Source organism: Streptomyces sp. NPDC059452, from assembly GCF_042750035.1.
Lineage (GTDB): Bacteria > Actinomycetota > Actinomycetes > Streptomycetales > Streptomycetaceae > Streptomyces.
Genome location: NZ_JBHYVE010000035.1, coordinates 1 through 56,885, shown reverse-complemented (window position 1 = coordinate 56,885; position 56,885 = coordinate 1). Strand labels below are relative to the sequence as shown.

Below are 56,885 nucleotides of genomic sequence, written 5' to 3'. Positions count from 1 at the left end.
TGGGGTGGGCGACCGGGGTGCCGAGCAGTTTGCCGAACGCCTCGTGGCTGTCCTCGTCCAGGTGGTCCTGGCCGCGGAAGAAGACGACCTTGTTGGCGAGGAGCGCCGCCCGGATCCCGGCGACGGTCTCGGGGGAGAGGTCCCCGCCGAGGCGGACGCCGGAGATGACGGCGCCGAGCCGGCCGCCGACCTTCTGGACGGTGAGGGTGGAGGTGGTGGTTGCCGAGGACATGGCGGGGTTCCTTTCGGGACGTTCGGGGTGTGTGCGGTCCACCCCATTGATTAATCTTGGAGCGAAATTAATTCGGGCGAAGATCGGCCCCCGCTGGAGAACCAGGGGTGAAGCGGGGCCCATGAGGAGGAGGAAGCGCGGTGCGGCCGGAGAAGCGACCGGTCAGGCAGCGGTACAGCGGCGCGGACACCCGGGCGCCGCTGCGGTGCGGCCGGCGTGGGCGGGCCGCGCGTCGGAAACGGCCGTCGCGAACATGCCCCGGAGAATTCCAGCGCCCCTCGGCCCGCGTCAACCACCCGTCCGTGCCCCGGGAGGTGTCGGACGGTGGTTGAATCGGCGCTTGCACACGGCCCGGCCGCGGTCCGGCAACGCACCGTCAAACCGCCTCTGAGCAGCGGTTTTCCCTGCGATTTCGGACAGGTCGGCCACCCCGCCCGACAACCGGGCGCGGGCCCCGGCGCAATTTCATGCCGCCGTAACGTTGCGAGTGCCCCCGTGGCGCAGGACCGAAGGAAGGCCCCATGACTGCCGCCCCCCAGCTCCCTCGGACGATCACCGCCCAGCCCGCCCAGCCCGCCCAGCTCCCCCGCGCGACCGGTGACGGCCGGCGCGAGGCCAACGCCGCCACGGTGCTGCGCGCGGTGCTCGACCACGGGCCCGTCGCCCGCCGGTCGATCGCCCAGCTCTCCGGCCTCAGCCCCGCCGCCGTATCGCGTCAGTGCGTCGACCTGGTCCGCCTCGGCCTCGTCCGTGAGCTGCCCGAACGGGTGGAGAGCAGCGGGGTCGGCAGGCCGCAGATCCCGGTCGACCTGCACACCGGGGCGAGCGACGGACCGGTGGCGGGCGGGGTCCACATCGGGGTGCCGGGTTCGACGTTCGGCCTGCTGGATCTACGGGGCCGGCTGCTGGCCCGCCGCACCTTCCCGCACGACGGCATCGCCCCCGGCGACCTCTCGCGCGAGGTCGTCGCCGGGCTGCGCGCCTTCCTCGCCGAGACCACCGGGGACCACCACCTCCTGGGGGTCGGCGCCGCGCTCGGCGGATGGGTGGACCCCGCACTCGGGACAGCCGTACGGCACGACACCCTCGGCTGGCACCAGCGGCCGCTCGCCGCCGAACTCTCCCGGGGCCTCGGCGGGATCGACGTACGCATCGACAATCACGCCCGCGCCATCGCCCAGTCCGAGATCCTCTTCGGCCGGCCCGCCGCCCGCCGCAGCCTGGTCCACCTCTTCATCGGCAACGTGGTCGACGCGGCCCTGGGCATCGCCGGGGTGGTCCACCAGGGGCCGGGCTCCGGCGCGGGGGACGTCGCCCACCTGCCCGTACCGGACTCCACGGTCACCTGCCCCTGCGGCCGGACCGGCTGCCTGGAGGCGACGGCCTCCAACATGGCCGTCGCCCGGACCGCCGTGCGGCGCGGGATCGTGCCCGAGGCCGATGTGTTCCTGCTGGTGGACGCGGCGGCGGCCGGGGACCGGCGGGCGGACCGGCTGCTGCGCGAGCGGGCCCGCGCGGTCGGCCGGGCGACCGCCCTGCTGCTCGACGTCCTCAACCCCGACCTGGTCGTGGTCACCGAGCACTCCAGCCTCCTCAACCCGGAGTACCTGGAGGAGATCAGGGGCGCCGCAGTCGATCTCTCGCATGTCTGCGGGGACCCCGAACGGATCGTCAGTCCGCATGCCGGAATGACCGTACTGCCCGTCGCCGGGGGCACGATCGCGCTGAACCCCCTGTTCAGAAGCCCTTTGGCGGCCTCCCAGCGGTAGCCGCGCGTATGGGGCAGGAGGTGATTTCGTACCAAGATCCGGACAGACCAGGTTGACCGCCCGGCGAAGCCACTGTCATATTGCTCCCGTGAACCCGGACATGCGCCTCATCTCCCGCAGGCACGTCGACCTCTGTCGACAGGCCAGCGCGGTCTGTGCCGTCCGCGGCTGACCCGGACCCCTCCGCGTTCCACGGGCTCCCTCCGCGGAGCTCCTCCCAGGACCAGGTCCTGCGCTGACCCGGCGCCCTGAGCGCCCCTTCTTCCCGTACGCCGGTGGGCCCGGCCCTTTTCCCGGCCGGCCGCCCCCGGCCCGTACGGGCTGACTCCTCGATCCCACCGCGTTCCGCACGCCGGTGACACCTGTACACGCGTCTCCGTTCAATTGCTCCCGCAGCGGAACGAATAGGTGTCACCACCCGCCCCACCCACCGTCCCTCACTGTCACAGGCAGGCTTCGATGACCGAGCTGTACCCCTCCCCGTCCCCGTCCACCGGACTTTCCCGGCGCTCCACCCTGCTTGCCGGCGGCGGCAGTGCCCTGCTGCTCGGACTGGGCCTGACGGGCTGCCGCTCGGCGGTCTCGGAGAGCTCGTCCGCTCCGCAGGAGACCGGTGCCGGTGCCAAGCCCCAGCGCGGCGGCATTCTCAACCTCGCCATCAACGCCGACTTCACCCCCGCCCTGCTCTTCGCCCAGAGCGGCCAGTCCCTCCAGCAGCGGCTGATCTACAACACCCTGACCCGTTACGACGACGACCTCACGCCCAAGCCGGAGCTCGCCACCTCGTGGACGTACGCGGAGGACGGGCGCAGCATCACGCTGAAGCTGCGCGACGACGTCACCTTCCACGACGGCCGTTCCTTCACCGCGGACGACGTCATCTTCGCGGTGAAGAACCTCCAGAACCCGGTGCGCGCCGCCCAGTTGCGCAGTACGGCGGCCACGATCACCGGGTTCGAGAAGCGCGGCGACCACGAGCTGGTGCTGAAGCTCGCCCATCGGGTCAACAACCTCTTCGACCTCTTCGAGTTCATGATCATCACCGATGAGAAGACCGTCGAGGACGCCGTCACCGGCAAGAAGCTCATCGGCACCGGACCGTTCAGGCTGAAGAAGTGGAGCCCCGGCTCCGGGCTGAGCCTGACCCGTAACGACAGCTACTGGCTGCCGGACCGCCCCTACCTCGACGGGGTCGAGCTGCGGGTGATACCCCAGGCCGACGCGCTGATCTCGTCCCTGCGCTCCGGCCAGTCCCAGCTCTCCTTCGGCGTACCGGGCAAGAGCCTGAGCGTCATCAAGAGCGACCCCAAGCTGAAGATCACCAACTACGACACCGGGGCGGGCGCCATCTACCTCGGCGTCAACACCACCGTCGCCCCGCTGAGCGACAAGACCGTCCGGCAGGCCCTCGCCTGGGCCATCGACCGGGACCGGCTCCTCGCGCAGACCCTCGGCGGTTACGGTCTCGCCTCCGCCGCTCCGTGGCCCAAGTCCTCGCCCGCCTTCAGCGAGGCCCACCGCACCCATTACACCCACAACCCCGGCAAGGCCCGCGAGCTGCTGAAGTCCGCCGGGCACAGCAAGCTCGAACTGCCGCTGCTCCACATCGGGCTGCCCGGCGAGACGGCCATCGCGGAGTCCATCCAGTACGACCTCAAGCAGATCGGCGTCCACGTCACCCTGGAGCCGACCGACGGGGCCACCGCGCAGAAGAAGCTGATCTCGCAGGAGATGCCGGCGCTGTGGACCATGGGCCACGGCTTCGCCCAGGTCCAGCCCTCCACGCTCGCGGTCAGCGCGTACCCGTTCAACGAGGCCAAGAACACCTCCAAGTACCGCTCCACCACCTACACGAAGGTCGTCCAGGAGGCCTGGACGAAGCCCGGGACGAACGCGGCCGAGGCCAACGCCCTGCACGAGAAGATCTCCGGCATCCTGCTCGACGAGGCGTTCATCATCGACCTCGTCGTACGCGGCCAGGTCCAGGTCAACGCCGACCGGCTGCACGGCGTCGCCCTGAACAAGTTCTCCTATCTCAACCTCGACGACGCCTACCTGGTGTGACATGCGCGGCTACCTGCTGAGGCGGCTGCCCTCCGCCCTCCTCGTCCTGCTCGCGGCCTCGTTCCTGATCTTCACCATCATCCGGCTCGTCCCCGGCGACCCGGCGTCCTCGCTGGCCGGGCCCGACGCGGACGCGGCGACCGTCGCCGCGATCCGCGAACGGCTCGGCCTGGACGCGCCGTTGCTCACCCAGTACGCGCACTGGATCGGCTCCCTGGTCACCGGCGACCTGGGACCCTCGTACGCGATCGGCGGCCAGGTCGCCGACCTGATCGGCGACGGGCTCGGCGCCACCGTCGAACTCACCGTGGCCGCCCTGCTGTTCGTCATCGTGCTCGGTACGGCCTTCGGCATCCTCGGCGCCACATCGCGCAGCGGCTGGGTCCGCAGCGCGATCCGGGTGACGACGACCGCCGCCCTCGCCGTACCGCCCTTCGTCAGCGGCGTCCTGCTGGTGATCCTGTTCGCCGTCGTCCTCGGCGTGCTGCCGCCCGGCGGGCGGGTGTCGTTCCTCGGCGCCCCCGACCTCGCCGCGCAGTACCTGCTCCTGCCCGCCCTCTGCCTCGCCCTCCCCAGCGCCGCCGTGCTCGGCCGCTACCTCAAGGACGGGATCGAACGCGCGCTGGCCGAGGACTACGTCCGTACGGCCACCGCCGCCGGGGTGGCGCCCCGCCGGCTGCTGTGGCGCCACGCCCTGCCCAACGCCCTCCCGCCCGTCGTCACCCTGCTCGGCATGCAGACCGGACACCTGCTCGGCGGGGCCGTGCTCGTCGAGGCGATCTTCGCCTGGCCGGGCCTCGGACAGCTCGCCGAACAGGGCCTCAGCCGCCGCGACTACCCGGTCGTCCAGGACCTGCTGCTCCTCCTGGTCGCCGTCTTCGTCGTCGTCCAGCTGCTCACCGACCTCGTGTACGCCTGGCTCGACCCCCGGATCAGGTGGGAGTGACACCGCCATGACCTCGACCCCCGACCTCGCCCCGGCCTCCCCGGCAGCTCTGCGGAAACCCGCACAGGCCCCCCGGGGAGGCAGCCCCCGCAAGACCCGCAGAACCTCCCGCCACCCCTACCTCACCGCCCTCTCCACCGCCCGAGCCCGCACCGGTCTCGTCCTCGTCGGCGCGGTCGTCCTCGCCGGTCTGCTGGCCCCGCTCCTCGCCGGGCACGGGCCCACCGACCAGAGCGGACTGAGCCTCGCGGGCGTCGGCACCCCCGGGCACCCGCTCGGCACCGACGACCTCGGCCGTGACCTGCTCAGCCGGGTGCTGTACGGCATCCGCGCCGACCTCGGCATCATCGCGATCGCCGTCCCCATCGGCGCGGCCCTCGGCTGCCTGCTCGCCCTGGCGGCGGCCGCGCACCCGGTCCTCGACACCCTCGTCCAGCGGATCTTCGACCTCATCCTGGCCTTCCCGGGGCTGATCCTGGCGCTCGCCGTGACCGCCATCCTCGGCCCCGGCCGGCTCCCCGTCGTCCTGGTCATCGCCCTTGCCGAGATCCCCGCCTTCGGGCGGCTGCTGCGCGGCGGGATCCTCGTCCAGCGGGAGCGGGAGTACGTCACCGCCGCCCGGGTCGGGGGCAGTTCGGGCCCCCGGGTGCTGGTCCGGCACATCCTGCCCAACGCGGCGGACCCGCTCATCGTCCAGGTCGCCGTCTCGCTGACCGTCGCCGTCTTCATCGAGGGCGCGATGAGCTTCCTCGGGGTGGGCGTCCGGCCGCCGGAGCCCACGCTCGGCTCGGTCCTGAGCCAGTCCATGCCCTATCTCGCCCAGGCCCCGCACTTCGCCGCCGGGCCGCTGATCACCGTGACCGCGCTCGTCCTCGGGCTCTCGCTCATCGCCGAGGCGCTCAACCGGGAGGTACGCCGATGACCGCCCAGCCCCAGGACCTCATACCGGGGAAGACCGCCGGGGAACTGCTCGAAGTCCATGACCTGGGCGTCGAGTTCACCGCCCCCGACGGCTCGGCGCTGCGTGCCGTGCGCGGGGTCTCCTTCACCCTGCGCCGGGGCGAGACGCTGGCCGTCGTCGGTGAGTCCGGCTCCGGCAAGTCCACCACCGCCCTCGCCCTGACCCGGATGCTGCCCGGCACCGGGCGCGTCTCCACCGGATCGGTCCTGCTGGACGGCCAGGACCTCGCCGCCGCGAGCCCCGAGGAGCTGCGCGCGGTGCGCGGCGCCCGGATCGGCATGATCTTCCAGGACCCGATGACGGCCCTGAACCCGGTGCTCACCGTCGGCCGTCACCTGGACGAGGTGCTGCGGGCCCACGGCAGACAGGACAAGGCCGCCCGCCGGGCCCGCGCGGTCGAACTCCTCGACCGGGTCGGCATCCCCGAACCCCACCGCCGTATCGACGACCACCCGCACCAGTTCTCCGGCGGCCAGCGTCAGCGCATCCTGATCGCGATGGCGCTGGCCGGTGAGCCGGACATCCTGCTCGCCGACGAGCCGACCACCGCGCTCGACGCCACCGTCCAGGAGCAGATCCTCGCCCTCCTCGCCGACCTCAACCGCGAGACCGGCACCGCCCTCGTCCTCATCACCCACAACATGGGCGTCGTCGCCCGCTCCTGCGCCCGCGTCCTCGTCATGTACGGCGGCACGGTCGTCGAGGACGGCCCGACCGCCGAAGTGCTCACCCGCCCCCGCCACCCGTACACCGCCGGACTCCTGGCCGCCGTCCCGCGCCTCTCCTCGCCCTCCGGCACCCGGCTCACCGGTATCCCCGGCTCCCCGCCCGACCTCACCCTCCTCGGGGACGGCTGCGCCTTCGCCGAGCGCTGCACCCTGGTGGAGGACCGCTGCCGTACGGGGGTGCCCCCGCTGGTCGCGCTCACCGACGGCGTACGGGCGGCCTGCCTGCCCGCCGCCGGGCGCACCGAACCCCTGCCCGCCCCCGCCCCGCCCGCCCGCATCGACCGCCCCGCCCCCGGAGCCGTGGTCCTCACGGCGGACGGGCTGCGCAAGACATACCGGCGGCGGGGCGTGCGCGGGGGCGGGTTCACCGCGCTCGACGGGGTGTCGCTGACGCTGGCCGAGGGGGAGACCCTGGGCATCGTGGGGGAGTCCGGCTCCGGCAAGTCCACCCTGGCCCGGGTCCTGGCCCACGCCCATCCCTCCGACGGCGGCACGGTCAGGCTGCGCGGCCAGGACATCACCCGGCCCTCGCGCCGTGAGCTGCACGCGGTGCGCCGGCAGATCCAGATGGTGTTCCAGGACCCCTACGCCTCGCTCAACCCCCGGATGACGGTCGGCCAGATCGTCGCCGAACCGCTGATCGCCTTCGGGCTGGGCGGCCGGGACGAGCGGGAGGCCCGGGTCGCGGAGCTGCTCACCCTCGCCGGGCTCGACCCGGCCGTGGCGGACCGGCATCCGCGCTCCTTCTCCGGCGGCCAGCGCCAGCGCATCGGCATCGCCCGCGCGCTCGCCCCCGGTCCGTCCGTCCTGATCTGCGACGAACCCGTCTCCGCGCTCGACGTCTCCGTCCAGGCCCAGATCGTCGGCCTGCTCACCGACCTCCAGCGCGATCTGGGGCTCGCCCTGGTCTTCATCGCCCACGACCTCGCCGTGGTCCGGCAGGTCAGCCACCGCATCGCGGTCATGCACCAGGGCCGGATCGTGGAGACCGGCAGCGCCGACGACGTCTGCGAGAACCCCCAGGACCCGTACACCCGGGCCCTGTTGGCGGCGGCACCCGAGCCCGTACCCGTAAAAGCCCCGCTCCGGAAGTCCGAGGTGCTCGCGTGAGCGCGTGCTGCACCCCGGGACGCGCCTGTACGGGGGCGTCCACGGCCCTCCTGCCGCTCCCAGCCGTACGCCGACCGGCCACCGCGGAAGCCGGACAGATGGCCGAACTCCCCGGCGGCACCTTCCGCATGGGCGACGCCTTCGACGAGGGCTACCTCGCCGACCGGGAGGGCCCGGTACGCGAAGTCACCGTGGCCCCCTTCGCCATCGACACCACCGCCGTCACCAACGCCGAGTGGTCGGCCTTCGCGGACGCCACCGGCTACCGCACCGACGCCGAGCGCTACGGCAGCAGTTACGTCTTCCACCTGCTGCTCCACCCCGAGGCCGCCGGGCGCCATGTCCTCGGACGGGTGCCCGGCGCCCCCTGGTGGCTCGGCGTCACCGGGGCCTCCTGGGCCGCGCCGGAAGGGCCGGGCTCCGACCTCGCGGACCGGGCGGACCACCCGGTCGTCCACATCTCGTACGACGACGCCCTCGCCTACTGCGAGTGGACCGGGACCCGGCTGCCCACCGAGGCCGAGTGGGAGTACGCGGCACGCGGCGGCCTGGAGGGCGCCCGCTATCCGTGGGGCGACGAACTCACCCCCGGCGGAAGGGAGATGTGCAACACCTGGCTCGGCCGCTTCCCGCACCGCTCGGACCGGCCCGGCGGCCGTACGGGGACCGTGCCCGTCACCGCGTACGAACCGAACGGCTACGGGCTCCACAACACCTCCGGCAACGTCTGGGAGTGGTGCGCCGACGCCTTCGGGCCCGGTGAACGGGTCATCCGGGGCGGCTCCTACCTCTGCCACACCTCCTACTGCAACCGCTACCGGGTCGCCGCCCGCTCCCACAACACCCCCGACTCCTCGACCGGCCACGGCGGCTTCCGCCGCGCCCGCGACCTGAAGCCCCTCGATCCCGCGGAAGGACGGAACACCGCGTGAAGGCCGTCATGGTCATGTTCGACAGCCTCAACCGGCATCTGCTGCCCCCGTACGGCGCCGACTGGACCCACGCCCCCAACTTCCGCCGCCTGGCGGAACGTACGGTCACCTACGACACCTGCTACGCCGGGTCCATGCCCTGCATGCCGGCCCGCCGTGAACTCCACACCGGGCGGCACAACTTCCTCCACCGGGGCTGGGGTCCGCTGGAACCGTTCGACGACTCGATGCCCGAGATCCTGAAGCGGCACGGCGTCTACACCCACCTCGTCAGCGACCACCAGCACTACTGGGAGGACGGCGGGGCGACCTACCACGGGCGGTACAACTCCTGGGAGTTCTTCCGGGGTCAGGAGGGCGACGCCTGGAAGGGGCAGGTCGCCGACCCGGAGATCCCCGAATCCCCGCGCGCCACCCGCAACGACCTCTGGCGGCAGGACTGGGTCAACCGGCAGTACCTGGACACCGAGGCGAAGCAGCCGCAGACCCTCACCTTCGACGCGGGGATCGAATTCCTGCGGACGAACCACACCGAGGACGACTGGTTCGTCCAGATCGAGACCTTCGACCCCCACGAACCCTTCTTCACCCAGGACCACTACAAGGACCTCTACCCGCACGACTACGACGGCCCGCACTTCGACTGGCCCGACTACAACCGGGTCACCGAGACCAAGGAGCAGGAGCAGCACGCCCGTTACGAGTACGCGGCGCTGCTCTCCATGTGCGACCACTCGCTCGGCCGGGTGCTGGACGCGATGGACGAACTCGGGCTCTGGGACGACACGTTGCTGATCGTCTGCACCGACCACGGCTATCTGCTGGGGGAGAAGGGCTGGTGGGCGAAGGTCGTCACACCCTGGTACAACGAGCTGGTCCACACCCCGCTCTTCGTCCACGACCCGCGCCGCCCCGACCGCGCCGGGACCCGGGACGCGGCCCTCGTCCAGACCATCGACCTCGCCCCGACCCTGCTGGACTTCTTCGGCGCCGCGCTTCCGCCGGACATGCAGGGCCGGCCGCTGCGCGAAACCGCCGACGCACAACAGCCGCGTGAATCAGCCCTGTTCGGCATGTTCGGCGGGCACGTCAACATCACCGACGGCCGGTACGTCTATATGCGGGCCTGTCACGACGACACCAACCAGCCGCTGTACGAGCACACGCTGATGCCCACCCGCATCCGGGGCCGCTTCACCCCCGAGGAGCTGACCGGCCTCACCCTCGCCGAGCCCTTCCCCTTCACCAAGGGCGTCCCCACCCTCCGTATCCCCGCCCACCCCTCACCCCTCCTCGGGCCACAGCGCTTCGGCACCCTCCTCTTCGACCTGGCGGCCGACCCGCTCCAGGAGAAGCCGGTCAGCGACACCGCCGTCGAACTGCGCATGGCCCGGCTCCTGGTGGAACGGCTGCGCGCCAACGACGCCCCCGCCGACCAGTACACCCGCCTCGGACTCCCGTACGCCCCCGAGGACGTCGGCGAGATCCATCTGCTGGTCGACGCCCAGCGTGAGCGGGCCGAGGCGGGACGCCAACCCGCCGCCCGCTCCCACGAGTTCACCGAGGGCGCGCTCAACCTCCGTACCCCACTGGCAGACCTCCTGGCCGAACCGGCGGCGGCCGACGCGGTCCGCCGGATCGTCCCCGGCCTCCTGGACACCGAGCTGCTCACCGTCCGGGGCGGCTCCACCCTCCTCCAGATCGCCGCCTTCACCGGCCACCCCGGACGCGCCCAACTGACCGCGCTCGCCGACGAACTGGCCCGCCTCTTCCCCGCCTCAGACCACCACTCCAGCCACGACGGAGAGCCCAGCCGATGACCACCGACCCCGCCGCCGCCCCCGACCCCACCCGCCGTGACCCCTACGACGGCTTCCCCGGCCGGATCGGCCGCACCTTCGCCGAGTCCGAGCCGTCCTGGCCGCCGCGCACCGCACCTGGCGAGAAGGCCCCCAACATCGTGGTCGTCCTCGTCGACGACATGGGGTACAGTGACATCGGCCCGTTCGGCTCCGAGATCGCCACGCCGACGCTCGACACCCTGGCCGAGGAGGGCGTCCGGCTCTCCAACTACCACACCATGCCGCTCTGCTCCCCGGCCCGCGCCGCCCTGCTCACCGGCCTCAACCCGCACCGCGTCGGCTACTCCATGGTCGCCAACGCCGACCCGGGCTTCCCCGGTTACGGCATGGAGATCGCCGACGACATCCCCACCCTGGCCGAACTGCTCCACGACACCGGCTACGCCACCTACGCCGTCGGCAAGTGGCACCTGGTCCGCGACTCCGCCTCCAACGCCGCCGACGACCGGGACAACTGGCCGCTCAACAAGGGCTTCGACCAGTACTACGGCGTCCTCGAAGGGCTCACCAGCCTCTTCCACCCGCACCAACTGGTCCGCGACAACAGCCCGTTGGGCATCGACGAGTTCCCGGACGACTACTACTACACCGACGACATCACCGACCAGGCGATCTCCATGGTGAAGTCGCTCCGCGCCCACGACCCCGACAAGCCGTTCTTCCTCTACCTCGCCCACAACGCCGTCCACGGCCCGTTGCAGGCCAAGGCCGAGGACATCGCCCGCCACAAGGGCCGCTACGACGAGGGCTGGGACGTCCTGCGGACACGCCGCTTCGCCGCCCAGCTCGCCGCCGGACTCCTCCCGCCCGGCACCGAACTGCCCGACCGCAACAGCGAGGCCGGACTCGACGTCCCCGCCTGGGACAGCCTCACCGAGGAGCAACAGAGGCTCTACGCGCGGTATATGGAGGTGTACGCGGCGCTCGTCGACAACATCGACCAGAACCTCGCCCGGCTCACCGAAACCCTCGAAGCGCTCGGCGAACTCGACAACACCATCATCGTCTTCACCTCCGACAACGGCGGCACCGGAGAGGGCGGCGCCGAGGGCACCCGCTCCTACTTCAGCCGCTTCGTCCACCACCCCGCCCTCCCCGGCGACTGGACCCCCGACGTCGACCGGGACCCCGAACTCATCGGCGGCCCGCGCAGCCTGGTCCACTACCCGCGCGGCTGGGGCATGGCCTCCAACACCCCCTTCCGGCTCTACAAGGGGCACACGTACGCGGGCGGGGTCCGCGTCCCGTTCGTCCTCTCCTGGCCCAGGGGCGCCCGCGAAGGGCTCCTCGCCCCCGGGGTGCGCACGCAGTACCAGTACGTCACCGATATCGCCCCCACCCTCCTGCGGCTGGCCGGACTGGAGCGCCCGGCCGAGCGGCGCGGGGTCACCCTCCAGGAGCCGGACGGCATCAGCTTCACCCCCGTGCTCGCCGACCCCGACCACGCCTCCACCCACCCCGAGCAGTACTGCGAGATGACCGGCAACCGCAGCTACTACCGGGGCGGCCACAAGCTCGTCACCCTGCACCGCCCCGGCACCCCCTACGACGACTCCGAGTGGGCGCTCTACGACATCCGCACCGACCCCACCGAGATCCACGACCTCGCCGCCGAACGCCCTGACCTGGTCAAGGAGTTGTCCGAGGCCTGGGAGACCGCCGCCTGGCGCAACGGGGTCTTCCCGCTCCCCGACGGCAGCGGCGCCCTCGCCCGCCGCAACCCCGCCGAACAACGGCTGACCCGGCCGCTGACCCTGCTGCCCGGCACCCCCGAGCTGGAGCGCTACCGCTCCTCCCGGCTGGTCTCCCTGCGCTCCTTCGAGATCACCGTGGTCATCGACGAGACGGGGGAGGGGGTGCTCGTCTCCCACGGCGACCAGGGCGGCGGCTACAGCCTCTACGTGGAGGACGGCCGGCTCCACCTCGCGTACAACGAGTACGGCGTCCTCTACGAGACCGACGCCGGACCGCTCGCGCCGGGAGAACACGTCGTCGTTCTCATCGCCACGGCGGAGAAGGGCCTGCGCTGGTCGTTCACGGTCAGCGTCGACGGCGAGGTGAGGGCGACCCCGCCCAGCGTCCACCAGCTCATCGGCATGGCCCCGTTCCAGGGCATCAGCGTCGGCATCGACCGCAAGTCCCCGGTCTCCTGGCCGCTGTTCGAACGCCACCGCTCGTTCCGGTACGGGGGCACCCTGCGCTCGGTCACCTACACCCCCGGGGAGCCCGGCCCCGACTCACCGGAGGCGGTCGCCGCCGCGCTCAAGCAGGCGGCAGCGGCCTTCGAATAGACCGACCCGTACGGCCCCGGGGCAGCCGCCCCCGGGGCCGTACCCCTCACCGCTACCCCCGCGCCGCCAACAGCCCGGCCAACGCGCCCCGGCTCCGCCGCAACGCCTCGATCTGCTCGTCCAGCTCCTCCAGCTCCCCGTCCAGGATCGCCCGCAGCTCCGCACACCAGTCGAACCCCGGCTGCTCGCCCCGGGCACACGGCAGCACCTGACGGATCACCTCGGTGGAGAGCCCGGCCCGCAGCAGCGCGCGGATCTTCCGTACGGAGGCGACCGCGTCCTCGTCGTAGGCGCGATAGCCGTTCGCCCCGCGCCCCGCCTCCAGCAGCCCCTGCGCCTCGTAGTACCGCAACGACCGCGCACTGACGCCCGTCCGCCGGGACAGCTCCCCGATCAGCACGATCCCCCTGCCTTCCCCGCACTTCGGCGCTTGACCTTGTCATCGGTGTCAAGCCTTAACGTCACACACATGAGCGAAGATTCCTCGAACCTCGTACACGTGAACGGCCGGACGGCGACCGCGGACGACCTGGCCCCCCTCGCCTTCGCGGGCCACGCCCACTTCACCGCGATGCAGGTCCGCGACGGCCGGGTCCGCGGTCTGGACCTCCACCTGGAACGGCTGCGGTCCGCGTCGGTCGAGCTGTTCGGCCGGGCCCTCCCGGATGACGTGGTCCGCGCCCACCTCCGTACGGCACTGGCCGCCGGACCGGCCGCCGGCCTCTCGCTGACCGCCACGGTGTACTCCCCGGCCGGAGAGTTCACCGCGGCCGACGCCGACCCCGCCCTCCTGGTCCGTACCGGACCGCCGTCCTCCGGCCCCGGCGGCCCGCTCGCCCTCGCGGCGGTGGAGCACGAACGGTTCCTGCCGCACGTCAAGCACGTCGGCGAGGTCGCCAAGACCCACCTGCTCCGCCGGGCCGCCACCGAGGGTTTCGACGACGCCGCCTTCCTGGACCGGGAGGGCCGGTTCAGTGAGGCAACGATCTGGAACCTGGTGTTCTGGGACGGCGAGTCGGTGGTGTGGCCCGAGGCCCGGATCCTGACCGGCACGACGCTCGGCATCGTCCGCAGGCAGCTGACCGCGCTCGGCATCGGACAGCGGGTCGCGGCGGTCACGCCCGACGACCTGCCCGCCCTGGCCGGCGCGGCCGTCATGAACTCCTGGACCCCGGGCGTGGCCGTCCACCGCATCGGCACCACCGAACTGCCCGCCGCGCCCCGGTTCCTGGAGGCGTTGCACCGGGCGTACACGGCCGAACCGCCCACCGCGCCGTGAGGGGCACGACGGGCGGTCCGGTGAGGGCTCAGCCCACGTACGCGCCGCTCGCCGTCAGCCGCAGGGCCGTGTCGATCAGCGGGACGTGGCTGAACGCCTGCGGGAAGTTGCCCACCTGACGCTGGAGGTTGGAGTCCCACTCCTCGGCCAGCAGGCCCAGGTCGTTGCGGAGCGCGAGCAGCTTCTCGAAGAGCTGCCGCGCCTCGTCGACCCGGCCGATCATCGCGAGGTCGTCGGCCATCCAGAACGAACAGGCCAGGAACGCGCCCTCGTCGCCCGCCAGACCGTCGACGCCCGCCTCCTCGCCCTCGGTGGGGTAGCGCAGGATGAAGCCGTCCTCCGTGGACAGCTCCCGCTGGATCGCCTCGATCGTGCCGATGACCCGCTTGTCGTCCGGCGGCAGGAAGCCCATCTGCGGGATGAGCAGCAGGGAGGCGTCCAGCTCCTTCGACCCGTAGGACTGGGTGAAGGTGTTGCGCTCCTTGTCGTAGCCGCGCTCGCAGACGTCCCGGTGGATGTCGTCGCGGAGCTCGTACCACCGCTCCAGCGGGCCTTCCACGTCCCCGGACTCGACCAGCTTGATCGTCCGGTCGACCGCGACCCACGCCATCACCTTGGAGTGCACGAAGTGGCGGCGGGGGCCGCGCACCTCCCAGATGCCCTCGTCGGGCTCCTCCCAGTGCTTCTCCAGGTACTCGATCAGCTTGAGCTGGAGGCCCATGGCGTAGTCGTTGCGGGTCAGCCCCGTCATGTGCGCCAGGTGCAGCGCCTCGGTGACCTCGCCGTAGACGTCGAGCTGGAGCTGGTTGGCCGCGCCGTTGCCGACGCGGACCGGGCCGGAGTTCTCGTAACCGGGCAGCCAGTCCAGCTCCGCCTCGCCGAGCTCGCGCTCACCGGCGATGCCGTACATGATCTGGAGGTTCTCGGGGTCGCCCGCCACCGCCCGCAGCAGCCACTCACGCCACGCCCGGGCCTCTTCCCGGTAGCCGGTGCGCAGCAGCGAGGAGAGGGTGATCGCGGCGTCCCGCAGCCAGGTGTAGCGGTAGTCCCAGTTCCGTACGCCCCCGATCTCCTCGGGGAGCGAGGTGGTCGGCGCGGCGACGATGCCGCCGGTCGGGGCGTACGTGAGGGCCTTCAGGGTGATCAGGGAGCGGACGACCGCCTCCCGGTAGGGCCCGTGGTACGTACACTGATCGACCCATTCGCGCCAGAACAGCTCCGTGGCCTCCAGGGACCCCTCCGGGTCGGGGAGGGCGGGCGGCTCGCGGTGCGAGGGCTGCCAGCTGATCGTGAAGGCCACCCGGTCGCCGGGGCCGACGGTGAAGTCGGAGTAGGTGGTCAGGTTCTTGCCGTAGGTGTCCGCCTCGGTGTCCAGCCAGACGGAGTCCGGCCCGGCGACGGCGACCGTACGGCCGTCCACCTTGTGCACCCACGGCGTCACCCGGCCGTAGCTGAACCGCATGCGGAGCTCCGAGCGCATCGGCACCCGGCCGCTGACGCCCTCCACGATCCGGATGAGCTGCGGTGCCCCGTCCCGCGGTGGCATGAAATCGGTCACCCGTACGGTGCCGCGGGGCGTGTCCCACTCCGATTCCAGGACGAGGGAGTCACCGCGGTAGCGGCGCCGGTCCGCCGACAGCGGTTCGGCTCCTTCCGCCCTCGCCGGACCCAGACGCCAGAAGCCGTGCTCCTCGGTGCCCAGCAGTCCTGCGAAGACGGCGTGCGAATCGAAGCGGGGAAGGCACAGCCAGTCCGCTGTACCGTCCCGGCAGACCAGGGCAGCGGTCTGCATGTCTCCGATGAGTGCGTAATCCTCGATGCGCCCGGCCACGTGCGTCTCCAGTCGAACGGCCATGTCGCCCCGTCCGGGGCGCTTACTGGGGTCAGGGGTCAAGAGGGTCGTAGGGTCTTCACCCTGGAGGAACCGACGAGTTCCTGTCACCGGCAGCGGGCCTGGGTGGTGCCGCCGTCCGGCCGTCTCGGCAGCGAGTGTCCGAGCAGGATACGACGCGGTACGAAGATCCGCGCGACGGTCCCCGCAACATCTCTGCGCTGATCGGGTGGGACGTGAAACGACGGGGGTGATGGTGTGACGCCCCTGTGCAGGGTGTGGCCGGAAGCAGCCTCTCCCTGTCGCTGTTACCCTGGTAGCCCGTGGACCGGTGGTCGTTCGCGACAGCGGACGAGGCCCCCGAACCGCAGCGACGGCGCCCCCGGAATCCCCGGCTGGGCGGCCGGTACGCACCTCACAACACGCGACCACGGGAGCCCCCTTTGGCTATGCAGCCCACATCCACGACGACCAAGCACATCTTCGTCACCGGGGGTGTCGCCTCCTCCCTCGGCAAGGGTCTGACTGCCTCCAGCCTGGGTGCCCTGCTCAAGGCACGTGGCCTGCGGGTCACCATGCAGAAGCTCGACCCCTACCTCAACGTCGACCCCGGCACGATGAACCCCTTCCAGCACGGTGAGGTGTTCGTCACCAACGACGGCGCCGAGACCGACCTGGACATCGGCCACTACGAGCGCTTCCTCGACGTCGACCTCGACGGCTCCGCCAACGTGACGACCGGCCAGGTCTACTCGCAGGTCATCGCCAAGGAGCGGCGCGGCGAGTACCTGGGCGACACCGTCCAGGTCATCCCGCACATCACCAACGAGATCAAGCACCGCATCCGCCGCATGGCCACCGACGACGTGGACGTCGTCATCACCGAGGTCGGCGGCACGGTCGGCGACATCGAGTCGCTGCCGTTCCTGGAGACCGTCCGCCAGGTCCGCCACGAGGTCGGCCGCGACAACGTCTTCGTCGTGCACATCTCGCTGCTGCCCTACATCGGCCCCTCCGGCGAGCTGAAGACCAAGCCCACCCAGCACTCGGTGGCCGCTCTGCGCAACATCGGTATTCAGCCGGATGCCATCGTGCTCCGCGCCGACCGTGAGGTCCCGACCTCCATCAAGCGCAAGATCTCGCTGATGTGCGATGTCGACGAGGCCGCGGTCGTCGCCGCGATCGACGCCAAGTCGATCTACGACATCCCCAAGGTCCTGCACACCGAGGGCCTGGACGCCTATGTCGTCCGCAAGCTCGACCTGCCCTTCCGGGACGTCGACTGGACCACCTGGGACGACCTCCTGGACCGGGTCCACAACCCCGACCACGAGGTCACCGTCGCGCTGGTCGGCAAGTACATCGACCTGCCCGACGCCTACCTCTCGGTCACCGAGGCCATCCGGGCCGGCGGCTTCGCCAACAAGGCCCGGGTCAAGGTCAAGTGGGTCACCTCCGACGACTGCCGCACCGCGGCCGGTGCCGCCGAGCACCTGGGCGACGTCGACGGGATCCTCATCCCCGGCGGCTTCGGTGAGCGCGGGGTCGACGGCAAGGTCGGCGCCATCCGCTACGCCCGTGAGAACAAGGTCCCGCTGCTCGGCCTCTGCCTGGGCCTCCAGTGCATCGTGATCGAGGCGGCCCGCTCGCTGGCCGAGATCCCCGACGCCAACTCCACCGAGTTCGACGCCGCCACCTCCCACCCGGTCATCTCGACCATGGAGGAGCAGCTCGCCTACGTCGAGGGCGCGGGCGACCTGGGCGGCACCATGCGGCTCGGCCTCTACCCGGCCAAGCTCGCCGAGGGCTCCGTGGTGCGCGAGGCGTACGCCGGTGAGCCCTACGTCGAGGAGCGCCACCGCCACCGCTACGAGGTCAACAACGCCTACCGCGGTGAGCTGGAGAAGAAGGCCGGGCTCGTCTTCTCCGGCACCTCCCCGGACAACAAGCTCGTCGAGTACGTCGAGTACCCGCGCGAGGTCCACCCCTACCTGGTCGCCACCCAGGCCCACCCCGAGCTCCGCTCCCGCCCGACCCGCCCGCACCCGCTCTTCGCCGGTCTGGTGAAGGCGGCCGTCGCGCGCAAGGTCGGCACGGCCCAGTAGTTCCGAGGCATTACGGTTGACCGGGGTACGGATCCTTGAGGGACGCGTACCCCGGTTTCTCGTTTGGTACGTGGTACGTGGGAGGACGCAGTGGGTATCCAGGACACGCCCGAGGAGTGGCAGGTCACCGCGACCGTCACCCCCTTCACCGGCAACAAGACCAGCGTCCGCACCGACCAGGTCGTCATGCCCGACGGCTCCGTCCACGGCCGTGACTACCAGGTCCACCCGGGTTCCGTCGCGATCCTCGCGGTCGACGAGGACGACCAGGTCATCGTCGTACGCCAGTACCGCCACCCGGTCCGTCAGCGGCTCTGGGAGATCCCCGCCGGGCTGCTCGATGTCCCCGGTGAGAACCCCCTGCACGCCGCCCAGCGCGAGCTGTACGAGGAGGCGCACGTCAAGGCCGAGGAGTGGCGGGTGCTGACCGACGTCTACACCACGCCCGGCGGCTGCGACGAGGCCGTACGGATCTTCCTCGCCCGGGGTCTCTCCGACGTGGAGGGCGAGCGGTTCGCGGTCTCCGAGGAGGAGGCCGACATGGAGCAGGCCCGTATCCCGCTGCCCGAGCTGGTGCGCTCGGTGCTCGCGGGGGACCTGCACAACAACTGCCTGGTCGTCGGGGCCCTCGCGCTCACCGCCGTGCTCGCGGGCGACGGCGTCGCCTCGCTGCGGCCCGCCGAGGCGCCCTGGCCGGCCCGGCCGTTCGAGGCCTGACGGAACGTCCGCTTCCTCTCACGGACAGACCCCGGTCGGACGATCGTAAGAAATGCTGATCCGATCGGGGGATGTTCGCCCTGCTCCGCCCCGCACCGCAGTGATCCACACCACCGCTGAACTACGCTCGAAAGGCACCCGACCGGAGTTCCGGCGGGCACCGCGTGCAGCGAAGTGGAGCGTGGCTCGTGACCGATCAGGCGGTGGACACCAGCGGCCCGGCCGAGACCGCGGGGACCGAGGAGCCGTCCGGCGCCGCCCCGCCCCGATTCTTCGGCCGCGAACGCGAGTTGAAGGCCCTGCGGGCGGACATCGAGCGGGCCGGCCTGGACACCCTGGCCGGCCGCAAGACCCCCCGCGCCCGGGTCCTGCTCATCGCGGGCCGCCCCGGCTCGGGCCGCAGCACCCTCGCCGCCGAACTCGCGGGCGCCCTCACCGGTACGGGCCCGGCCCCGGCCGACGCCTGCGGTCCGGAGACCGGAACGGGCGCGCTGCCCTGGGCCGTTGCCGGTACGGGCTCCGGCGACTACCCCGACGGGGTGCTCCGGGTCGGCCTCACCGAACCCGGCGGCGAACGGGTCCCCACCGAGCGCACGGCGGGCGAGATCCTTGCCCTGCTCGGCCTCGACGTGCCGCCCGGCGCGGATCAGGACGAGCTCTCCGAGATGGTCCGCGAGGCCCTTTCCGTACGCCGTCTCGTCCTGCTGCTCGACGACGCGGCCGACGCCGAACAGGTCGACCCGCTGCTCCCGGAGAACCCGGACTGCCTGGTCGTCGCCACCGCGACCGGCCCGCTGACCGGCATCCCGGACGTGCGGCCCTGCACCATCGGCGGCCTGGAGGCGGGCGCGGCCGTCCAGCTCCTCGCCCGGGTCATCGGCCAGGTCCGCATCACCGTCGATCCGCGTACCGCCGAGAGCCTCTCCGAGGAGTGCGGGGGACAGCCCGCCGCGCTCGCCCTGATCGGCGGCTGGCTCGCCGCCCACCCCATGGCCTCCGTCGCCGACGTCACCAAGCAGCTCCACGAGCTCCCCGAATCCGGCGACCAGCAGCCCACCGGGGCCCGCCCGCTGGCCCGCGCCTTCCGTCTCGTCCACGACTCCCTGCCGCAGGCCGCCGCCCGGATACTGCGCCTGCTGGCCCTCGCGCCCGCCGGGCTCGCCGACGCCCACACGGCCTCCGCGCTGGCGGGCTGCTCGGTCTCGGCCGCGCAGTCGACGCTGGACGACTTCGTGAAGCTCGGGCTGCTGCGGACGGACGGCGCCGCCCACCCCCAGTACGGCGTGCCCGGCTGCCTCGCCCCGATGCTGCGGGCCCTCCTGGAGGAGCGCGAGCGCCCCGCCGAGATCCAGCTCGCCCGCGCCCGGATGCTGGAGCGGACCGTACGCAGGCTCCAGGCCTGCCGGGCGGTCACCGAGGCGGACGGCTCCACCGCCCACCGCAGGCTCGCCGGGCTGCCCCGCTCCCTGCGCTTCCCCAGCGCGGAGGAGGCGGGCGTCTGGCTGCTGCTGCGTCAGCCCGCGCTGCTCGCCTCGGCCCGGCTCGCGGTGGCCGACGGCGAGCTGGACACCCTGGCCCGCCGCCTGGTCGCCGCCCTGGTGCGGGCGCTGGCCGTGCACCGGGGCACCGAGGCCGCCGCCCCCGAGCTGTACGGGCTGCACGGACTGGTCCTGGACGTGGCGGAGCGCCGGAACCTGCCCCGCGAGCAGGCGGCGGCGCTGCTGAACCTCGCGGACCTGGACGCCCGCACCGGCCGCACCCGGGACGCCCTGACCCGCTACCGGGCCGCGCTGGACGCCGGACGGGCCGCCGGGGACCTGTACGCGACGGGCCGCGCGATGGAATCCGTAGGCAGTACGTACGCGGAGCTGGGCGACTTCCACCGGGCCTCCGACTGGTACGGCAGGGCGCTCGCCCAGCGCCTCACCCAGGGGGAGCGGGCCGACGAGGCGCGCCTCTACGGGCGGCTCGGCGCGGTCCACAGCTATGCCGGGCGGTACGGCGAGGCGCTGCGGAACTGGCGGGCCGCCGCCGCGGGCCACCGCAGGCTCGGCGACCTGGCGGCCCAGGCGCGGGCGCTCAGCGAGGCGGCGCGGGTGCAGGAGTACGCGGGGCGGCCCTACGACGCGCTGCACACCTGCCGGGAGGCGGCCGGGCTGGCCCGTCGCGCCGATGACGTGCGGCTTCAGGCGGCGCTCCAGCTCCGGCTGGCCGACACCCTGGACCGGCTCGGCGATCCGGCGGCGGCCCGGCTGCACAGGGCCGCTGCCGACAGATTGCTGGGCGAGGAGGGTTCTGCCTACGAAATCCGCAGTGCTTCGACAGAAAGTTAATGCTTTGTAAGGCTAGACAGCGCGAAGTCCTTCATTAGACTGGCTCTGCCGCGTTCCTTCGTGGCGTCTCCATTTATGATGTATATGTCCGGGTCTGTTCTATCGTGCCCGGATTACCCTCCGAGCCAAGGACCGTGATCGACGTGAAGGTCGGCATCCCCCGCGAAGTCAAGAACAACGAGTTCCGGGTGGCGATCACCCCCGCCGGAGTGCATGAGCTCGTCCGCCACGGCCACCAGGTCGTCATCGAGCGAGACGCCGGCGTCGGCTCGTCCATCCCGGACCAGGAGTACGTCGCCGCGGGCGCGCAGATCCTGGACACCGCCGACGAGGTCTGGGCCGCCGCCGACCTGCTGCTCAAGGTCAAGGAGCCGGTCGCCGAGGAGTACCACCGCCTCCGCAAGGACCAGACCCTCTTCACGTACCTGCACCTCGCCGCCTCCCGCGAGTGCACCGACGCGCTGCTGGCCTCCGGCACCACCGCCATCGCCTACGAGACGGTGGAGACCGCCAACCGCGCCCTGCCGCTGCTCGCCCCGATGTCCGAGGTCGCGGGCCGTCTGGCCCCGCAGGTCGGCGCGTACCACCTGATGCGCTCGGTCGGCGGCCGGGGTGTGCTCCCCGGCGGTGTCCCCGGCACCCACGCGGGCGAGGCCGTCGTCATCGGCGGTGGCGTCTCCGGCTGGAACGCCACGCAGATCGCCGTGGGCCTCGGCTTCCACGTCACGCTGCTCGACCGCGACATCAACAAGCTGCGCGAGGCCGACAAGATCTTCGGCACCAAGGTGAAGACCGTCGTCTCCAACGCCTTCGAGCTGGAGAAGGCCGTCGTCGAGGCCGACCTCGTCATCGGCGCCGTGCTGATCCCCGGAGCCAAGGCCCCGAAGCTGGTCACCAACGAGCTCGTCGCCAAGATGAAGCCCGGAAGTGTACTTGTCGACATTGCGATCGACCAGGGCGGCTGCTTCGAGGACTCGCACCCGACCACCCACGCCGAGCCGACCTTCCAGGTCCACGACTCGGTCTTCTACTGCGTCGCCAACATGCCCGGCGCGGTCCCGAACACCTCCACCTACGCGCTCACCAACGCCACGCTCCCGTACATCGTGGAGCTGGCCAACCGTGGCTGGGCCGACGCCCTGCGCCGCGACGCCGCCCTGGCCAAGGGCCTCAACACCCATGAGGGCCAGGTCGTTTACCGCGAGGTGGCCGAGGCGCACGGCCTCCCGCACGTCGAGCTGAGCACCCTGCTCGGCTGACGGGTCAACACCTCCCGTCAACATCGGGACTCCGGCCGGACCTTGCGCGGCAAGGTCCGGCCGGAGGCGTATCGGGCCCTGTGAGGCCCTTGTGCAACTCGCCTCGAACGTAACCCTTTACCCGATTCGTGCAGCGGCGAAATGTGCGGCTTGGTCGCTGTGCACCCTTGACAGCGAGGCGTTCGATTGCCGACACATCGGGCCGGGTCCGGCGGATTGTGTTGCTGCGGACCGGTGACACGCCATAGAGTCGCCAATCGTCGGCATGGTGCCACGCTGACCTATCGATAAGTTTCCTGGTCACGTCCAAGGAGGTAAGACGACTTGTGAATGAGTCGACAATTACTCCCGGGGGTGGTCAACCAGGGATGCCCGCACGGGGTCTGAGCCCGATCGGGCTCGAAGCTGTCGGCTCCGTCGCTGTCCGCACCTTCACCACCCAACAGCACATGACGACAGCCCCCCAGATGATGGACGGCCTACACGTGAACGCCACGGCCGGCAACGAGAGTGGCCGGAACACCGACCGCTTCGCCGACTTCGCCGAGGTGCCCGAGGGGCACTTCTACGACCCCGACGCCGAGTACGAGCCCGATCCGGAGTACGCGGCCACGCTCGCGCCCGACGCCGCGCGTCAGCGCCGCGAGCGCATCGGCCCGACCGGACGGCCCCTGCCGTACTTCCCGATCCCGGGTCCCCTGACCGACCACGGCCCCGCGAAGATCATCGCGATGTGCAACCAGAAGGGCGGCGTCGGCAAGACCACGTCGACCATCAACCTGGGTGCCGCGCTCGCCGAGTACGGACGCCGCGTCCTGCTCGTCGACTTCGACCCGCAGGGCGCCCTCTCGGTCGGCCTCGGGGTCAACCCGATGGAGCTCGACCTCACCGTCTACAACCTGCTCATGGAGCGGGGCATGGCGGCCGACGAGGTCCTGCTGAAGACCGCCGTCCCCAACATGGACCTGCTGCCGAGCAACATCGACCTCTCGGCCGCCGAGGTGCAGCTCGTCAGCGAGGTGGCCCGCGAGTCCACGCTCCAGCGCGCCCTGAAGCCGCTGATGGCCGACTACGACTACATCGTGATCGACTGTCAGCCCTCGCTCGGCCTGCTCACCGTGAACGCCCTGACGGCCGCTCACAAGGTCATAGTGCCGCTGGAGTGCGAGTTCTTCGCGCTGCGCGGGGTCGCGCTGCTCACCGAGACCATCGAGAAGGTCCAGGAGCGGCTCAACCCCGAGCTGGAGCTCGACGGCATCCTCGCCACCATGTACGACTCCCGTACGGTGCACAGCCGCGAGGTGCTGGCCCGCGTCGTCGAGGCCTTCGACGAGCACGTCTACCACACGGTCATCGGGCGCACGGTCCGCTTCCCGGAGACCACGGTCGCCGGTGAGCCCATCACCACCTACGCCTCCAACTCGGTCGGTGCCGCCGCCTATCGCCAGCTCGCCAGGGAGGTGCTCGCCCGGTGTCACGCCGAGTGAGTCTGCCGGGGGCCGACGAACTGTTCCGTACCACCGGAGGGGGCATGGGTCTCCAGTCCTCCTCCCCGGCGGACCGGCGACGCAAGGCGAACGGCGAGCCACGGGTGCCCGCACCGGCGGGGGAGAGCGATCCCGCCGACCGTTCCGAGAGCGGTGAGGAGCACGCATCCGGCGACGCCGACGACGCGCGCGGCCGGGGCGGCGAGGGTGACCGCCGGGCCGCCGCTCCCGCACCTGCCCCCGCCCCGTCCGGCGACCGGGCCGCCCCGGCGGAGCAGTCGCAGGCCGTCCAGCAGCAGCGCAGGCGCGGCGGCGGACGCGGCGCCAACCGGCGGCCCAGCGGCCGGGAGCGCCACGACGAGAAGATCACGGTCTACGTCTCCGCCGAGGAGCTGATGGACCTCGAACACGCCCGGCTCGTCCTGCGCGGCGAACACGGCCTCGCCGTCGACCGGGGCCGCATCGTCCGCGAGGCGGTGGCGGTGGTCCTGGCCGACCTGGAGTCCCGGGGCGACGCGAGCATCCTCGTCCGGCGGCTGCGCGGCCGCTGACCGGCGCACCGCCGGTAGCCTGCCGGATGGGACCCGCCGCTCGGCGGGCCCCGTCCGCACCCCCGCACCACCCCTGGACCACCATGCCGACGCCCGCCGACCCCACCACCCCGCGCCGCCGTGCCCTGGGGCGGGGGCCGGGGGCGGCTCCGCCGCCCGTGGAGGAGCCTGAGGAGGCGCCTGAGGAGGCGGAGGAGGCGGCTCCGGAGCCCGTACGGGAACCGGAAGCCGTTCCCGTACCGGAGACTGCTCCCGCCGCGGCTGCGGAGCCCGTACGGGAGCCGGTGGCCGAGCCCGAGTCCGTACGGGAGCCCGAAGCCGGCCCCGTACCGGAGCGGGAGCCCGAAGCCGAGGCTGAGCCCGTACGGGAGCCCGAAGCCGGGGCTGAGCCCGTACGGGAGCCCGAAGCCGAGCCCGGGGCGTCCGACGACAGGCGGTTCACCGTCCGGCTGGTGAACTTCGAGGGCCCCTTCGATCTCCTCCTCCAGCTGATCTCCAAGCACAAGCTGGACGTGACCGAGGTCGCGCTCTCCAAGGTCACCGACGAGTTCATGGCGTACATCCGCGCCATGGGCCCGGACTGGGACCTCGACCAGACCACCGAGTTCCTCGTGGTCGCCGCCACCCTGCTCGACCTGAAGGCCGCCCGGCTGCTGCCCGCCGCCGAGGTGGAGGACGAGGCGGACCTGGCCCTCCTGGAGGCGCGGGACCTGCTCTTCGCGCGGCTGCTCCAGTACCGCGCGTACAAGCAGATCGCGGAGATCTTCAGCGGCCGCCTGGAGTCCGAGGCCCGCCGCCACCCCCGTACCGTCGGCCTGGAGGACCACCACGCCGAGCTGCTGCCCGAGGTCGTCATCAGCATCGGGCCCGAGGGGTTCGCGAAGCTCGCCGTCAAGGCGATGCAGCCGAAGCCGAAGCCCCAGGTGTACGTGGACCACATCCACGCCCCCCTCGTCAGCGTGCGGGAGCAGGCGGGCATCGTGGTGGAGCGGCTGCGCGCGGCCGGGGCGGCGATGAGCTTCCGGGCGCTCACCGAGGACGCCCCCGACACCCTCACCGTGGTGGCCCGCTTCCTGGCCCTCTTGGAGCTGTACCGGGAGAAGGCCGTCACCCTGGACCAGGGCGAGGCGCTGGGGGAGCTGCTGGTGGCCTGGTGCGGCGGGGCGGGCGCGGAGCCGGTGGTGACGGACGAGTTCGACCAGGAACTCAACGGGGGCAGTGACGAGGAGGACGTACGGGAATGAGTGAGCAGCCGGTCCAGGCGGACGGCACGGGCGCGGTCGCTTCCCTCGATCTGAAGCCCGCTCTGGAGGCGGTCCTCATGGTCGTCGACGAGCCCGCCACCGTCGACCAGCTGGCCAAGGTGCTCCAGCGGCCCCGCCGGGCCGTGGCGGACGCGCTGCGGGAGCTGGCCGACGAGTACACCGTGCAGCGCCGGGGCTTCGACCTGCGGCTGGTCGCGGGCGGCTGGCGGTTCTACACCCGCCCCGAGTACGCGGCGGCCGTCGAGGGCTTCGTCCTGGACGGCCAGCACGCCCGGCTGACCCAGGCCGCGCTGGAGACCCTGGCGGTGGTCGCCTACCGGCAGCCGGTGAGCCGTTCGCGGGTCTCGGCGGTGCGCGGAGTCAACTGCGACGGCGTCATGCGGACCCTCCTCCAGAGGGGCCTGGTGGCCGAGGCGGGCGCGGAACCCGAAACAGGTGCGATCCTGTACAGGACGACGAACTACTTTCTGGAGCGAATGGGCCTGCGCGGCCTGGACGAGCTCCCGGAGCTCGCGCCCTTCCTCCCGGAGGCGGACGCGATCGAGGCTGAGACGCTAGAGGGTGTGCCGTCGTTCGATCCGGACGCACCGGACACCCCGGATACTCACGCAGACGACAAGACGGAATTTTGATGCGAAGCAGTGGCAGGAACAGCGGAAGCGGCAGCGGCCGGAGCGGCGGCGGCGCGGGCAGTGGCGGCCGCAGCGGCGGCGGCTCCTTCCGCCCGGGCCAGGGCGGCGGCCAGGGCGGTCGTCCCGGTGGCCAGGGCGGCGGCGGACGCGGGGCCCAGGGCGGACGCGGCGGCAGCGGCCAGGGCGGCGGCCGTCCCGGCGGTCAGGGCGGGCGTCCGGGCTCCCAGGGCGGCCGTAGCTCCCAGGGCGGCGGCTGGGACGAGCAGGAGCAGCGCCCCCGCCGTCCCCGCCCCGAGGAGCGCCGCTACGACGTGGGCAACGACGCCCCCGGCGCCCGTACCGAGCAGGACGGCCCCCGCAAGGGCCGCGGCTCGGCGGCTCGCGGCGGCGCCAAGGGCGGCCCGAAGTCCGCGCAGGGCGGCTCCGGCCGTACCGGCGGTTTCCGTCGCGGCGCTCCCTCACGCCCGCGTGAGCTGGACGCCAAGATCGAGCAGCGCAACCGCGACCGGTACGCGAACAAGCCCGACATCAAGCTCCCCAAGACCCACCCGGGCGCCGAGCAGGAGGGCGAGCGGCTGCAGAAGGTCCTCGCCCGGGCCGGTATGGGCTCGCGCCGCGCGTGCGAGGAGCTGATCGAGCAGGCCCGCGTCGAGGTCAACGGCGAGATCGTCGTCGAGCAGGGCATGCGCGTCGATGTGCACAAGGACGAGATCAAGGTCGATGGTCTGACCGTCGCCGCGCAGTCGTACCTCTTCTTCGCGCTGAACAAGCCCGCCGGTGTCGTCTCCTCCATGGAGGACCCGGACGGCCGCCAGTGCCTCGGCGACTACGTGACCAACCGCGAGACGCGGCTGTTCCACGTCGGCCGTCTCGACACCGAGACGGAGGGCATCATCATGCTCACCAACCACGGTGAGCTGGCCCACCGCCTCACGCACCCCAAGTACGGCGTGAAGAAGACCTACCTGGCCGCCATCCAGGGCCCCCTGCCGCGTGACCTCGGCAAGCGGCTCAAGGACGGCATCCAGCTGGAGGACGGCTACGCCCGCGCCGACCACTTCCGCGTGGTCGAGAACACCGGCAAGAACTACCTGGTGGAGGTCACCCTCCACGAGGGCCGCAAGCACATCGTGCGCCGGATGCTGGCCGAGGCCGGATTCCCGGTCGAGCGGCTGGTGCGGACGTCCTTCGGGCCGATCCCGCTGGGCGACCAGAAGTCCGGCTGGCTGCGCCGCCTCACCAACACCGAGGTCGGCATGCTGATGCGCGAGGTCGGCCTCTAGCAGCACCTGCTTTTCCCAAGGCCCGCGGCCGGTTCCGTTCGGAAAGTTCGAACGGAACCGGCCGCGGGCCTTTCGCCGCCCCCGCCCACCCTTTATAGTCAGAGTGACTATTAAGAAGGAGGCGGGCCCGTGAGCCTCGCGGACATACTCGATCCCCTGCAACAGCCCCTGGTGACGGTCCTGGACACCCCGGTCAGCTGGACCGAGGTGCTGGGATTCGGCAGCGGGGCGCTCTGTGTCTGGCTCGTGGCCCGCCAGCACATCGCCAACTGGCCGATCGGCATCGCCAACAACGTCTTCTTCATCCTGCTGTTCGCCCAGGCCGGGCTGTACGCCGACGCCGGTCTCCAGATCGTCTTCATCACCCTCGCCGCGTACGGCTGGTGGACCTGGACCCACGGGGGTGGACCGGGGACCTCCGTCCTGCCGGTGCGCAGGACGACCCGCACCGAATGGGCCTGGCTGCTCGCGGCGGGGGTGGTGGGGACCGCCGGGATCACGTTGCTGCTGGCCCGGGCCACCGACTCCACCGTCCCGTTCTGGGACGCGCTGACGACCTCGCTGTCGCTGATGGCGACGTACGGGCAGTGCCGGAAGCGGCTGGAGTCCTGGTGGCTGTGGATCGCCGCCGACCTGGTCTACATCCCGCTGTACGCGCACAAGGGGCTGTACCTGACCTCGCTGCTGTACGCGGGCTTCCTCGTCCTCTGCGTCGTCGGCCTGCGCAACTGGCACCGCGACCTGACCACCCGCACCGCCCGTCCCCTGGAGGTGGCCGCCGCATGAAGCGCTACGGACACGGACTGGTGCTCGGCAAGTTCTACCCGCCGCACGCGGGCCACCACCACCTCGTCGAGACCGCCCGGGACCGCTGCGAGCGGCTGACCGTGCTGGTCTGCGCCGCCTCCGTGGAGTCGATCCCGCTCGCGGACCGGGTGGCCTGGATGCGCGAGGTGCACCCGGAGGTCACGGTGGTGGGCGCGGTCGACGACACGCACATGGACGTGACCGACCCGGCGGTCTGGGACGCGCACATGGCGGTGTTCACGGCCGCCGTGCCCGAGCGGGTCGACGCGGTCTTCACCTCGGAGGCGTACGGGGAGGAGCTCGGCCGCCGCTTCGGCGCCGCGTCCGTGCTCGTCGACCCCGACCGCACCCTTTTCCCAGTCTCCGGCACCGCCGTGCGCAAGGACCCGGTCGGCTCCTGGGACTTCCTCCGGCCGCCGGTCCGGGCCGCCCTCGCCCGCCGGGTCGTCGTCCTCGGCGCCGAGTCCACCGGCACCACCACCCTCGCGCGGGCCCTCACCGCCCACTACCGGGCCCGGGGCGGGGTCTGGACGCATACGGCGTACGTCGCCGAGTACGGGCGCGAGTACAGCGAACGCAAACTCGCCACCCTGCGCGAACGGTGGCCCGGGGCCGCCTGGGAGGACGTCACCTTCACCACCGACGACTTCCCCGCCATCGCCCGCGCCCAGAACGGGCGCGAGGAGGCCGCCGCCCGGATCGGCTCCCCGGTCCTCTTCTGCGATACGGACTCCTTCGCCACCACCGTCTGGCACGAGCGGTACGTCGGCGGGCGCAACCCGCTCGTCGAGGAGATCGCGGACCGGGCCGGGCACCACCTGTGGCTGCTCACCGACCACGAGGGCGTCGCCTTCGAGGACGACGGGCTGCGGGACGGCGAGGAGCTGCGGCCCTGGATGACCGACCGCTTCCGCGCCGAACTCACCCGCACCGGGCGCCGGTTCATCGAGGTCACCGGCCCGCCCGAGGCCCGCCTCGCCGCAGCCGTCACCGCCGTGGACGAACTCCTCGCCACCGGCTGGGAGTTCGCCGCCCCCCTCCCGGAGAAGCGATGAGCACCGGCGTACCCGAGGGGTACGACCCGCAGGCCTTCCCGCCGTTCGCGGTCACCGTCGACCTCGCGGTCTTCACCGTCCGGGACGCGGCCCTCCACGTCCTGCTGGTCGAGCGCGGCCAAGACCCCTTCCGGGGCCGCTGGGCGCTGCCGGGCGGGTTCGTCCTGCCCCGCGAGTCCGCCGACGAGGCGGCCCGCCGCGAGCTGGCCGAGGAGACCGGCCTCGGCCCGGACGCCGTGGACGCCCTCCACCTGGAGCAGCTGCGCACCTACACCGAACCGGACCGCGACCCGAGGATGCGGGTCGTCTCGGTCGCGTACGCCGCCCTCCTGCCGGACCTGCCCGAACCGCGCGGCGGCGGTGACGCGGCGAGCGCGCGGTGGTGGGACGTGAGCGCCACGGGACCGCTCGCCTTCGACCACGACCGGATCCTGGCCGACGCCCGCGACCGGATCGGCGCCAAGCTCGAATACACCTGCCTGGCCACGGAGTTCTGCCCGCCCGAGTTCACCCTCGGGGAGCTCCAGCAGGTCTACGAGACGGTGTGGGGCGTCGAGCTGGACCGCCCCAACTTCCGGCGCAAGGTCCTGAGCGCGCCGGGCTTCGTCCAGCCGGTCGACGGCCCGCCGCGCCGTACGGGCGGCCGGGGCAAACCGGCGGCCCTCCACCGGGCAGGCGGCGCCACGGCCCTCCACCCGCCCCTGCTGCGCCCGCAGCCCACCGACGCACCCCTCTCCCGCCCGGAAGGACGAACGCCATGACCCTCGCCACCCGGAGACTGACCAAGCAGGCGGCCACCGGCTCGCTGACCGGGCTCGCGCTCGGCGACGCGCTGGGCTTCCCCACCGAGTTCAACGACGTGCCCTCGATCCTCGCCAAGTGCGGCCCCTGGCGGGGGATGGAGCTGCCGACGCCCGCCTTCGTCACCGACGACACCCAGATGACGATCGCGCTGGGCCGGGCGATCCGTACCGCCATGGACAGCGGACTGCTCACCCCGGAGCGGCTGGTGGACCCGGTGCGCCGGGAGTTCGTCGCCTGGTACCACTCGCCGGAGAACAACCGCGCCCCCGGCAACACCTGCCTCACCGCCTGCCGCCTGCTCGAAACCACCCGCGTCTGGCAGGAGGCGAGCCAGACCCACTCCAAGGGCTGCGGCGCCAATATGCGGGTCGCGCCCATCGGCCTCGTCCCCGGCCTCAGCGACGAGCAGCGCGCCGGAGCCGCCCAGCTCCAGGCCGCCCTGACCCACGGCCACCCCACCGCCCTGGCCGCCTCCGACCTGACCGCCCGCGCGGTCTTCCTGCTGGCCCAGGGCGCCGAACCGCTCGGCCTTATCGGCCGGCTGCGGAGTTATGCGTACGAGAACAGCGGCCGCTACCACACCCGCTGGCTCGGCGACCTGTGGCGCTACGCCGGGGACACCTCGCCCGAGGCGTTCATCAGCCGGGGCTGGGACGAGTGCCAGAGCGCGCTGGCCGCCCTCCAGGAGGCCCTGCGGGACCCGTCACCGGAGACGGACCCCTGCGAGCGGACCGGGGACGGCTGGATCGCCGAGGAGGCCCTCGCCACCGCCCTGCACTGCTTCCTGCTCTTCCCGGAGGACCCGCTCACCGCCCTGCGCCGGGCCGCCTGCACCCGGGGCGACTCCGACTCGATCGCCTGCCTGGCGGGCGCCTTCGCCGGGGCCCACCTGGGCGCGGGGGCCTGGCCGAAGGAGTGGTCGGAGCGGATCGAGTACCGCAGCGACCTGCTGTCCCTGGGGGCGCTCTGGGATGCCTGACCGGGCGAACTGGGATGCTTGAGCGATGAGCACCCCTCCCCTCACCCTGGCCCGGGCCGGCCTGCCCGTCGCCGACCTGCGCCCCGACCTCGCCGGAGCGCCGGACCCGCTGGCCTTCGCCACGGTCTCCGGCGCCCACCTCTACGGCTTCCCCTCCCGGGACTCGGACGTGGACCTGCGGGGGGTCCACGTCCTGCCCGCCGAGGAGCTGGTGGGGCTGCGCGAGCCGGAGGAGACCCGGACCCGGATGTGGGAGCGGGACGGGGTCGAGCTGGACCTCGTCACCCACGACCTGCGCAAGTTCGTCCGGCTGATGCTCCGGCCCAACGGCTACGTCCTGGAGCAGCTGCTCTCCCCGCTGGTGGTGCACACAAGCGCCCTCCACACCGAACTGACGGCCCTCGCCCCCGGCGTACTGACCCGCAACCACGCCCACCACTACCGGGGCTTCGCGGGGACGCAGTGGCGGCTGTACGGGAAGACGGGCGAGCTGAAACCGCTGCTCTACACCTTCCGGGCGCTGCTCACCGGCATCCACCTCATGCGGAGCGGGGAGCTCCGGGCCCACCTGCCCACGCTGCTCGACGAGGTCGGGGCCCCTGCCTATCTGCCCGGCCTGATCGCGGCCAAGGCGGAGGCGGAGCACGCGGCGGCGACGGAGGCGGACAGGGAGGCGGTGGTCCGGGACATCGAGGAGCTGCACCGCGTCCTGGACGAGGCGCGGGACCGCTCCCGGCTGCCGGAGGCCCCGACGGCCTTCGAGGACCTGCACGACCTCGTCGTACGAGCGAGACTCGCGCCCTGAGGCCCTGAGGCCCTGAGGCCCTGAGGCCCTGAGGCCCTGAGCCTCTGACACCCCCGTGCCCTGAGGCCCCTGACGCCCCGGCTGCCGGGCCGACGCCCCGTTGCTCCTGGACTACCGGGCCGACGCCCTCCTCACCCGTACGAGAAAGTCCTCCACCGCCGCCCGGTCCGGCCCCGGCGGCAGGGGTGAGGCGTCCGCCGCCTCGTCGTTCTCCTCGGCCAGCCGGTTCATCCGGCGCTCCACCTCCGGCCAGGACGCCTCGCCGCGCTTCACCGCCAGCAGTTCCTCGCGCGCCCCGCCCACGTCGATCCGCAGTTCACCGGTCCGCAGCAGGTCCCGGCAGCTCGCCAGCAGCCGCAGCAGATGCATCGCGTGCTTCCAGCGGGGCTCGCCGTACTGCCGTACGTCCGCCTCCAGCTTCTTGCGCTGGCCCAGCGCGTAGCGGACGAAGGTGGAGTGGGCCAGCCGGGAGAGGAACGCGCCCCGCAGCGCGATCAGCTCCCGGCCGGTGTCGTCCACGTACTCCACCAGCGGGGAGTGCAGGCACTCCAGCACGTTCGGATTGGCCCGCAGCGCCAGCTCGCAGAAGCGCTCCAGCTCCCACGAGAACTGCTCGGGGGCGGGACCCTCGATATGGGCCGGGGGCTTGTCGAGGCGCCAGAACAGCGGGGTCGGGGCGACGAACACGCCCCGCCGGTCGGTGTCGCTGTCCTCCGTCGCCAGCCCGAACGCGCGCGAACCCATCACACAGGAGTAGACCGTGTGGTCGCGTACGAGAGCCTCGTGAGCAGGAGTGATCATGGCCGCGAGGGTACGTGGGCGGAGGGCCCGGCCACATCCGGAGAAGCCGTCCCCTTGGCTGCGAAGCCGTCCCCTCAGCCGGGAGAGCCGTCCCCTCAGCTGGAATGCCGTCGCTCTCAGCCCAGCCGGATCGTTCCGTCCGAGACGGTGATCCGCTCGGCCGGCAGCGGGCGGGTCGCCGGTCCGGCCTCGACCGCCGCGTCCGTGATGGAGAACTTGGAGCCGTGGCAGGGACAGTTGATGGTGCCGTCCTCGACCGTGGAGACGAGGCACTTCGCATGGGTGCAGACGGCGGAGAACGCCTTGAACTCGCCCTCCTCCGGCTGGGTCACGACCACCTTCCGCTCCTTGAAGACCGTGCCGCCGCCGACCGGGATGTCAGCGGTCGCGGCGAGCTCCTCCCCGCCGGGCGAGGCGCCGGGGGAGGCCGTGCCCGATGCCGTCGGCGTACCGGCCGTGTCCCCGCCGCCACCCCCGTCCCCGTCCCCGTCCGATCCGCAGCCGGTCACCAGGGCGGCGGCGCCTGCCGCGCCCGCGGTCAGGACCGTCCTCCGTCGTGCGTTCATGGGCTCTCCAGTTGTCGATGGCCGTCGGTGTCGGCCATGGTGGCGGCGGGAGGCGCGCAGGTGAAGCAACCGGGCGGGCCGGGGCCGATTTTCCGTACGGCCGGGCGGGAAATCGCCCCGGAAGGCCGACCGCCGGCCGGTCCGCGACGCCCCGTCTCACGGAGAGAGCGCGGTGACCGGGGGAGGAGCCGCCCCTCTAGGGTGATCAGGAGCAGCGCGGAAGTGAACGAGCGAGGAGTACGACGTGGCGGTACGAGCGGTCCGAGGAGCCGTCCAGCTGGAGCGGGACGAGGCCGGGCACATGGACGAGCGGGTCGGTGAGCTGCTCACGGCCGTACTGGAGCGCAACGAGCTGGTCGCCGACGATCTGATCAGCATCTGGTTCACCGCCACCCCGGACCTCCACAGCGACTTCCCGGCCGCCGCCGCGCGCGGCCTCGGCATCGTCGACGTACCCCTGATCTGCGCCCAGGAGCTGGACGTCGAGGGCGCCATGCCCCGGGTCGTCCGCCTCCTCGCCCATGTCGAGACCTACCTCCCGCGCGCGGAGATCAGCCACGTCTACCTCGGCGCCACCGCCGCCCTGCGCAAGGACATCGCCCAGTGAGAACCGCCCTCGTCATCGGAACCGGGCTCGTCGGCACCTCCGCCGCCCTCGCGCTCGCGAGCCGGGGCATCCATGTCCACCTCGTGGACCACGACCCCGAGTCCGCCCGCACGGCGGCCGCGCTCGGGGCCGGTACGGACGAGCCGCCCGAGGGCCGGGTCGACCTCGCCGTCATCGCCGTACCGCCCGCCCACACCGCCACCGTCCTGGCCCGCGCCATGCGCGACGGGGTGGCACGTGGCTACCTGGACGTGGCGAGCGTCAAGGGCGGCCCCCGCCGTGAGCTGGAGGCGCTCGGCCTCGACCTCACCCCGTACATCGGTACGCACCCGATGGCGGGCAAGGAGCGCTCCGGACCGCTCGCCGCCACCGGCGACCTCTTCGAGGGCCGCCCCTGGGTCCTCACGCCGACCCGGGACACCGACACCGAGGTGCTCAACCTCGCGCTGGAGCTGGTCGCGCTCTGCCGGGCCGTCCCCGTGGTCATGGACGCCGACGCACACGACCGGGCCGTCGCCCTCGTCTCGCACACCCCGCAGCTGATCTCCTCCATGGTCGCCGCGCGCCTTGAGGAGGCCGACGAGACCGCCGTACGCCTGTGCGGCCAGGGCATCCGCGACGTCACCCGGATCGCCGCCTCCGACCCCCGGATGTGGGTGGAGATCCTCTCCGCCAACCCCGGGCCGGTCGCCGACGTGCTCGCCGGGGTCGCCGCCGACCTGGCGGAGACCGTCACCGCGCTGCGCGGCCTGCACTCCGCCGACGAGGAGAAGCGGCGCGCGGGCACCGACGCCATCGAGGACGTCCTGCGCCGGGGCAACGCGGGCCGGATCCGGGTCCCGGGCAAGCACGGCGCGGCCCCCGCCGTGTACGAGACCGTGGCCGTCCTGATCGGCGACCGGCCGGGCGAGCTCGCCTCGATCTTCGCCGAGGCCGGCCGGGCCGGGGTCAACATCGAGGACGTCCGCATCGAGCACGCCACCGGGCAGCAGGCGGGCCTGGTCCAGATCATGGTGGAGCCGAGCGCGGCCCCCGTGCTGAGCGCCGCCCTCACCGAGCGCGGCTGGTCGATCCGCGGCTGAGGCCGGTGGGGGAGGCGCCGGGATGCCCGGCCGCCTCCCCCGTACGGGGTACAAGGGCGCGCCCGGCACTCGGTAACCTGGTACGAGGCCGTCCGCAGGCCCGTCCGTCCCCACCCCGTGTACCAGGAAGGTGTCCACCACCGTGGAAACCGCAAGCTCCGCCGTGATCGTCGCCATCGACGGGCCCTCCGGCACCGGCAAGTCGAGCACCTCCAAGGCCGTCGCCGCCAAGCTCGGCCTGAGCTACCTGGACACGGGCGCGCAGTACCGGGCCATCACCTGGTGGATGCTGACCAACGGCATCGACGTCACCAGCCCCGCCGAGATCGCCACCGCCGCCGCCAAGCCCGTGATCATCTCCGGCACCGACCCGACCGGCCCGACGATCACCGTCGACGGCGAGGACGCCTCGGGGCCGATCCGTACCCAGGAGGTCACCTCCAAGGTCAGCGCCGTCAGCGCGGTCCCCGAGGTGCGCACGATCATCACCGAGCTCCAGCGCTCCATCGCCGCGGGCGCCCGGGGCGGCATCGTCGTCGAGGGCCGGGACATCGGCACCACCGTGCTGCCCGACGCCGACATCAAGATCTTCCTCACCGCCTCCCCGGAGGCCCGCGCCGCCCGCCGCAGCGGTGAGGTCAAGGGCTCCGACCTCGCCGCCACCCGCGAGGCCCTGATCCAGCGGGACGCCGCCGACTCCGGCCGCAAGACCTCCCCCCTCGCCAAGGCGGACGACGCCGTCGAGGTGGACACCACCGAGCTGACCCTCCAGCAGGTCATCGAGTGCGTCGTCACCCTCGTCGAGGAGAAGCGGACCGCCGCGTGAGCGAGGCCACGGGGGCGCCCACCCTGCGCGGAGCGGCGGTCGGGCGGCGGATCGGCATCGGTCTGATGTACGGGCTGTGGAAGCCGCGCGTGCTCGGCGCCTGGCGCGTGCCCGCCGCCGGACCCGTCATACTCGCGGTGAACCACTCCCACAACATCGACGGACCGATGCTGATGGGGACCGCACCCCGGCCGGTGCACTTCCTGATCAAGAAGGAGGCGTTCGTCGGCCCCCTCGACCCGTTCCTGCACGGGATCGGCCAGATCGAGGTGGACCGTACGACCGTCGACCGCACCGCCATCAGTCACGCGCTGGGCGTCCTGGCCGACGGCGGGGCGCTCGGGATCTTCCCGGAGGGCACCCGGGGCGAGGGCGACTTCGCCTCGCTGCGGGCCGGACTCGCGTACTTCGCGGTACGCGGCGGGGCGCCGATCGTTCCGGTCGCCGTCCTGGGAAGCACCGAGCGCCGAGGACGGTTGATACGGGGGCTGCCCCCGCTGCGCAGCCGGGTCGACGTCGTCTTCGGTGACGCGTTCGACGCGAGCGCCGGTGACGGGCGGCGTACGCGCAAGGCGCTGGACGAGGCGACGCTGCGCATCCAGGCGAAGCTCACCGCCCACCTGGAAAGTGCCAAGCGCCTCACCGGGCGATAGGCGAGACTTGACCTGACTTGAGTAGTGGACCGCGGTGATCGTGGTCCATCGATGATGATGCAAAGAGGAACGGACTTCATGAACGACCAGATTCACTCCGACGGCTCGGACCACGAGCACGGAGAACTTGGCGATGCCGAGTACGCGGAGTTCATGGAGCTCGCCGCGCAGGAGGGCTTCGACCCCGAAGAGGTCGAGGGCGCCCTCGGCGAGGCCGGTCACGGCCCGCTCCCCGTGCTCGCCGTCGTCGGCCGCCCCAATGTCGGCAAGTCGACCCTGGTGAACCGGATCATCGGCCGCCGCGAGGCCGTCGTGCAGGACAAGCCCGGCGTCACCCGCGACCGCGTCAGTTACGAGGCCGAGTGGGCGGGCCGCCGCTTCAAGGTCGTCGACACCGGCGGCTGGGAGCAGGACGTGCTGGGGCTGGACGCCTCCGTCGCCGCCCAGGCGGAGTACGCCATCGAGACGGCCGACGCCGTCGTCTTCGTGGTCGACTCCACCGTCGGCGCCACCGACACCGACGAGGCCGTCGTCAAGCTGCTGCGCCGGGCGGGCAAGCCCGTCGTGCTCTGCGCCAACAAGGTCGACGGCCAGAGCGGCGAGGCGGACGCCACCGCCCTGTGGTCGCTCGGCCTCGGCGAGCCCTACCCGGTCTCCTCGCTGCACGGCCGCGGCACCGGAGACATGCTGGACGCGGTCCTGGCGGCGCTGCCGGACGCCCCGGCGCAGAAGTTCGGCACCGCGCTCGGCGGCCCCCGCCGCATCGCGCTGATCGGCCGCCCGAACGTCGGCAAGTCCTCCCTGCTGAACAAGGTCGCGGGCGAGGACCGGGTCGTCGTCAACGAGCAGGCGGGCACCACCCGTGACCCGGTCGACGAGCTGATCAAGCTCGGCGGCATCACCTGGAAGTTCATCGACACGGCCGGTATCCGCCGCCGCGTCCACCTCCAGGAGGGCGCGGACTACTACGCCTCGCTCCGTACGGCCGCCGCCGTGGAGAAGGCCGAGGTCGCCGTCGTCCTGATCGACTCCAGCGAGTCCATCAGCGTCCAGGACCAGCGGATCATCACCATGGCCGTGGAGGCCGGGCGCGCCCTGGTCGTCGCCTTCAACAAGTGGGACACCCTCGACGAGGAGCGCCGCTACTACCTGGAGCGCGAGATCGAGACGGAGCTCGCGCAGATCTCCTGGGCCCCCCGCGTCAATGTCTCGGCCCTCACCGGCCGCCACATGGAGAAGCTGGTCCCGGCGATCGAGACGGCGATCGAGGGCTGGGAGACCCGCGTCCCCACCGGCCGGCTCAACGCCTTCCTCGGCGAGATCGTCGCCTCCCACCCGCACCCGATCCGCGGCGGCAAGCAGCCGCGCATCCTGTTCGGCACCCAGGCGGGCACCAAGCCGCCCCGGTTCGTGCTGTTCGCCTCGGGCTTCCTGGAGCACGGCTACCGCCGCTTCGTCGAGCGCCGCCTCCGCGAGGAGTTCGGCTTCGAGGGCACCCCGATCCACATCTCGGTCCGGGTCCGCGAGAAGCGCGGCCGCAACAAGTAGCGCACACGGGAGAGCCCCGGCACGGTCCGTACGAAGGGACCGTGCCGGGGCTCTCCCGTACCCGCTCTCAGGACTCCCGGGACCCCGGCGGAAGCGCCGCGGGCCGGGGCCGTCCGGCGTGCCTGCCCACCCGCTGCCAGGAGCCGAGGGTGCCGGTGTGGTGGCTCTGGCTGCTGCCGGGCGCGGTGTGCTGCTGCCCCTGCCCGGTGGGGGAGGGGTGGCCGCTCAGCGGGGCACGGGAGGCGAAGAGCCCGGCGCCGAAGGCCGGGAAGCGGAGATTCTCCTCACCGCTCCGGTCGCCCGGCAACGCCCGGAACGAGCGCCGGTACTCCGAGTACAGCGCGTCGTAGATCGGGGTGGCGGACATGCCCGCCGATGGATCCTGCGAGGGACGCATGGCAGGAATCTGGCTCTGGTGCTGGCGGGAGGGGTCGTATGAGTGCACGTAGGTGCCAACGACCTCGCCGCCCGTCGGATGCGGTCCCGGCGGAGAAAACGCTGTTCGGCGGGGGTGCCCGAGCTGGGCGGACATGATCAGGTCCCGGCCAGCGGCATCGACGCGGCGACCAGGACCCCGTTGACCGCGGCCTTCTCCAGGGCGTCCCGGAGCAGGTCCTCGCGCGGCTGCTGGCCGATGGTTCCGGCCGGTGCCGCGAAGACGAGGACGGTCTGCGACTTGTTGACCGCCGCCCGCCAGCCGTCGGTCACCTGGAGCGGCTGGTGGGCCTGCCACCAGGCGACCGGGTTGCCGCCGCCCGGGCCCGGCTGGAGCACGGCGTGCAGCTGGCCCACGGCGAGCAGCACCGACCAGCCGGGCAGCACCGCGGGCAGCTCGTTCAGGCCGGGGGTCGGGTGGAAGCCCTGCTCCAGCAGCAGCTGGAGGAACTCGTCGCCCCCGCTGCCGTCGGTGCCGGGCCGGGCGACCGGTCCGGTCGGTTCGACAACCAGGGCCGGGCGGACATCGTCCTCGATGAGAACGAGACCGCTGGTGATGCCGAGGACGGCCTGTTCGGGCATGCGCCCCTCCGTATTCTTCTGCTCGCTGCCGGTGATGCTGCGCACCGCGCCCTGGAGCTGGTCCTCCGCGACCTTGACGACCTGCGAGGGGATGCACGTCGCGTGGGCGAACGCGAGCACGGCGGTCTCGTCCCCGATGAACAGCACCGTGCTGGTGCGTTCCTGGTCGGAGTCGCCGGGGGTGCGGCAGGAGGTGCAGTCGTAACTACCGGGGGTGTCGTCGCCGACGAGCAGCCGGTCGGCTTCGTCGTCGCCGATCTCGGCGCGTACGTCCTGGCTGACGTCGAGCATGCGCGGCACGGGTGGCTCCTCGAACTCGGTGCGTGGGCCGGGCGGTTCCCGGCTCATGCAGAGACAACGCGGGATCCGTGGCCGGGGTCACGCACCGGCGGGGACGGAAGTGGGGGCCAAGTCGACACATCGCTAGGTCGAGAAGTCGACCCGGGCCTTGGGGAATGCGGCCCACGTCTAATGGGAGGAGATGTACCGGGACGCAGGCAACCTCCCCGCTCTGTTTCACGTCAAGCACGAGAGAAAGCGTCGGTGAGCAGATCGCGGGTAGGCGCCCGGTGAGGGAGTCGGTCGCCTCCGAATGGTGCGTACGCCGCCGAGGGGGGACGGCTATTTGGATTCCGCCCCTCCAGGAAACCGCTGGTCAGCGGCGTTCCGGCGGCGGATCGGGGGCGGATCGGGGGTGCCGGACAGAGCTCCGCATTCCACCGTGGAATCCGGCAGGATTTTGCGCCGTATTCCTGGCGGAAAACCGCCGGGAAGTACAGTCACGACAGACCGGTTCGACCAGGGGGAAACGGCGGCGCCATGCATATTTCATTTCTTCTGCACAATGCGTACGGCATTGGGGGAACGATTCGCACGACCTTCACACTCGCCCGCACCCTCGCCGAACAGCACGACGTCGAGATCGTCTCCGTCTTCCGCCACCGCGACGCACCCGTGCTCGGCGCGCCCGAGGGCGTGACGATGCGCCACCTCGTCGACCTGCGGAAGAAGAGCACGACGTACGACGGTGACGCCGCCGAACACGCCCGGCCCGCCGCGGTGTTCCCGCGCGGCGACAGCAGGCACCGGCAGTACAGCAGGCTCACCGACGCCCGGATCGCCGCCCATCTCCAGGGGCTCGACGCCGATGTCGTCGTCGGCACCCGCCCCGGACTGAACGTGCACATCAGCCGACAGGCTCCGCGCGGGCCGGTGCGCATCGGGCAGGAGCACCTCACGCTCGACAGCCACAACTACCGCCTGCGCCGCGAGATCGCCCACCGCTACACGCTGCTCGACGCGGTCACCACCGTCACCCGCGCCGACGCCGAGCACTACCGCAGCCGGCTGAAGCTGCCGGGCGTGCGGATCGAGGCCATCCCCAACGCGGTGCCCGAGCCGGCCTGTCCGCCTGCCGGAGGCGACCTGAAGTGGGTCGTCGCGGCGGGCCGGATGCACCGGGTCAAACGGTACGACCTGCTCGTACGGGCCTTCGCCCAGGTCACGGCCGCGCGCCCGGACTGGCGGCTGCGGATCTACGGCGGCGGGGACGCCACCGGCGACGAACAGGACTCGCTGCGCGCGCTCATCGGCGAACTGGACCTGCGCGACCATGTGTTCCTGATGGGCTCGGTCGACCCGATGGAGGCCGAGTGGCCCAAAGGGTCGATCGCCGCCGTCACTTCGGACCGCGAGTCCTTCGGCATGACCATCGTCGAGGCGATGCGCGGCGGACTGCCGGTCGTGGCCACCGACTGCCCGCTGGGACCGGCCGAGATCATCGAGGACGGTGCCGACGGCCGCCTCGTACCGGTGGGCGACACCGACGCGGTCGCCGCCGCCCTGCTCCAGCTGATCGAGGACGACGAGCTGCGCCACCGGATGGGCCGGGCCGCGTTGAGCGCCTCGGCACGCTTCGACCCGGCGCGGATCGCGGAGCGCCACGAGAGCCTCTTCACCGAACTCGTCGCCCGGGGAGCGCGGGGGCACGGCCACAGCCGCCTGCGCACCGCGCTGCACCGGGGCCGGGGCACCGTGCTGGACGGCGCGTACGCCCTCCGCTACAAGGCCGCCGACGTGCTCCGCAAGGGGAGGACCGCCTGACCGCCAACGCCGTTGCGCCATCGTCGTACGCGCCACCGCCGTACGTGCCGTCGGCCACCGCCCGGAGGCCGCGCGGTCTCCGCGTACGCCCGGAACCCTGAGCGGCTTGCGGACAGGGGCTGTCCGCAAGCCCTGGCAGACTCCTCCCCATGTTGGAGACCTCGGCACGACTGCTGCGTCTGCTCTCGCTGCTCCAGGCCCACCGGGACTGGTCCGGCGCCGATCTTGCCGAACGGCTCGGCGTCACCCCGCGCACCGTGCGCCGGGACGTCGACAAGCTGCGTGAGCTCGGCTACCCGGTGAACGCCAGCCCCGGCACCGGTGGCGGCTACCAGCTCGGGGCCGGGGCCGAGCTGCCCCCGCTCCTCCTGGACGACGAGGAGGCCGTCGCGGTCGCCGTGGGGCTGCGCACGGCGGCGGGCCACGGCATCGAGGGCATCGGCGAGACCTCCGTACGCGCTCTGGCCAAGCTCGAACAGGTGCTGCCGAACCGGCTGCGCCGCCGGGTGAGCGCGCTCGGCGCCTTCACCGTGCCGATGCTGCGCGGCGCGGAGACCGCCACCGTCGACCCGGCCCTCCTCACCGAGCTGGCCGGGGCCTGCCGGGACAGCGAGCGGCTCCGCTTCTCCTACCGCACCCACGGCGGCTCGGACTCCCGCCGGACCGTGGAGCCGCACCGGCTCGTCTGCACCGAGCACCGCTGGTACCTGGTCGCCTGGGACCTGGACCGGGCGGACTGGCGGACCTTCCGGGTGGACCGGATCACCCCGACACCCCCGCACGGCCCCCGTTTCGCCCCTCGCACCCCGCCCGCCGAGGACCTGGCCGCCTACGTCTCCGAGGGCGTCTCGGTCTCCGCGTACGCGGCGCGGGCGGTGCTCCTGCTGAAGGCCCCGGCCGAGGAGGCCGCCCGGCACATCTCGCCCTCCGCCGGGGTGCTGGAGCCGGTCGACGAGCGGAGCTGCCGGCTCACGGCGGGGGCGCCGAACCTGGACGTCCTGGTGATCCACGTGCTGCTCATGGGGATCGACTTCGAGGTGGTCGAGCCGCCCGAGCTCATCGACGTGATGACCCGGGCCCGGGACCGGCTGACCCGGGCGCTGGCCGGATCGTGAGATCCCGCCCGGCGGCGGGCGGCCGCGGTCCGGTGAGAGAAACGTGAGGAAAGGTAAGACGGATATAAGGGAGCATGAAATTCAGGTGTCCCGGCCATTCGGGTGACGGGCCGCCGGACGGCAAAAGCGGCAGGTCACCCCGGGTGTTTCCGGAGTTCGGCCACCTGTTCCGCCGGGCGGCGCGACGAGGGCGGCTGACCATTTCCCGCCAGGGCTTCCGGGCGGCCCGTTCGGGTGAATAAGCCGGGATATATGTGTGTGGGGATTCTGTGACACAAGCGTGACCGCGACGGCATACGGGGGTGCGCGGGGCGGTCTTACGGCCCGGCCTTCCGTCACGGTCCGCGGCCGCCTACGGTGAGGGGTATGGCCTCTCTACCGACCCCTCCCGCACAGCCGGACGACGCCCCCGACGCGTATGTCGGCCTCGGTGCCGACGCCGCCGAACAGCTGGCCAGAAGCCGTGGCTGGGACACCGTCCGGGCGGTTCCGCCGGGCACGTTCCTGACCATGGAGTTCCGCTCCGGACGCATCAACTTCCAGGTCGAGGACGCCCGGGTGACCCGCTGCTGGGTGGGCTGACACCCGCCCGCGTGCCCTCCCCGTACGGCAGCAACCGTCCTAGCCGCCCGACAGCGGGCGTGCCGCCGGGCCCGTGGTGGAGCAGGAGCCGTGGTCCGGGTGCGTCGGCGGCCTACGGGTGCCCGTCGCCGTCGCCGGCGGCCGCTCCGGGCAGACGGTGGGCACATGGTGCGCCCGCGCCCGGGCCGCCCCGGTGGCCAGATGTCCGGCGGGAGCGCCCGGTGCGGGGGCCGCGCCCTCGGCCGCGATCGACTGGGGGAGCAGCACCGGCTGGGGTGCGCCCTCGGCGGCCGGGACCGGCCGTCCGGTCCCGCGCCGCGCGCGCCACTGCTCGCGCAGGTCGAAGATCCAGCTCTCCGTCCGGGCGATCAGCGGCTCGAACCAGGGCAGCGCCAGCAGGATGAGCAGCCCCGCCGCCCAGCCCAGCAGCACATCGCTGAGCCAGTGCGTGCCGATGTAGACGGTGGTCAGGCCGACGCCCAGCGAGACCGTGGCGGAGACCGCCGACAGATAGCGCCTGGCCCGGGGCGTGGTGGCCAGATAGGCGAGGATTCCCCAGGTCACGACGGCATTGGCGGTGTGACCGGAGGGAAATATATCGCCGCCGGCGAACATCTCGGCTGAGCCGATCTGGGTCGCGTAGTGCGGGCCGAGCCGCCCGAGGCCCAGCTTGACCGCGCCCACCGTCACATTGAGCAGCAGCAGCGAGGTGCCGAGGACCAGCAACGGCCGGAGCGTGTGCTGACGCCAGGAGCGCCAGCCCAGCCAGCAGGCGACCATCACGGCGGTGGGGCCGCGCTGGCCGAGCACCACGTAGTAGTCGAGGAAGGCGTGCAGTTCGGGCCACTGCTGGTAGGGCCGGAACAGCATGACCTTCCAGTCCAGGGCCACCAGCCAGGACGTCACGAGCACGGCGAAGACGATGGCGAGATAGAACGCCAACGTCCCGCCGAAGAGGGCGGCGCGGTGACGGCTCATCCGCGGTGCCTCTATCTTCGGCGGTTCCGGCTCCCGGTCCAGGCGGGCAAAGATGTCGGTACGCACCCAATCGACGTTACAGCGAGTGAGCGTGCGTGCAGGCCAATCCGGCCTCTTTGTGATGACGATGTGATGTGGACTTTGTCTCAGGACGATGACTTTTTCCGGGCCCGGAGAAGAATCTCCGTGATCTTGCGGCCAATTTACCCGGGGTTCCGTTCGGAAGTGTGTTTGATCGTCCGGGCAATTTCGTACACGGGAATCCGGAGGAATTGATCCGGCCATTCGGGGGAGACGCGCACCGCCGGGTCCCGCCCGCGCGGCCCCGGAGCAGGGGGTCGCCCGCGGGTCCGCAGTGGCGTACGCCACACTGTGTGGCGGACCGGTGTATGAGGTGGGCCACGCGTCACCGCACCGAACTCGCGTACGCTGACGGCTCACTCGCCCGTCGATGCCGGGCCCCGGGAGACCGCAGACCACGTCCCCGCCGGTCCACCGAGCGCGAGGGACTCATCGGGAGGTACGTAGATGTCCGGGACGACCACGGCCGGAGCCCGGCTGCGCCGAGCCGCCGATGGCGCCAACCGCTGGGTCGTCCTCGTCGTCCTCTGCCTCAGCCTGCTGGTGGTCGCGCTGGACGCGACCGTGCTCCATGTCGCGGTCCCCTCGCTCACCGAGGACCTGCGCCCGAGCGCCACCGGACTGCTGTGGATCGTCGACGCCTACCCCCTCGTCTGCGCCTCGCTGCTCATCCTCTTCGGCACGCTGGGTGACCGGATCGGCAGACGGCGGGTCCTGCTCCTCGGCTACGCGCTCTTCGGCGCCGCCTCCCTGCTCGCCACGACCGCCGACACCCCCGCCGTCCTCATAGCGGCCCGCGCCCTGCTCGGCGTCGGCGGCGCGATGATCATGCCGGCGACCCTGTCGATCCTGCGCCAGGTCTTCCCCGACCGGCGGGAGCGGGCCCTGGCCATCGGGGTGTGGACGGCGGTGGCCGCGGTCGGCGCCGCCACCGGGCCGGTCGTCGGCGGCTTCCTGGTCCAGCACTTCTGGTGGGGCTCGGTCTTCCTGATCAACATCCCGCTGATGGCGGTCATCCTGCCGCTCGGCCGCTGGCTGCTGCCCGAGTCGCGCGGCTCCCAGGACGGCCCGTGGGACGTGCTGGGCGCGCTGATGGCCGCGGCCGGAGTGCTCGGGGTCGTCCTCGGCGTCAAGCGGCTCGGCGGCGGCGCGGGTCTTCTGGACCCGGTGGCGCTGGTCCCGCTGGCCTTCGGACTCGCGCTCCTGATCCTCTTCGTACGCCGTCAGAAGCGCCGTACGCACCCGCTGATCGACATCGCCATGTTCGCCCGCCCGGCCTTCTCCACCGCCGTCGGCTGCATCGTGCTCGCCATGCTGGCCCTGGTCGGCCTTCAGCTGATCGCCGTCCAGTACCTCCAGCTGGTGCTGGGCCTCAGCCCGCTGGAGACCGGACTGCGGCTGCTGCCGCTCACGTTCGCCGCGATGGCCGCCGGAGCCACCGGCTCGTACACCCTGCGCCGCATCGGCCCCCGGAAGATGGTGGGCTGGGGCTTCGTCCTGACGGCCTCCGCCGTGCTGCTGCTCACCTCGATGGGCCACCACGACCGGCCCGTCCTGCTGACCGCGGGCTTCGTCCTCCTCGGCTTCGGGCTCCAGTCGACGCTCTTCGGGGCGTACGAGTCGATGCTCAGCGACGCCCCGGCGGAGCGGGCGGGCGGTGCCGCGGCGATCGGGGAGACCTCCTACCAGCTCGGCGCGGGCCTGGGCATCGCCCTGCTCGGCAGCGTCATGAACGCGGCCTACGCCCCCGGCCTCGCCTCCCTGCGGGACCAGGGCGTGCCCGCCCGCGCGGGCGCGGAGGCCACCAACTCGCTGGGCGAGGCCCACCGGGTGGCCGCGGAGCTCGGCGGCCCGATGGGGGAGCTGCTGCGCTCCACGGCCCGGCACGCCTTCGTCGGCGGGCTGCATGTCACGCTCTTCGTCAGCGCCGGTCTGCTGCTGATCGGGGCGCTCGCCGCGCTGCGGCTGCCGAGGGCCATGGAGGTCATGGAGGCCATGGACTGTCCGCCGATGGAGAGCTGCCCCCAGGAGGAGCGCACGCCAACCGGCCCCGACAACCCCGACGGCCCCGCCCCCGACGCCCTCGGCTCCGCCCCGGCTCCCGACGCTGCTCCAGCTCCGGCTCCCGGCTCCGCCCCGGCTCCCGACGCTGCTCCAGCTCCCGGCTCCGACCCCGGCCAGTCCCCCGAGGCCATCCCGGCTCCCGCCCCCGGGCCCCCGGCCGCGCGGCTGACGCTCCCCGCGCGGCGTGAGCCGGCCGAGGCCACCGGCTCTGGACGAGCGGCACGCTGAGCCGTAACGTCTCAACGACCGCCCTGACTACCACTGCTAGTTTCCGATGGGCCGCGGACCTCCCCGGCCCTTCGAGCACCGTGCGAGCCGCCGGAGGCACCCTCATGTCCAGCACCGAGTCCGCGAAGCCGTCGAAGCTCCCGCCGTTCGACGCCGCCGACCCCCTCGGCATCGACGACCTGCTCGGCCCCGACGACCTCGCGATCCGCGACACCGTCCGCACCTGGGCCGCCGACCGGGTCCTGCCGCACATCGCCGAGTGGTACGAGAAGGGGGAGCTGCCCGGCATCCGGGAGCTGGCCCGGGAGCTCGGCGCGCTGGGCGCGCTCGGCATGTCCCTCGACGGGTACGGCTGCGCCGGGGCGAGCGCCGTCCAGTACGGGCTGGCCTGCCTGGAGCTGGAGGCCGCCGACTCCGGGATCCGCTCGCTCGTCTCCGTACAGGGTTCGCTCGCCATGTACGCGATCCACCGCTTCGGCTCCGAGGAGCAGAAGCAGCGGTGGCTTCCCGGGATGGCGTCCGGCGAGATCATCGGCTGCTTCGGGCTGACCGAGCCCGACCACGGCTCCGACCCGGCCGGGATGCGGACGTACGCCAAGCGCGACGGCGAGGACTGGGTGCTCACCGGCCGCAAGATGTGGATCACCAACGGCTCGGTCGCCGGGGTGGCGATCGTCTGGGCGCAGACCGACGAGGGCGACGAGGGCCGGGGCATCCGGGGCTTCGTCGTCCCGACCGGCACCCCGGGCTTCTCGGCCCCGGAGATCCACCACAAGTGGTCGCTGCGCGCCTCGGTCACCAGCGAACTGGTCATGGACGGCGTCCGGCTCCCCGCCGACGCGGTGCTCCCGGACGCGAAGGGGCTGCGCGGCCCGCTCAGCTGTCTGAGCCACGCGCGGTACGGGATCGTCTGGGGCGCGATGGGAGCGGCGCGGGCCAGCTTCGAGTCGGCCCTCGACTACGCGAGGATCCGGGAGCAGTTCGGCCGGCCGATCGGCGGCTTCCAGCTCACCCAGGCGAAGCTCGCGGACATGGCCCTCGAACTGCACAAGGGCATCCTGCTCGCCCACCATCTGGGCCGCCGCATGGACGCGGGACGGCTCCGCCCCGAGCAGGTCAGCTTCGGCAAGCTCAACAACGTACGGGAGGCGATCGAGATCTGCCGCACCTCGCGCACGATCCTCGGGGCCAACGGGATCTCGCTGGAGTACCCGGTGATGCGGCACGCCACGAATCTGGAGTCGGTGCTCACCTACGAGGGAACCGTGGAGATGCACCAGCTGGTGCTGGGCAAGGCGCTCACCGGTCTCGACGCCTTCCGGTGACCACGGCACGTCCCACGGGGCGTGCCGACCGGAGGCGCTGACCGGACCTTTCCGGCGAGCGCCCTGCTCAGCTCTGGTTGAAGAAGCCGTCGGCCCTGCGGCCGGCGGCCGCTTCACCGGCGACCACCTGGGTGTCGGCCGGGGAGAGCAGGAAGACCCGGGTGGCCACCCGGTCGATCGAACCGCGCAGACCGAAGATCAGCCCGGCGGCGAAGTCCACCACGCGCTTGGCGTCGGCGGGGTCCATGGCCGTGAGGTTGACGATCACCGGGACGCCGTCCCGGAACAGCTCACCGATGGCCCGTGCGTCCCGGAAGCTGTCCGGGGTCACCGTGGCGATCCGGCGGTCCCGCTCCTCGGCCGCCTCGGCGGCCACCTGCACCCGTGGGTCGGTGACCCAGGCCTGGTTGCCCGTACCCGTCTCCGTACCCTCGGCGTACTCGTCGTCGTAGTACCGCTCGTCGTTGTCCTCTACGAGGCCCAGCCAGGCACTCGCCTTGCGCACCGATCCCATGGACGCCTCCTCTCAACCGCGGTTCCTTGGTGTTCCGCATCTCTTTCGTATCCCTATGGTCGTCCATGATGCGGATACCGCGCCAAGTGGATAGTCGCCGCGCAGGCGATTCGTGACGGTACTGGTGCAGAAGATGTGGCGGTTCGTCAAGGTTCCTCCTGCATAAGGCCGGTCCCGATGGGAAAATATGATGCTCCGGTCCGTATGGGTGACATGGGGGACGTACGGGTGAACGGATCACTCGGTACGATGCACGGCGCTCGGGTGTGCGAACGGCGCGCACCGGCTGGAACGGCTCGCGGGGGATCGTCGTGTTCGGAATCGTGAGGCCCTGTACCCACCGGCTCTCCGAAGGTCTGCGGACCGAGTGGATGGCCCATCTCTGCGGTCTCTGCCTGGCTCTGAGGGCGGATCACGGGCAGTTCGCCCGGATTGTCACGAACTATGACGGTCTGATCGTCTCCGTCCTGACGGAGGCTCAGCTGGGCCGCACCCCGGCGGGTCGGCGGACGGCGGGGCCGTGCCCGCTGCGTGCGATGCGGACCGCCCCGGTCGCCATGGGTGAGGGGGCCAGGCTCGCCGCCGCCGTCTCGCTCGTCCTGGCCTCGGCCAAGGTGCGCGACCACGTCGCCGACCGGGACGGGCTGTTGGCCCGCAGGCCGGTCGCGGCGGCCGCGCGGCGGGTGGCGGCGGGCTGGGACCGGGCGGGTGCCCGTACGGGGGCGGCGCTCGGCTTCGACACCGCCCTCCTGGTCGACGCGGTCGACCGGCAGACCGGCATCGAGACGCTCGCCGGGCCCGGCACCCCGCTGCTGACGGTCACCGAACCCACCGAGACCGCCACCGCCGCGGCCTTCGCCCACACCGCCGTACTCGCCGGGAAGCCGCAGAACGCCGCCCCGCTCGCGGAGGCCGGACGGCTCTTCGGGCGGCTCGCGCATCTGCTGGACGCCGTGGAGGACCGGGAAGCTGACGCCGCGTCGGGCGCCTGGAACCCGCTCACGGTGACCGGCACCCCGCTGAGTGAGGCGCGCCGGCTCTGCGACGACGCGCTGCACGGCATACGGCTCGCGCTGCGGGAGGCGGAATTCGCCGACGGCAGGCTGGTCCACGTACTGCTCGCCCATGAACTGCGGCGCTCGGTGGACCGGGCCTTCGGTACCTCGTCCTGCTCGCACCAGGAGGGGCAGGGGCTGGAGGTTCCCCAGGGCTCCTTCGGGCCACCGCCGGGGAATCCGTACGGTCCGACGCCCGGGAATCCGTACGGTCCGACCCCCGGCGGTCCCGCCGCCCCGCCCCCGCCCCCACCGCCCCGTGACCGGCGCGGGCTGATCGCCGGGTGTCTGGTGTGGGTCGGGCTCGCCTGCACCTGCCAGCTGTGCTGCGGGAGCTTCGAGGACCCCTGGACCCGGGAGCGGCGGGAGGGGTGTGCGAGCTGCGGGGACTGCTGCGAGGCGTGCAACTGCTGCGGCCAGTGCGGCGAGGGCTGCTGCTGTTGCGGAGAGTCCTGCGGCTGCGACTGCTGAGACGGGCACGGCTGAGACCGGCATGGCTGAGACCGGCACTGCCGGGACCGGCACTGCCCAGGCCCGCCCGCGCGGGGATCCGGCGGGCGGGACCGCGGGGGAGCGGCGCCGGACTACTTCGGCGCCGGGCCCTTCAGCTCCGGCGGTGAGATCTGGGACTTCTCGATCGCGGACTCGGTGGTGCCCCACTTCTTCAGGATCCGGTCGTAGGTGCCGTCCTCCTTGAGCCGGTTGACCGCGGCCTGGAAGGCGGGTGCCAGCGGGGTGCCCTTCTTGAAGGCGAAGCCGACGTCGAGGCGCTTGAACTCGTTGACGAAGCGGAGGCCCTCCTGCTGGCTCACGGCGTAGCGCAGTCCGTTGATGGTGGACATGATCACGTCGCTGCGCTTCTGCTGGAGGGAGAGCCAGACCGCCGCCACGTCGGAGTACGTCTTCACCTCGTAGGGCTTCTTGCCCTCCTCGGCGCACCGGCCCTTGTTCTGCTCCAGCGTCACCTCGAAGGTGGTGCCCGCGGTGGTGCCCACGGTCAGGCCGCACAGCGCGGTGAGGTCCTTGACCTCCTTCAGCTCGCTGTCCTCGCGGACGGCGAAGCCCTGGCCGTCGTTGATGTACGTCACGAAGTCGATGGTCTTCAGGCGCTCCTCGGTGACGCCGAAGTTCCCCGTCCCCAGGTCGTACTTCCCGCTGCTGAGCGCCGGCAGGATTCCCTCGAAGGAGGCCACCTCGCGCTTCAGCTCGATACCCAGCACCTTGGCCGCCGCGTCCGCGAAGTCGATGTCCGCGCCGGACAGCGTGGTGCCGTCCTTCTCGTAGAAGGCGCCGGGCGGGGAGCCGGTGGCGGCGGCGATCCGCAGCGTGCCCGCCTTCCGGACCTCCTCGGGCAGCAGCTCCGCCGCGGGCTCGTGCTTCTTCACCGAGGACACCACGTCCGTGGTCGGGGTCTTCCCCTTGGCCTCGCCCTTGGCGGTGCCCGCCCCCGGTTCCGCCGGGTCCGCGCAGGCGGTGAGGGTCAGCGCGGCGACGGCGATGAAGGCGAGAAGGGCGCTGTGGCGCGATCTGGACATGGCTCTGTTTTCTCCGGGTTCGTCAAGGTATGCCGACCGGCCCCGTGCCCTGAGGGCGCGGAGCGGCGGCGGAAGGTTCAGTGGTGCGCAGAAAGGTGCGGCGGAGCGAGGGGAGGGTGGTGCGGTGTGGTGGCGGTGAAGTCACGCGAGGAACGGTGCTCGAACGCCGAGGAAGGGGCGTGAGCAGGGAAAACCGGACAGCAGAGGGTCAGCTCAACAGGAAGAGGACCACACGCGACCGAAGTCGATGTGGGAGCGGGTGACCAGCCACTGCTGCGAATGCATGGGGCCAGTGGAACAGGCATCCGGGGGCGCGTCAACTGACATGAGACATACGGCTCAGAGTGTGGACACGCTTGACAATGCGCCGTGTTCACCGCTTATCTCGGAGGCGGACCGGCGCTGAGGGGCCCGGTCCACGTGTGGTTCATGGTGTGAAGGTACGCCCCGTGTTCGATCTCAGCATCCACGGAGCCCTTGCATGCCCCCGCAGACCGATCTGCTGCCTCCTTCCTCCTCCGCGCCGCCACCCGTCAAGAACGCCGGCGACGACACGGTGCCCCGCATCGTCCCCGTCCGCCGAACGGGCCGCTGGACAGCGGCAGTTGCCGTACTCGTGCTGCTCGGACTCGCGCTGAACTCGGTCATCCGCAACGAGGCCTTCCAGTGGGACGTCGTCGCCTCCTACTTCGCCACCGCCTCCGTCCTGCGCGGGCTCTGGCTCACCCTCTGGCTCACCGCGGTCGTCATGGTGCTCGGCTTCGCGCTCGGGGCCCTCCTCGCCGTCCTGCGACTCTCGGGCAACCCCGTTCTCCAGGCGGTCAGTTGGGGGTACGTCTGGCTGTTCCGGTCCACCCCGATCCTGGTCCAGCTGCTGTTCTGGTTCAACATCGGCGCGCTCTACCCGCAGATCCTCGGCGTCTCCACGGTCACCCTTCTCGGCCCGGTCACCATCGCCGTCATCGGTCTCACCCTGCACGAGGCCGCGTACGCCGCCGAAGTCGTCCGGGGTGGCATCCTTTCCGTCGAACGCGGCCAGGTGGAGGCCGCCCAGTCGCTGGGGCTCGGCCCCTGGCGGCGCTTCCGGCGCATCGTGCTGCCGCAGGCGATGCGCTCCATCGTCCCGCCGGCCGGGAACATGCTGATCGGCACCCTCAAGGGCACCTCGATCGTCAGCATCATCGCCGTGCAGGACCTGCTCTACTCCGTCCAGCTCGTCTACCACCGTACGTACGAGGTCATCCCGATGCTCCTCGTCGCCACCCTCTGGTACGCGGCGGTCACCTCCCTGCTGAGCTTCGGCCAGCGCTATGTGGAGCGCTACTACGCGCGCGGTACGGCAGGTGCGCGATGAGCGCCGCGCCCACGCTCGTGGTGATCGGCGGCGGACCGCGCGGCACCGGGGTCATCGAGCGCATCGCCGCCAACGCCCGTGAGCTGTACGGGGATCTGCCCCTGGACATCCATCTGGTCGACCCCTACCCGGCCGGTGGCGGCCGGATCTGGCGGCCGGACCAGTCGCCGCTGCTGTGGATGAACTCCATGGCCGAGGACGTCACCATGTTCACCGACGAGACGGTGGAGCTGGCCGGGCCGGTCGTGGCGGGGCCGGATCTGCACACCTGGGCCGAGGAGGTCCGCGCCGGGCGCGTCACCCCCGACGCCGAGCCCGCCGTACGGGCGGAGATACACGGCCTCACCGGCCAGGACTTCCCCAGCCGACGGCTCCAGAGCGCCTATCTGCGCTGGACCTACGAACGTGCCCTGGCCGCCCTGCCGCCCTCCGTCACCGTCCACGAGCACCGCACCACCGCCCTCGCCGTCACCGGACCGCGCGGCGGCCCCCAGCGTGTCCGGCTCAAGGACCGCACCGAACCCCTCGTCGCCGACCTCGTCGTCCTCACCGTCGGCCACCTGGACGCCGAACAGGAGCCGGAACTTGCGGAGTTGAAGGAGTTCGCCGATCGGCACGGGCTGATCCACCTGCCGCCCGACTTCACCGCCGACACCGACCTCACCGCGCTGCCCGCCGGGGAACCGGTGATCGTCCGGGGCTTCGGCCTCGCCTTCATCGATCTGATGGTCCTGCTCACCGAGGGGCGCGGCGGACGCCACGAGAACGGCACCTACCTGCCGTCGGGACAGGAGCCCGTGCTGTACGTGGGATCTCGGCGCGGGGTCCCGTACCACTCGAAGATCGGCTACCCCTGGACCGGTGAACGCCCGCCCCTGCCACGCTACTTGACCCCTGAATGGGCGGACGGACTGCTGAGCCGCCCCGGCCCGCCCGACTTCCGGCGCGATGTCTGGCCGCTGGTCGCCAAGGAGCTCGGCCACGCCCACTACCACCGGCTGTTCACCGCCCACCCCGAGCGCACCACCCTGGACCCCGAGGTCTTCGACGCGAAGTACGCCGCCGCCGACCCCGGCAGCCCCGAACTGGCCGACCTCGTCGCCGGAGCCGTACCCGACCCCGCCGACCGGCTCGACCTGGACGCGCTCGACCGGCCGCTGGACGGGGTCACGTACGACAGTGCCGAAGCGCTCCAGGAAGGGCTGCGCGACTACATCACCGCCGACCTGACCCGCCGTCACGATCCGCACCACAGCCCGGATCTCGCCGTATTCCTCGGACTGCTCTCCGCCTACGCGCAGATCGTCCGGCTCGGCGACATCGGCGCCTGGTGGCACGGCTTCTTCAGCTACCTCGCCTCCGGGCCGCCCGGCCCCCGGCTGGAACAGCTCCTCGCCCTCTCCCGGGCCGGGGTCGTCCGCTTCCTCGGCGCCGAGGTCACCGTCGAGACCGACGAGGAGCGCGGCCTCTTCCGGGCGAGCGGCGCCACCGTCCCCGGCGAGCACGTCGAGGCCCGCGCCCTGGTCGAGGCGCGCCTCCCGGACCCCTCGCTCCGGCACACCGCCAGTCCGCTGCTGCGCACCCTGTACGAGGGCGGCGCCGCCGTCACCGACACGGGACTGCTCTCCGTGGACCCGGCCGACAGCCGCGTCCTGGACCGCGAGGGCACCCCGCACCCGCGCCGCTTCGCGCTCGGCCCGTTCACCACCGCCCGCAACAGCGGCGCCTTCACCCGCCCCCGTACCGGCGGACCCGCCTTCCGGCAGAACGACGACGCCGCCCGCGCGGCCCTCACCTTCCTGCGCGACCTCTCCTGTAGGGACCGGCTCGCCTCCTGAGCCCGCCGCGCCCACCTTCGTACCACCGCCACCACCGCTCCCAAGGAACCCCGCCATGTCGCTGACCAGCGATCCACCCATCGATCCAGCCGCCGGTACGCCGGGCGGCCCACCAGCCGGCCCACCAGCCGGCCCACCCGCCGGAAAAGCCGCCGACCCCGGCACCGACTACGGAGAGCTGACCGTCGTCCCGGCCCGCCACCCCTGGCGCTGGGTCGCCGTCGCGATCACGGCGATCCTGGTCGCCCAGTTCATCAACGGGCTGGTCACCAACCCCGGCTGGGAGTGGGACGTCTTCGCGCAGTTCTTCACCGCGCCGGTCATCCTCAAGGCCGTCTGGCTCACCCTCCAACTGACCTTCTACGGAACGGTCCTCGGCTTCGCGCTCGGCATCGTGCTGGCCTTCATGCGGCTGTCGGCCAGCCCGTTCCTGCGGACGGTCGCCTACGGCTACATCTGGGCGTTCCGTTCGATCCCGCTCATCGTGCAGCTGCTGTTCTGGTTCAATCTCGCCTACCTGTACAAGGAGTTGCAGTTCGGCATCCCGTTCGGGCCGGGCTTCTTCACCTTCGACACGATGAACCTGGTCGGCGCGGTGAGTGCCGCCGTCCTCGGCCTCGCCCTGCACCAGGCGGCGTACGCGGCGGAGATCGTACGCGGTGGCGTACTGGCCGTCGGCAGCGGCCAGTTGGAGGCGGCGGCCGCCCTCGGCATACCCAAGTTCCGTCAACTGCGCCGGATCGTGCTCCCGCAGGCGATGCGCTCGATCCTGCCCAACGCGGCCAACGAGATCATCTCGCTGTTCAAGGGCACCTCGATCGTCTCCGTCATGGCGATCGGTGAACTCTTCTACCAGGTACAGGTCGTCTACGGGCGCAGCGGCCGGGTCGTCCCCCTGCTGATGGTCGCCACCGCCTGGTACATCCTCCTGACCACCGCGCTCTCGATCATCCAGTACTACGTCGAGCGCCACTACTCCAAGGGAACCGTGCGATGAGCGCAACCGGCGAAGCCATGGTCGAGATCCGCTCCGTGCACAAGAACTTCGGCTCACTGGAGGTGCTGCGCGGCGTCGACCTGTCGGTGCGGCCCGGCGAGGTGACCGTCATCCTCGGCCCCTCCGGCTCCGGCAAGTCCACCCTGCTGCGCACCATCAACCACCTGGAGAAGGTCGACCAGGGGTGGATCAGCGTGGACGGCACCCTGGTCGGCTACCGCAGGGACGGCAACAAGCTGTACGAGCTCCGCGAGCGCGAGGTGCTGCGCCAGCGCACCAAGATCGGCTTCGTCTTCCAGAACTTCAACCTCTTCCCGCACCTCACCGTGGTGGAGAACATCATCGAGGCGCCGGTCTCCGCGCTGCGCCGCCCCCGTAAGGAGGCCGTCGAGACGGCGGAGAGGCTGCTCGCCCGGGTCGGCCTCGCCGACAAGTCCTCGGCCTACCCCGCCCAGCTCTCCGGCGGCCAGCAGCAGCGCGTCGCCATCGCCCGCGCCCTGGCCCTGGAGCCCAGACTGCTCCTCTTCGACGAGCCGACGTCCGCCCTGGACCCGGAGCTCGTCGGCGAGGTCCTCGACGTCATCAAGGACCTGGCCCACGGCGGCACCACGATGATCGTCGTCACCCATGAGATCGGCTTCGCCCGAGAGGTCGCCGACACCGTCGTCTTCATGGACGAGGGCCGGATCGTCGAGCAGGGCCCGCCTGCCGACGTACTGGACCGCCCGAGCCAGGAACGCACCCGGGCGTTCCTCTCCAAGGTTCTCTGAACCTTCCTTCCTGTCCCACCGCATGTCCCGCTCATCCACCTCATCCATCTCCACCTCATCTGCCTCATTCACCTCATTCGCATCATTCGCAAGGAGTACGTACGTGTCCGTCCGCCGCAGCATCACCCTCGCCATCGCCACACTCACCGCCACCGGACTGCTCACCGCCTGCGGCAACTCCGACGCCTCCACCGATGTGGCGGCGCCCAAGGGCAAGAAGGACACCGGGATCAACATCGGCCCCGACCAGGACCGCATCAGAGGCAAGAAGGTGGACGCCATCGCCGCCCTCGTCCCCGAGGACATCCGCAAGCGCGGCACGCTGAAGGTCGGGGCCAGCGCCGACGGCTCGCCGCCGCTGGGCTTCTACGCCACCGACGACAAGACCCGGATCGGCTCCGAGATCGACATCGCCACGCTCATCGTCGACACCCTCGGCCTGAAGGGAGAATTCGAGGAGGTCTCCTGGGAGAACCTCTTCGTCGGCCTGGACAGCTCCAAGTTCGACGCCGTCCTCTCCAACGTCACGGTGACCGAGGAGCGCAAGGAGAAGTACGACTTCGCCACCTACCGGCTCGACAACATCGCCTTCGAGGCGAAGAAGGGCTCCGGCTGGAAGGTGAACGGCCCCGCCGACGTCGCCGGGAAGTCGATCTCGGTCTCCTCCGGCACCAACCAGGAGAAGATCCTCGTCGAGTGGAGCGAGGAGAACGTCAAGGCCGGGCGCAAGCCCGTGGACATCAAGTACTTCCAGAAGGACACCGACTACTACCTGGCCCTCGCGTCGGGCCGTATCGACGCCCACCTCGGCCCGAGCCCGTCCGTCGCCTACCACGTCGCGTCGGTGGGCCAGAGCGAGGTCGTCGGACAGCTCTCCGGGGCCGGCGGTGACCTCCAGGGCAAGATCGCGGCCACCACCAAGAAGGACAGCGGCCTGGTCAAGGCGTACGCCGCCGCGATCGACCACATCATCGAGGACGGCTCGTACGGCAAGGTCCTCAAGCGCTGGGGCCTGACCGGCGAGGCCGTGGAGAAGTCCGAGATCAACCCGCCCGGCCTGCCCAAGACCAAGAGCTGACCCGGCAGGGCCGGCGGGGGGGCGGGCCAGGCCCGCGCGGCCCGCCCCGCGGGGGGGGAGAGACGGTGCGTACGAGGGGCT

The 56,885-nt window shown here is 71.9% G+C and carries 50 protein-coding genes (1 of these 50 running past the window's edge); 40 read left to right on the top strand and 10 right to left on the bottom strand.

The window, feature by feature from the left end; genetic code table 11:
- Nucleotides 1-232, bottom strand: partial view of a TauD/TfdA dioxygenase family protein gene (locus ACFW9Z_RS31915; protein WP_384646250.1) — the start only. 707 nt of this gene lie to the left of the window's left edge; 232 of the gene's 939 nt are visible here — the first part of the coding sequence; it begins with the start codon at nt 230-232; its stop codon lies beyond the left edge, outside the window.
- 521 nt (nt 233-753) lie between these two features.
- On the opposite strand from ACFW9Z_RS31915, the gene ACFW9Z_RS31910 reads away from it, so the two are divergent.
- The 9 genes from ACFW9Z_RS31910 (at nt 754) to ACFW9Z_RS31870 (ending at nt 12,895) form a co-directional block, all read left to right on the top strand.
- A complete protein-coding gene (locus tag ACFW9Z_RS31910) occupies nt 754-2,001 on the top strand; it encodes an ROK family protein (protein WP_384646248.1) in 1,248 nt (415 codons plus the stop codon).
- A 100-nt stretch (nt 2,002-2,101) separates the two neighbouring features.
- Entirely contained in the window at nt 2,102-2,173 is a 72-nt protein-coding gene (locus tag ACFW9Z_RS31905) for a putative leader peptide (protein ID WP_311597362.1), read from the top strand.
- A 287-nt stretch (nt 2,174-2,460) separates the two neighbouring features.
- The gene (locus ACFW9Z_RS31900) at nt 2,461-4,065 is read left to right on the top strand and encodes an ABC transporter substrate-binding protein (RefSeq protein WP_384646246.1); all 1,605 of its coding nucleotides are present in this window, start codon (nt 2,461-2,463) and stop codon (nt 4,063-4,065) included.
- Nucleotide 4,066: 1 nt separating this feature from the next.
- Nucleotides 4,067-5,011, top strand: a complete 945-nt coding sequence (locus ACFW9Z_RS31895) for an ABC transporter permease (protein ID WP_384646244.1) — start codon at nt 4,067-4,069, stop codon at nt 5,009-5,011.
- A gap of 7 nt (nt 5,012-5,018) precedes the next feature.
- The gene (locus tag ACFW9Z_RS31890) at nt 5,019-5,933 is read left to right on the top strand and encodes an ABC transporter permease (RefSeq protein WP_384646241.1); all 915 of its coding nucleotides are present in this window, start codon (nt 5,019-5,021) and stop codon (nt 5,931-5,933) included.
- Nucleotides 5,930-7,810, top strand: a complete 1,881-nt coding sequence (locus ACFW9Z_RS31885) for an ABC transporter ATP-binding protein (protein ID WP_384646239.1) — start codon at nt 5,930-5,932, stop codon at nt 7,808-7,810. Before ACFW9Z_RS31890 ends, ACFW9Z_RS31885 begins: the two co-directional genes overlap by 4 nt.
- A gap of 98 nt (nt 7,811-7,908) precedes the next feature.
- Nucleotides 7,909-8,742 (top strand): formylglycine-generating enzyme family protein, encoded by an 834-nt coding sequence (locus ACFW9Z_RS31880; protein WP_384646291.1) that lies wholly within the window; start codon nt 7,909-7,911, stop codon nt 8,740-8,742.
- The gene (locus ACFW9Z_RS31875) at nt 8,739-10,562 is read left to right on the top strand and encodes a sulfatase (protein WP_384646236.1); all 1,824 of its coding nucleotides are present in this window, start codon (nt 8,739-8,741) and stop codon (nt 10,560-10,562) included. Before ACFW9Z_RS31880 ends, ACFW9Z_RS31875 begins: the two co-directional genes overlap by 4 nt.
- Nucleotides 10,559-12,895: a sulfatase-like hydrolase/transferase gene (locus ACFW9Z_RS31870; protein WP_384646234.1), complete on the top strand. Its 2,337-nt coding sequence runs from the start codon at nt 10,559-10,561 to the stop codon at nt 12,893-12,895. Before ACFW9Z_RS31875 ends, ACFW9Z_RS31870 begins: the two co-directional genes overlap by 4 nt.
- A gap of 52 nt (nt 12,896-12,947) precedes the next feature.
- Here ACFW9Z_RS31870 and ACFW9Z_RS31865 read toward each other — a convergent pair whose 3' ends face one another.
- Nucleotides 12,948-13,295 (bottom strand): MerR family transcriptional regulator, encoded by a 348-nt coding sequence (locus ACFW9Z_RS31865; protein ID WP_384646232.1) that lies wholly within the window; start codon nt 13,293-13,295, stop codon nt 12,948-12,950.
- Nucleotides 13,296-13,364: 69 nt separating this feature from the next.
- Here ACFW9Z_RS31865 and ACFW9Z_RS31860 point away from each other — a divergent pair, with 69 nt between their 5' ends.
- On the top strand, nt 13,365-14,174 hold the full coding sequence (locus ACFW9Z_RS31860) for an aminotransferase class IV family protein (protein WP_384646230.1): 810 nt from the start codon (nt 13,365-13,367) through the stop codon (nt 14,172-14,174).
- Between the two features lie 28 nt (nt 14,175-14,202).
- Here ACFW9Z_RS31860 and ACFW9Z_RS31855 read toward each other — a convergent pair whose 3' ends face one another.
- The gene (locus ACFW9Z_RS31855; RefSeq protein ID WP_384646289.1) at nt 14,203-16,005 is read right to left on the bottom strand and encodes a glycoside hydrolase family 15 protein; all 1,803 of its coding nucleotides are present in this window, start codon (nt 16,003-16,005) and stop codon (nt 14,203-14,205) included.
- Nucleotides 16,006-16,454: 449 nt separating this feature from the next.
- On the opposite strand from ACFW9Z_RS31855, the gene ACFW9Z_RS31850 reads away from it, so the two are divergent.
- The 14 genes from ACFW9Z_RS31850 (at nt 16,455) to ACFW9Z_RS31785 (ending at nt 32,087) form a co-directional block, all read left to right on the top strand.
- Nucleotides 16,455-18,110 carry a CTP synthase gene (locus tag ACFW9Z_RS31850; RefSeq protein ID WP_384646227.1) on the top strand — a complete coding sequence of 552 codons (1,656 nt, stop codon included), beginning with the start codon at nt 16,455-16,457 and terminating at the stop codon, nt 18,108-18,110.
- 90 nt (nt 18,111-18,200) lie between these two features.
- Complete coding sequence (locus ACFW9Z_RS31845) at nt 18,201-18,827, top strand: NUDIX domain-containing protein (protein WP_384646225.1); 627 nt, start codon at nt 18,201-18,203, stop codon at nt 18,825-18,827.
- Nucleotides 18,828-19,015: 188 nt separating this feature from the next.
- Entirely contained in the window at nt 19,016-21,160 is a 2,145-nt protein-coding gene (locus tag ACFW9Z_RS31840) for a tetratricopeptide repeat protein (RefSeq protein ID WP_384646223.1), read from the top strand.
- A 143-nt stretch (nt 21,161-21,303) separates the two neighbouring features.
- Complete coding sequence (gene ald / locus ACFW9Z_RS31835) at nt 21,304-22,419, top strand: alanine dehydrogenase (protein ID WP_384646286.1); 1,116 nt, start codon at nt 21,304-21,306, stop codon at nt 22,417-22,419.
- A gap of 368 nt (nt 22,420-22,787) precedes the next feature.
- Entirely contained in the window at nt 22,788-23,906 is a 1,119-nt protein-coding gene (locus ACFW9Z_RS31830) for a ParA family protein (protein ID WP_018515503.1), read from the top strand.
- Nucleotides 23,903-24,457, top strand: a complete 555-nt coding sequence (locus ACFW9Z_RS31825) for a hypothetical protein (protein ID WP_384646284.1) — start codon at nt 23,903-23,905, stop codon at nt 24,455-24,457. Before ACFW9Z_RS31830 ends, ACFW9Z_RS31825 begins: the two co-directional genes overlap by 4 nt.
- A gap of 83 nt (nt 24,458-24,540) precedes the next feature.
- Entirely contained in the window at nt 24,541-25,701 is a 1,161-nt protein-coding gene (locus tag ACFW9Z_RS31820; RefSeq protein ID WP_384646282.1) for a segregation/condensation protein A, read from the top strand.
- A complete protein-coding gene (gene scpB, locus ACFW9Z_RS31815) occupies nt 25,698-26,354 on the top strand; it encodes an SMC-Scp complex subunit ScpB (RefSeq protein WP_384646221.1) in 657 nt (218 codons plus the stop codon). Before ACFW9Z_RS31820 ends, scpB begins: the two co-directional genes overlap by 4 nt.
- The gene (locus ACFW9Z_RS31810; protein WP_384646219.1) at nt 26,354-27,637 is read left to right on the top strand and encodes a pseudouridine synthase; all 1,284 of its coding nucleotides are present in this window, start codon (nt 26,354-26,356) and stop codon (nt 27,635-27,637) included. Before scpB ends, ACFW9Z_RS31810 begins: the two co-directional genes overlap by 1 nt.
- A 129-nt stretch (nt 27,638-27,766) precedes the next feature.
- Nucleotides 27,767-28,423, top strand: coding sequence for a nicotinamide riboside transporter PnuC (pnuC, locus tag ACFW9Z_RS31805; RefSeq protein WP_384646217.1), 657 nt, complete (start codon nt 27,767-27,769; stop codon nt 28,421-28,423).
- Nucleotides 28,420-29,499, top strand: coding sequence for an AAA family ATPase (locus ACFW9Z_RS31800; protein WP_384646215.1), 1,080 nt, complete (start codon nt 28,420-28,422; stop codon nt 29,497-29,499). The genes pnuC and ACFW9Z_RS31800 overlap by 4 nt, the downstream gene beginning before the upstream one ends.
- Nucleotides 29,496-30,260 carry an NUDIX domain-containing protein gene (locus ACFW9Z_RS31795; protein ID WP_384646213.1) on the top strand — a complete coding sequence of 255 codons (765 nt, stop codon included), beginning with the start codon at nt 29,496-29,498 and terminating at the stop codon, nt 30,258-30,260. The genes ACFW9Z_RS31800 and ACFW9Z_RS31795 overlap by 4 nt, the downstream gene beginning before the upstream one ends.
- Nucleotides 30,257-31,282 (top strand): ADP-ribosylglycohydrolase family protein, encoded by a 1,026-nt coding sequence (locus ACFW9Z_RS31790; protein ID WP_384646210.1) that lies wholly within the window; start codon nt 30,257-30,259, stop codon nt 31,280-31,282. The genes ACFW9Z_RS31795 and ACFW9Z_RS31790 overlap by 4 nt, the downstream gene beginning before the upstream one ends.
- Nucleotides 31,283-31,307: 25 nt before the next feature.
- On the top strand, nt 31,308-32,087 hold the full coding sequence (locus tag ACFW9Z_RS31785; RefSeq protein ID WP_384646208.1) for a DNA polymerase beta superfamily protein: 780 nt from the start codon (nt 31,308-31,310) through the stop codon (nt 32,085-32,087).
- A 111-nt stretch (nt 32,088-32,198) separates the two neighbouring features.
- Here ACFW9Z_RS31785 and ACFW9Z_RS31780 read toward each other — a convergent pair whose 3' ends face one another.
- Complete coding sequence (locus tag ACFW9Z_RS31780; RefSeq protein WP_384646206.1) at nt 32,199-32,888, bottom strand: DNA polymerase beta superfamily protein; 690 nt, start codon at nt 32,886-32,888, stop codon at nt 32,199-32,201.
- Nucleotides 32,889-33,004: 116 nt separating this feature from the next.
- Nucleotides 33,005-33,454 carry a Rieske (2Fe-2S) protein gene (locus ACFW9Z_RS31775; protein ID WP_384646204.1) on the bottom strand — a complete coding sequence of 150 codons (450 nt, stop codon included), beginning with the start codon at nt 33,452-33,454 and terminating at the stop codon, nt 33,005-33,007.
- Nucleotides 33,455-33,698: 244 nt separating this feature from the next.
- Here ACFW9Z_RS31775 and aroH point away from each other — a divergent pair, with 244 nt between their 5' ends.
- From aroH to der, 5 genes are all read left to right on the top strand, one after another.
- A complete protein-coding gene (gene aroH, locus ACFW9Z_RS31770) occupies nt 33,699-34,061 on the top strand; it encodes a chorismate mutase (protein WP_384646201.1) in 363 nt (120 codons plus the stop codon).
- The gene (locus tag ACFW9Z_RS31765; protein WP_384646199.1) at nt 34,058-35,143 is read left to right on the top strand and encodes a prephenate dehydrogenase; all 1,086 of its coding nucleotides are present in this window, start codon (nt 34,058-34,060) and stop codon (nt 35,141-35,143) included. Before aroH ends, ACFW9Z_RS31765 begins: the two co-directional genes overlap by 4 nt.
- A 130-nt stretch (nt 35,144-35,273) precedes the next feature.
- Nucleotides 35,274-35,969 (top strand): (d)CMP kinase, encoded by a 696-nt coding sequence (gene cmk / locus ACFW9Z_RS31760; RefSeq protein ID WP_384646196.1) that lies wholly within the window; start codon nt 35,274-35,276, stop codon nt 35,967-35,969.
- Nucleotides 35,966-36,622: a lysophospholipid acyltransferase family protein gene (locus ACFW9Z_RS31755; RefSeq protein WP_384646194.1), complete on the top strand. Its 657-nt coding sequence runs from the start codon at nt 35,966-35,968 to the stop codon at nt 36,620-36,622. Before cmk ends, ACFW9Z_RS31755 begins: the two co-directional genes overlap by 4 nt.
- A gap of 78 nt (nt 36,623-36,700) precedes the next feature.
- On the top strand, nt 36,701-38,170 hold the full coding sequence (der, locus tag ACFW9Z_RS31750; protein ID WP_384646192.1) for a ribosome biogenesis GTPase Der: 1,470 nt from the start codon (nt 36,701-36,703) through the stop codon (nt 38,168-38,170).
- Nucleotides 38,171-38,237: 67 nt separating this feature from the next.
- Here the strand turns inward: der and ACFW9Z_RS31745 are convergent, their stop codons facing one another.
- Nucleotides 38,238-38,567, bottom strand: a complete 330-nt coding sequence (locus ACFW9Z_RS31745; protein WP_384646190.1) for a hypothetical protein — start codon at nt 38,565-38,567, stop codon at nt 38,238-38,240.
- 137 nt (nt 38,568-38,704) lie between these two features.
- The gene (locus ACFW9Z_RS31740) at nt 38,705-39,487 is read right to left on the bottom strand and encodes a hypothetical protein (RefSeq protein ID WP_384646188.1); all 783 of its coding nucleotides are present in this window, start codon (nt 39,485-39,487) and stop codon (nt 38,705-38,707) included.
- Between the two features lie 519 nt (nt 39,488-40,006).
- Here ACFW9Z_RS31740 and ACFW9Z_RS31735 point away from each other — a divergent pair.
- From ACFW9Z_RS31735 to ACFW9Z_RS31725, 3 genes are all read left to right on the top strand, one after another.
- A complete protein-coding gene (locus ACFW9Z_RS31735; protein WP_384646186.1) occupies nt 40,007-41,290 on the top strand; it encodes a glycosyltransferase family 4 protein in 1,284 nt (427 codons plus the stop codon).
- A 149-nt stretch (nt 41,291-41,439) separates the two neighbouring features.
- Nucleotides 41,440-42,405 (top strand): helix-turn-helix transcriptional regulator, encoded by a 966-nt coding sequence (locus tag ACFW9Z_RS31730; protein WP_384646184.1) that lies wholly within the window; start codon nt 41,440-41,442, stop codon nt 42,403-42,405.
- A gap of 366 nt (nt 42,406-42,771) precedes the next feature.
- Nucleotides 42,772-42,987, top strand: a complete 216-nt coding sequence (locus tag ACFW9Z_RS31725) for an I78 family peptidase inhibitor (protein WP_384646182.1) — start codon at nt 42,772-42,774, stop codon at nt 42,985-42,987.
- Nucleotides 42,988-43,026: 39 nt separating this feature from the next.
- Here the strand turns inward: ACFW9Z_RS31725 and ACFW9Z_RS31720 are convergent, their stop codons facing one another.
- Nucleotides 43,027-44,031, bottom strand: a complete 1,005-nt coding sequence (locus tag ACFW9Z_RS31720; RefSeq protein ID WP_384646180.1) for a phosphatase PAP2 family protein — start codon at nt 44,029-44,031, stop codon at nt 43,027-43,029.
- Nucleotides 44,032-44,493: 462 nt separating this feature from the next.
- Between ACFW9Z_RS31720 and ACFW9Z_RS31715 the strand changes: the two genes are divergently transcribed.
- A complete protein-coding gene (locus tag ACFW9Z_RS31715; RefSeq protein ID WP_384646178.1) occupies nt 44,494-46,338 on the top strand; it encodes an MFS transporter in 1,845 nt (614 codons plus the stop codon).
- Between the two features lie 104 nt (nt 46,339-46,442).
- On the top strand, nt 46,443-47,663 hold the full coding sequence (locus tag ACFW9Z_RS31710; RefSeq protein ID WP_384646176.1) for an acyl-CoA dehydrogenase family protein: 1,221 nt from the start codon (nt 46,443-46,445) through the stop codon (nt 47,661-47,663).
- 67 nt (nt 47,664-47,730) lie between these two features.
- Here the strand turns inward: ACFW9Z_RS31710 and ACFW9Z_RS31705 are convergent, their stop codons facing one another.
- Nucleotides 47,731-48,177 carry a cell division protein SepF gene (locus tag ACFW9Z_RS31705; protein ID WP_384646174.1) on the bottom strand — a complete coding sequence of 149 codons (447 nt, stop codon included), beginning with the start codon at nt 48,175-48,177 and terminating at the stop codon, nt 47,731-47,733.
- 311 nt (nt 48,178-48,488) lie between these two features.
- Here ACFW9Z_RS31705 and ACFW9Z_RS31700 point away from each other — a divergent pair, with 311 nt between their 5' ends.
- Nucleotides 48,489-49,703, top strand: a complete 1,215-nt coding sequence (locus tag ACFW9Z_RS31700) for a DUF5685 family protein (RefSeq protein WP_384646172.1) — start codon at nt 48,489-48,491, stop codon at nt 49,701-49,703.
- A 113-nt stretch (nt 49,704-49,816) separates the two neighbouring features.
- Here the strand turns inward: ACFW9Z_RS31700 and ACFW9Z_RS31695 are convergent, their stop codons facing one another.
- Nucleotides 49,817-50,767: an ABC transporter substrate-binding protein gene (locus ACFW9Z_RS31695; protein ID WP_384646170.1), complete on the bottom strand. Its 951-nt coding sequence runs from the start codon at nt 50,765-50,767 to the stop codon at nt 49,817-49,819.
- Between the two features lie 481 nt (nt 50,768-51,248).
- Here ACFW9Z_RS31695 and ACFW9Z_RS31690 point away from each other — a divergent pair, with 481 nt between their 5' ends.
- From ACFW9Z_RS31690 to ACFW9Z_RS31670, 5 genes are all read left to right on the top strand, one after another.
- Nucleotides 51,249-52,121, top strand: a complete 873-nt coding sequence (locus ACFW9Z_RS31690) for an amino acid ABC transporter permease (RefSeq protein WP_384646167.1) — start codon at nt 51,249-51,251, stop codon at nt 52,119-52,121.
- Nucleotides 52,118-53,959 carry an FAD/NAD(P)-binding protein gene (locus ACFW9Z_RS31685; RefSeq protein WP_384646164.1) on the top strand — a complete coding sequence of 614 codons (1,842 nt, stop codon included), beginning with the start codon at nt 52,118-52,120 and terminating at the stop codon, nt 53,957-53,959. Before ACFW9Z_RS31690 ends, ACFW9Z_RS31685 begins: the two co-directional genes overlap by 4 nt.
- Nucleotides 53,960-54,014: 55 nt before the next feature.
- Nucleotides 54,015-54,956, top strand: coding sequence for an amino acid ABC transporter permease (locus ACFW9Z_RS31680; protein WP_384646162.1), 942 nt, complete (start codon nt 54,015-54,017; stop codon nt 54,954-54,956).
- Nucleotides 54,957-54,973: 17 nt separating this feature from the next.
- The gene (locus ACFW9Z_RS31675) at nt 54,974-55,726 is read left to right on the top strand and encodes an amino acid ABC transporter ATP-binding protein (protein ID WP_384646280.1); all 753 of its coding nucleotides are present in this window, start codon (nt 54,974-54,976) and stop codon (nt 55,724-55,726) included.
- A gap of 103 nt (nt 55,727-55,829) precedes the next feature.
- Nucleotides 55,830-56,804, top strand: coding sequence for an ABC transporter substrate-binding protein (locus ACFW9Z_RS31670; protein ID WP_384646160.1), 975 nt, complete (start codon nt 55,830-55,832; stop codon nt 56,802-56,804).
- Nucleotides 56,805-56,885 lie beyond the last annotated feature (81 nt).

What these genes read in the sequence shown, in the direction of transcription:
- ACFW9Z_RS31910 (WP_384646248.1), top strand. Translation starts at nt 754, where the DNA reads ATGACTGCCGCCCCCCAGCTCCCTCGGACGATCACCGCCCAGCCCGCC.
- ACFW9Z_RS31900 (WP_384646246.1), top strand. Translation starts at nt 2,461, where the DNA reads ATGACCGAGCTGTACCCCTCCCCGTCCCCGTCCACCGGACTTTCCCGG.
- ACFW9Z_RS31895 (WP_384646244.1), top strand. Translation starts at nt 4,067, where the DNA reads ATGCGCGGCTACCTGCTGAGGCGGCTGCCCTCCGCCCTCCTCGTCCTG.
- ACFW9Z_RS31890 (WP_384646241.1), top strand. Translation starts at nt 5,019, where the DNA reads ATGACCTCGACCCCCGACCTCGCCCCGGCCTCCCCGGCAGCTCTGCGG.
- ACFW9Z_RS31885 (WP_384646239.1), top strand. Translation starts at nt 5,930, where the DNA reads ATGACCGCCCAGCCCCAGGACCTCATACCGGGGAAGACCGCCGGGGAA.
- ACFW9Z_RS31880 (WP_384646291.1), top strand. Translation starts at nt 7,909, where the DNA reads ATGGCCGAACTCCCCGGCGGCACCTTCCGCATGGGCGACGCCTTCGAC.
- ACFW9Z_RS31870 (WP_384646234.1), top strand. Translation starts at nt 10,559, where the DNA reads ATGACCACCGACCCCGCCGCCGCCCCCGACCCCACCCGCCGTGACCCC.
- ACFW9Z_RS31860 (WP_384646230.1), top strand. Translation starts at nt 13,365, where the DNA reads ATGAGCGAAGATTCCTCGAACCTCGTACACGTGAACGGCCGGACGGCG.
- ACFW9Z_RS31850 (WP_384646227.1), top strand. Translation starts at nt 16,455, where the DNA reads ATGCAGCCCACATCCACGACGACCAAGCACATCTTCGTCACCGGGGGT.
- ACFW9Z_RS31830 (WP_018515503.1), top strand. Translation starts at nt 22,788, where the DNA reads ATGCCCGCACGGGGTCTGAGCCCGATCGGGCTCGAAGCTGTCGGCTCC.
- ACFW9Z_RS31820 (WP_384646282.1), top strand. Translation starts at nt 24,541, where the DNA reads ATGCCGACGCCCGCCGACCCCACCACCCCGCGCCGCCGTGCCCTGGGG.
- scpB (WP_384646221.1), top strand. Translation starts at nt 25,698, where the DNA reads ATGAGTGAGCAGCCGGTCCAGGCGGACGGCACGGGCGCGGTCGCTTCC.
- ACFW9Z_RS31810 (WP_384646219.1), top strand. Translation starts at nt 26,354, where the DNA reads ATGCGAAGCAGTGGCAGGAACAGCGGAAGCGGCAGCGGCCGGAGCGGC.
- ACFW9Z_RS31800 (WP_384646215.1), top strand. Translation starts at nt 28,420, where the DNA reads ATGAAGCGCTACGGACACGGACTGGTGCTCGGCAAGTTCTACCCGCCG.
- ACFW9Z_RS31795 (WP_384646213.1), top strand. Translation starts at nt 29,496, where the DNA reads ATGAGCACCGGCGTACCCGAGGGGTACGACCCGCAGGCCTTCCCGCCG.
- ACFW9Z_RS31790 (WP_384646210.1), top strand. Translation starts at nt 30,257, where the DNA reads ATGACCCTCGCCACCCGGAGACTGACCAAGCAGGCGGCCACCGGCTCG.
- ACFW9Z_RS31785 (WP_384646208.1), top strand. Translation starts at nt 31,308, where the DNA reads ATGAGCACCCCTCCCCTCACCCTGGCCCGGGCCGGCCTGCCCGTCGCC.
- ACFW9Z_RS31780 (WP_384646206.1), bottom strand. Translation starts at nt 32,888, where the DNA reads ATGATCACTCCTGCTCACGAGGCTCTCGTACGCGACCACACGGTCTAC.
- ACFW9Z_RS31775 (WP_384646204.1), bottom strand. Translation starts at nt 33,454, where the DNA reads ATGAACGCACGACGGAGGACGGTCCTGACCGCGGGCGCGGCAGGCGCC.
- der (WP_384646192.1), top strand. Translation starts at nt 36,701, where the DNA reads ATGAACGACCAGATTCACTCCGACGGCTCGGACCACGAGCACGGAGAA.
- ACFW9Z_RS31745 (WP_384646190.1), bottom strand. Translation starts at nt 38,567, where the DNA reads ATGCGTCCCTCGCAGGATCCATCGGCGGGCATGTCCGCCACCCCGATC.
- ACFW9Z_RS31735 (WP_384646186.1), top strand. Translation starts at nt 40,007, where the DNA reads ATGCATATTTCATTTCTTCTGCACAATGCGTACGGCATTGGGGGAACG.
- ACFW9Z_RS31730 (WP_384646184.1), top strand. Translation starts at nt 41,440, where the DNA reads ATGTTGGAGACCTCGGCACGACTGCTGCGTCTGCTCTCGCTGCTCCAG.
- ACFW9Z_RS31725 (WP_384646182.1), top strand. Translation starts at nt 42,772, where the DNA reads ATGGCCTCTCTACCGACCCCTCCCGCACAGCCGGACGACGCCCCCGAC.
- ACFW9Z_RS31715 (WP_384646178.1), top strand. Translation starts at nt 44,494, where the DNA reads ATGTCCGGGACGACCACGGCCGGAGCCCGGCTGCGCCGAGCCGCCGAT.
- ACFW9Z_RS31710 (WP_384646176.1), top strand. Translation starts at nt 46,443, where the DNA reads ATGTCCAGCACCGAGTCCGCGAAGCCGTCGAAGCTCCCGCCGTTCGAC.
- ACFW9Z_RS31705 (WP_384646174.1), bottom strand. Translation starts at nt 48,177, where the DNA reads ATGGGATCGGTGCGCAAGGCGAGTGCCTGGCTGGGCCTCGTAGAGGAC.
- ACFW9Z_RS31695 (WP_384646170.1), bottom strand. Translation starts at nt 50,767, where the DNA reads ATGTCCAGATCGCGCCACAGCGCCCTTCTCGCCTTCATCGCCGTCGCC.
- ACFW9Z_RS31690 (WP_384646167.1), top strand. Translation starts at nt 51,249, where the DNA reads ATGCCCCCGCAGACCGATCTGCTGCCTCCTTCCTCCTCCGCGCCGCCA.
- ACFW9Z_RS31685 (WP_384646164.1), top strand. Translation starts at nt 52,118, where the DNA reads ATGAGCGCCGCGCCCACGCTCGTGGTGATCGGCGGCGGACCGCGCGGC.
- ACFW9Z_RS31680 (WP_384646162.1), top strand. Translation starts at nt 54,015, where the DNA reads ATGTCGCTGACCAGCGATCCACCCATCGATCCAGCCGCCGGTACGCCG.
- ACFW9Z_RS31675 (WP_384646280.1), top strand. Translation starts at nt 54,974, where the DNA reads ATGGTCGAGATCCGCTCCGTGCACAAGAACTTCGGCTCACTGGAGGTG.